Genomic DNA, 56,278 nt, shown 5'->3' with positions numbered 1-56,278 from the left:
CCCGGAGCCTGTGCCCGGGGTCTTGTCGCGGGTAGCCGCCATGACGACAGGGCGGTTTGCCGCGCCCGGTCGCCTGGTAGCGGCCGCCGAAGAGCCCGCCCCCATTCCCTGCGCTCTTGCGACGGGGACAGTGTCGTCCCGGGCGGGTCATGGCAGCGGCGGAGCCTGGATTGGCGACCGCTTTCAACACGGAGAACGCGAAGGATCACCAAGCGCCACGAAGGGTGTGAACGAGTCAGCCAGCGATGCAACGCAGATCGTCCACCAGGTTCAAGACATAAACCGCTTCAAGCAGTCCCGCCGACGCTGCGCTGCGCTTTGATCGCCACCCCAGCGATGCTGTTCCTCCAATCCCGGGAAGCCAGCAAGGTCCGGTCTCCGTGGCACTTCGTGGTTCTCCGCTTTCTACCATGAAAATACGCTTCGGGACGCTTGTTCGCGAGGGTCATGGCCTGGCTTGTCCGGGCCACCTATTCAAGCACTTATGCCGCGACGGCTGGCGCGGAGGGCCTTCTGCCACATCCAGCGCCGTCGGCATTTCCGGCGCGCTGTACCAGGTTACAGCAGACCGCAGGTCGGTTGGGACGCACAGGTGGCCTGTCCTCATCGTCATGGCCCGGCTTGTCCGGGCCACCTATTCCAGCACGTCTGCCGCGACAGGTGGCCCGGACGAGTCGGGCCATGACGATGCGGGTGCGCCGTCGCCCTGTCCCAACCGACCTGCGGTCTGCTGTAGCGCCCGTGCGGCTTGTCCCGACCATGACGAGCGGGAGACGGCCTTGCCCCGCCGGACACCTTGTCCTGATCGTCACGGGCCTTCGCCCGGTATGACGAAACGGCAACAACCGCCGCTCCTTTAACCCCAGTGGGTATCCGTCCCCTCCATGCCTGTTCTCGCCCTTGATTCAGCCGTTTCCCGCTGTTCGGCGACCGTCGTTGCCGACGGCCAGGTCGTTGCCGGCCGGCAGCAGGACCTCGACCGCGGCCATGCCACGGTGCTGGCGGCGATGACGCAGGCCTGCCTGCGCGACGCCGGCATCACCGCGGCCGGGCTGGACCTGGTCGGGGTGACCGTCGGGCCCGGCAGCTTCACCGGCATCCGCGGCGGCATCGCCCTGGCGCAAGGCATCGGCCTCGCCGCCGGCTGCCCGGTGATCGGCGTGACGGTCAGGGAGGCATTGGCCGATTCGCTGCCCATCATCAGCGGCCGGACCCTGTGGTGCGCGATTCCCAGCCGGCGCGGCCGGGTCTTCCTGGATACCGGGGACGCGATCCTGTCGCTTGCGGTCACCGGCCTGCCGGACCCGCCCGGGCCGATTGCCGTCGCCGGCCCGGCGGCGGCCGAGGTCGCCGCGCGCCTCGCCGCCCGTGGCGCCGACGTGATGCTGACCGATGCGGCCCTGCCCACCGGCCGGCACGTCGCTTCCGTGGCCGAGCGCCGGTTCCGCGGCGCATTGCCGCCCCTGGCAGCGGAACCGCTGTATGTCGACGCGCCCGAAGCCAGGCTGCCGGGCGAGCGCCCACCCGCCACCAGATTGTAACGCCACGGTGACAGACGAAACCAAATTGTATCGCGCGACGCCGGCCCACGCCGAAATCATGGCGGCGATCCATGCGGCGGCCTTTCCGGCGCATGACGCCTGGAGCCAGGCTGTCTTCGGGCAGCAACTGGAACTGCCGGGCGTGTTTGGCCTTCTGCATGCCTCGGGCGGCCTGATTCTTGTACGTGTTGCCGCCGACGAAGGCGAAATTCTCACCCTCGGGGTGACTCCCGAGGCACGGCGCGGCGGCGTTGCCACGGCGTTACTGCGGAAATCGGCAATGATTGCCGCCGGCATGGGCGCCACGGCGGTTTTTCTTGAGGTATCGGTCGCCAATAGTGTCGCCCTGGCGCTCTATACCCGGATCGGCTTTGCCACGGTCGGACGCCGCCGGGATTATTATTCCGACCGTTCCGATGCGCTGGTGTTGCGGTTGGACACCGGAGAGCCAGGCTGAGGCTGCCGGCAGCCGCCCTACTTGCCGCGGCGTATCAGCAGCGTGCAGAGGCCGGCCGGATCGGTTTCCTGTGAAAGCACCTCGTGCCCCTGCTCGGCGGCGGTGCGCGGCACGTTGCGCATTGGTTCCTCGCCCTTCAGCCTGACCAGCAGGATCTCGCCCGGCGCCATCCGGTCCAGCGCCAGGCGCGTTCTGACAAAAGTCATAGGGCAGACGTCGCCGGTGATGTCGATCTCGCGGGTTACATCTTGCATAGGCGTCACGATTCCATTTTATTCTATTTGTCCAGTCGCTGTTGCGAAACGGCAGACCGGCTACTTATATGCATCCAGCATAGCGGCTAGAAAGGTTACACGATGGCTGAAGAGCCAAACGACTCCAATTTGCTCGGGCTGACCGCCCGCATCGTCGCGGCGCACGTGGCCAACAACCCGGTCGAGTACCGCGCCCTGCCGGTTCTGATCCGCGATATTTATACGACATTGTCCCATATCGGCGAATCGCCGGCGGAACCGGCCGAGAAGCCGCAGCCGGCCGTGCCGATCCGCAAGTCGGTATTTCCCGATTATATTATCTGCCTGGAAGACGGACAGAAGCTGAAGATGCTGAAGCGCCACCTGGCGTCGGCCTACGGCATGACGCCTGACCAGTACCGGCAGAAGTGGGGCCTCGACGCCAACTACCCGATGGTAGCCCCCAGCTACGCCGAGAAGCGCTCCTCCCTCGCCAAGGAAATCGGCCTTGGCACGCGCAGGTCGGAGGACTGATCCCCGTCCGGCTGACCGCTGGCCTCGCCTGCCCGCGACCCCGGTCCGGGCAGCGGCCAATGGCAGCAACCAATGGCACCGCTCCCGGGGCAGCCGCGGTCCGTGAACTATTTGTGTCACAAGGCGAAACCTGGCTGTTTCGCCTTGGACATGGCAGTATCCCGCGAACGCCGGGCTTCCCTGCCCCTACCCGGACATTGTATGCGAACGCCTCGGGCGCCGTCGGCGACGGCGGTGCGGGTGGGCAAGGAGCCGTATGGAATCGCGCATCGAGCGCCTGTGCGTCGAACGGGGCCTGAAGATGACCGGCCAGCGCCGGGTTGTCGCACGTGTCCTGTCCGAGGCCGAGGACCATCCCGATGTCGAGGAACTCTATCGCCGCGCCTCGGCGCTCGACCAGCACATCTCGATCGCCACGGTCTACCGCACCGTGCGGCTGTTCGAGGAGCACGGCATCCTGGAGCGCCGGGATTTCGGCGGCGGCCGCGCCCGCTATGAGCCGACGGAACCCGGGCCGCACTACCACCTGATCGACATCGCCACCGGCAAGGTCATCGAATTCCAGGACCCGGCGCATGAGCAGCTGATGCACGCCGTCGCCGCGCGCCTCGGGTTCGACCTTGTTTCCCTCCGGCTTGAACTGTTTGGCCGGCGTCGCGACGGATCCGCGCCGCCGCCGGATCGCGACCCGCCGCCCGAGCCGCTCTCCGATTCGCCCGAAGCTGGCCGCGACCTGCGGCTGCGCGATCCGACCAAAGGAGCCAGCCGATGATATCGCATGACGGGTGTGACCTTCTGGCCGAGGCGGCAAGGCCGTTCCCGGAGCTGAGAAGCGGAAATCTGGGCGTGCGCCTGGCGGCCGACGCCGCCGAGATCGAGGCCATCCAGGCGTTGCGCTACCGCGTCTTCTACCAGGAGATGGGCGCCCACGCGGACGAAACGACCATCGCCACAGAGCGTGACTGTGATATTTACGACACGGTGGCGGACCATTTGCTGGTGATCGACCACACGCTCGGCGAGGGACCGGACGGTGTCGTCGGCACCTACCGGCTGATCCAGCGGGATGGCGCGCGGCAGATCGGGCGGTTCTACTCGGCGGGCGAGTACGACATCTCGGTGATCGAAGCCACTCCCGGGCGCATCCTGGAACTGGGCCGGTCCTGCGTGGATCTCGACTACCGCAGCCGCGCGGTGATGCAGTTGCTGTGGCGCGGGATCGCCGCCTATGTCTTCCAGCATGGCATCGACCTGATGTTCGGCTGCGCCAGCCTGCCCGGCACCGACCCGGATGCGCTGGCGATGGAGCTGACCTACCTGCACTGCAACCACCTCGCGCCGCCGGCGATCCGGCCGCGGGCGTTGCCGCACCGCTATGTCGAGATGCGCCGGCTGGCGCAGGATGACATCGATTCGCGCGCCGCGCTGAACAAGCTGCCGCCCCTGATCAAGGGCTATCTGCGGCTGGGCGGCTTCATCGGCGACGGCGCGGTGATCGACTCCGATTTCAACACCACCGACGTCGCGGTGGTGGTGCAGACCGACCTGGTGACCGACAAATACTACAAGCACTACGAACGCGAAGCCCGCTGATCCACGCGGTCATGCCGGGTTCCCTGACTGACCGGCTGGCCAGCCTGCGCGGCTGGCGAGCCGATGGGGCCGCTTGCCTGGCCGGCGCGCTGTCGGCCCTGGCGCTGCCGCCGATCCATGTGGTGCCGGTGCTGCTGGCCACGGTGCCGACGCTGCTGTGCCTGATCCGCGGCGCCCGCGGTCCGCTGGTGGCGGCGCGGCGCGGCTGGTGGTTCGGCTTCGGCCTGTATCTCATTGGCCTGTACTGGATCACCGAGGCGATCCTGTTCGAGGCCGCGCGCTTTTGGTGGCTGGTGCCGATCGCGGTGCCCGGCCTTGCCGCCGTCCTGGCGGCGTTCATCGTCGTCCCCGCGGCGCTGGCCCGCTATGCCCGGCCCGGCTGGCCCGCCGCCGTGGTGCTGGCCGGCGGCTGGGTGCTGGCCGACCTCGCCCGGCAGTTCGTCGCGACCGGCTTCCCCTGGAATCCGCTGGGCAGTGTCTGGGAACTGCCCGGCTATCCCGGTGACGTCATGATCCAGGCCGCCTCGCTGGTGGGTGTGCACGGGCTGACCCTGGCGACCATCCTGCTGGCCGCGGCGCCGCTGTACGGCTGGATCGGCCGGGCTGGCGCGCTGCTGGCGCTGCTGCTGTGGTGTGGCTTCGGAGTCGCGCGGCTGCAACAGCCTCTGCCCAAAGCGCCGGACCTGACGGTGATGCTGATCCAGGGCGACGTCCCGCAGGGGCAGAAGTGGGACAGCGCCCTGATGGTGTCGATCTTCCGCCGCTACCTCGACCTGACGCACCAGGCGGTGGCGCGGGCGGACGGCCATCCCGTCGTGGTCGTCTGGCCGGAGACCGCCAGCCCGGCGCAGCTGCAGACCGACGACCGGGCGCGGCAACTGATTTCCGAGGCCGCCGACGGCGCGCCGGTGCTGGCCGGCTCGGTCCGCTTCGACCAGGACGACCGCCCGCGCAACAGCCTGTTCGCCATCGGCGCCGGCGGTGTGATCGAGGGCATCTACGACAAGTGGCACCTGGTGCCGTTCGGCGAATACCAGCCGGACTGGCTGCCGATCGGCATTCAGGTGGTGCCCGGGGGCGGATTCGCGCGCGGGCCCGGGCCACGGACGTTGCACATTCCGGGGTTGCCGCCGGTGGGGGTGCTGATCTGCTACGAGGCGATCTTCCCCAGCCAGGTGATCGACCCGGCCGATCGGCCGGACTGGATGGTCAACGTGACGAATGACGCGTGGTTCGGCAATTCCACCGGTCCGCGGCAGCACCTGGCGGCGGCGCGGCTGCGTGCGGTCGAGGAAGGATTGCCGTTGCTAAGGGCGGCCAACACCGGCATATCCGCGGCATTCGACTCCAGAGGCCATGAACTGGCGCGGCTGGGGATGCAGCAGATGGGAATACTCCCGGTGCGCCTGCCGGGGGCACTGCCGCCGCCGCTTTATGCCAGGGCCGGTTTGTGGTTGCCGTTTGGAGCCGGTATACTGGCTGTGATTGCCGGCTTTCTGGCAGGCAAAACCCGGCGGCACATCAAATCCGGAAGCATTCGCAGGAAATGAGACGTAGCCAGCCTCATCACGTCGAATTTTCTGCGACTTGACAATTTTGGGTTGCAAGGATAGAGAGTTATCCATAGTTTCGTCGCCGGTTCTTCATGCAAAGGGTGTATGGCGAACCTGGCGTTTCAACGGTATGACTGTGACACTGTCTGTTTAGAAAGAGGACGAATAGCATGGCAGGGGCCGAACAGGTCATGGGCAATGACAGGGAAGGTCGCCCAAGCCCCATCGACGTGCATGTCGGATCGCGTATTCGTCTGCGCCGTACTTTGTTGGGTATGTCCCAGGAGCGACTGGGCGAGTCTCTCGGCCTGACCTTCCAGCAGGTCCAGAAATATGAGCGTGGGGTGAATCGCGTCGGCGCTTCCCGCCTGTTCGACCTGTCGCGCGTGCTGGATGTGCCGATCAGCTTTTTCTTCGATGACATGCCGGACAGTCTGGCGGCCAATTTCGGCGGCCTGCCCAGCCGCCGATCGGCTGGCGGGGCGGATCAGTCCGATTCATTCGCCGACGACACGCTGAGCCGGCGGGAGACGCTGGAGCTGGTGCGGGCCTATTACCGCATCACCGACCCGTCGGTCCGCAAGCGCGTGTTCGATCTCATCAAGTCGATGGGCCCGGCCGATCCCTGAGACGCTGAACCCTGAGACAAGGCAGACAACGCCGTGCCGGACTATCAGGCACGGCGAACAAATATGCCGGTCACAAGCCCCGCAGTTGCGGATTGTCGAAAACGGGATGCCGGATATCATGCACGGCGCGTTGCAAGGCCTTGCACAGCGACGCCTTTTCCGGCTCGTGCAGGAATCCGCCGATTTCGCGGCCTTGTCCGTGCGTGGTCAGAACGACGCGTGAGGCGCCCCGGTTCTCCTCCAGATTGATCTGCAGCCACGCGGTCGGCAGCGAGAAGCCTGTCTGGCGCCCGGCCGGGTCGGTCCGGGTGACGGTGATCTGCCGCGGGTCGAGCAGGATCAGTTCGCTTGCTCTGGTTTGACGCAGATTGATCGCCAGCAGAACGCCGAGCAGCGGAAGCTCCAGCAGACTGAACAGCATCACCGGCCAAGCCCCCAGAAGCAGGAACCGCATTCCGACCCCCAGGCTGAGAACGACGATCGCCACGGCCATCCAGATGACACCACGGCGAGTCGTGCTGCGATAGGGAACAATCAGCGCCTCGAACACCGGCGAGGTGGAGAAAGGTGCATGGGACGATATCTGGCGAGACGGCATGATGTCACCCTATCACACCGGCCTGAGGCAGCCAGAGCCCCGCGGGTTGCGCCAATCGCCTGGTTCTGAGGCCGGTTGGCGGCGTCAAGGCCGTGGCCCGCCTGTTCCCGGCATGCACTGGAAACATCATCCTGAAGCAGGCCCGCTGTGAGCATACCGGCTTCAGCTGATGCTCCACGCCCCGTCACGCCGGCCTGGGGCCGCTCGGTGGTCTCCGGCCGGCCGTGGCTCTAGGGGACCATGCCCTTGTCGCCGACGCCAAACCCACCGGCGGCATTGGCCAGACGCTGCAGGTCGGTGCGGGATACCACCAGGTTGGCATGGGTGCCGCAGGCACTGGTCAGCTTCGATGTCTCGGCGCCGGCCCAGTGGATGCGGTATTGCAGCACCGGCTCGGTCTGCCGGGCTTCGACCACCAGGCTGCCGCCGTCGGTCGCCATGATATTCGGGTCAAGCGTGCAGTCGCCCACCGGCGCGCCCGCCGGCGACACCACCGTCGCCCGGATGCTCGTCTGCCACAGGTCGGTGTCCTGCGAGCCGGGCTTGAACACCACCATGTCACCGATTTTCGGGCGGAACTCGTCGAGTTGCAGCACCAGGAACGTGCTCAGGCAGCCAGTCACCATGATGGCCATCGCGGCCAGAACCGGCATCCATGCCGCGAAGGAAGTCCCTTGGGAGGACGGGTGGCGGCCCGGTTCGTGCTGATCCGTTTGTCTCATCGCTCTGCGCCTTCAGTCGCGGCGCAGGTTCTGCGCCACGGCACAGCATATTGTGCAGCGCAACATCAAAGCAAGAAAAGAGTTAGCCATTTGTACCGATCCTGTGGAAACCGTGCCATGCATACACAGGCACGAGATTTCATATTCGCGACAACCACAGGCTGTGTGGCCTCCGTCATGGTTTCATTGCAAGAAAGGCCAGCCATTGGGATGCATTTTCTGCTGCCCGGAGGCGGCCCCACCCGGCAGTCGCATTCAGGGCCGGCCACGGCAATGCGCCGGTTCACAGCCGAAAGCGACGGAGACGGATGCCAGCCGCTGTCATGCACCCCAACGTCGGCCACCCATCACGGGACGAGGGCCGGCCGCCAGATTCTGCGCTGCAGGCTCGCCTTGTGCTGGCAAGGCATGGGCCGGGCCACGGTCGAAGGGTCGCGGACAGCGCCTCGGCCGCTTCGCTGGCTACCCGGCGCGCTCGACGGCCACGGTGATCCGCCGCGCCTGCTCCGGCCCGCGTCCCGCCGGCATGATATCGACGACGACCCGGCTGCCGGGTGGGCGCGATCCGATATAGGCCGCGAAGACGGCCAGGCTCGGGAAGACCTGGCCGTCGACGGCGACGATCTGGTCGCCGACCTTGAAGCCGGCCCGGGCGCCGGGCGAGTTGCGCCGTATGTGGGTCACCTGGATGATGTCGAAGGTCAGGCCGCTGTCAACGATCCGCTCCTGCCGCCGGACGTTCAGGCCGATAGTGCCCCGGCGAGACGGCAGCGCCGCCGCCTCCCGCGGGGACAGCAGCCGGTAGCCCATCGCATTGTCGGCAAAAGCGGCATGCGGCGCCGCCGGCGCCGTCAGCAGCACGGCGAAACCCAGCGCCATCAGCCTGTGCCTGGTCATCGTATCGTCTTTCCGTTGCGCATGGTGGCCATCACGCCTGCTCGGCACCGTCGTTGAGACACCGTCCGCCGCGGCGCCGTGCCGCCCACCCTGCGCGGCAAAAGCCAATCGGCTTGCGGCTGACCCGGCAGTCGCATCGTGTTGCCCTTCCCGGTCGTTGCACGTTGTTACCAAGCTCATCCTCTAACCACCGGTTGGCGGCTCCGGTTCCGTTCAACATGGCGGCAGCGCACCGGCAGGCGTGGCACGGACACGGCCTGAGTGGACAAGCTGTCGGCGCCGGCTCCCATGCCCCCGGCGCGAGCGGTGCGGCGCTCTTGCCAGCCGCTTTCCCCACAGGCGCGCGCGTGAACGTCCTATGAAACAGGCGCCGTCACACAGCGGACGCTTGCAGTCTCCTGGCCAGCCGCCTATGTGGGGGCGCCAAGGTAGCGGAAAGGTTCACACCGCCCATGGATCTCGACATTCCCCCCCAGCCCGTCTCGACACCGCCCGCGCCGCGCGTCACACCGGCCCGCGTCGAGGAGGCGCTGGCGTTCGACGACGTGCTGGTCGTCCCCGCCTATTCCCAGGTGCTGCCGTCGCAGACCAGCACCGTGACGCGGGTGACGCGCGCGATCCCGTTGAACATTCCGCTGATCTCCGCCGCCATGGACACCGTCACCGAATCCGAGATGGCCATCGCCATGGCCCAGCTCGGCGGCATGGGCGTGATCCACAAGAACATGACGGCCGAGGAACAGGCCGCGCAGGTCCGCCGGGTCAAGAAGTATGAATCCGGCATGGTCGTGAACCCGCTGACCATCCATCCCGACCAGACCCTGGCCGACGTCAAGACCCTGATGTACAGCCACCGCATCAGCGGCATCCCGGTGGTCGAGCGCGACACCAACCGCCTGGTCGGCATCATCACCAACCGCGACGTCCGCTTCGCCACCGAGCCCAGCCTCAAAGTCTATGAGCTGATGACGCGGGAGAACCTGGTGACGGTAACCGCGACTGTCAGCTACGACGAGGCGCGGCAGTTGCTGCATCGGCACCGCATCGAGAAGCTGATCGTCGTGGACGACGCCTATCGCTGCGTCGGGCTGATCACCGTCAAGGACATGGACAAGGCCGAGTCGCACCCGCTGGCCAACAAGGACGAGCTCGGCCGCCTGCGCGTCGCCGCCGCCACCGGCGTGGGTCCGGATGGCGAGGAACGCGCCCGGGCATTGATTGCCGCCGGGGTGGACGCCGTCGTCGTCGATACCGCACATGGCCATTCCGTCGGCGTGCTGCGCGCGGTGGAGGCGATCAAGAAGGCCTCCAACGCGGTCCAGGTGATCGGTGGCAATGTTGCCACGCCCGAAGGCGCCCTGGCGCTGATCGCCGCCGGCGTGGATGCGGTGAAGATCGGCATTGGCCCGGGCAGCATCTGCACCACCCGCATCGTCGCCGGCGTCGGCGTGCCGCAGTTCACCGCGGTGATGGAAACCGCCGCCGCCTGCAAGGAGCATGGGGTTCCGGCCATCGCCGATGGCGGCATGCGCACCAGCGGCGACGTGGTCAAGGCCATCGCGGCCGGCGCCGACTGCTGTATGATTGGAAGTTTGCTTGCCGGCACCGACGAAGCGCCGGGCGAGGTTTTCCTTTACCAGGGGCGGTCGTACAAGTCCTATCGCGGCATGGGCAGCCTGGGAGCGATGGCGCGCGGCTCGGCGGACCGGTATTTCCAGCAGGACATCAAGGACCAGCTCAAGCTGGTGCCGGAGGGGGTCGAGGGGCGCGTCGGCTACAAGGGTCCGGTCGGCAACGTGGTGCACCAGCTTGTCGGTGGCCTGAAAGCCGGCATGGGCTACACCGGCAGCGCGGACATTGCAGGGTTGCAAACGAACACCCGGTTCCGCCGTGTCACCAGTGCGGGCGTGCGGGAGAGCCACGTGCATGACGTGGCGATCGACCGCGAGGCGCCGAACTACCGGCAGGATTAGGGCGGCGCATACCCTTCCCCCGTGTCATGGCCGTGCTTGTCGCGGCCATCCACGACGCGCGGCCTCGCCAGCGGCAAGTGTGCCAATCACGACCGGCAGGCTGCCAGGGCAGGCTTGATATGGCCCGATGGCCGCTGATGCGCGCCGCAAGCCGATAGTGGAGCCTGTCGACGATCAGTCCGGTGACCTGTTTGCAGCGCGTTGCGCAGCGGGGACATCAACGAGACGTTCCGCGATTTGACGCCTGTGGTCCTGGCCGCCGAAAAAGATGGCAAGAACAGTGACCTGGGCGAGCCGCTCATCGATTTCGAAATAGTAGACAAAGTTTTTGTCCGTCACATGGCGGATGCCTCCCCGTAGCTCGGGATGCACCGTTCCCCGGTGGGGATGGGTGGCTAACGTCTGCAGGTAGTCAAACGCCTCGCGGATGCGCGCGGCGGCCCGCTCCGTCGCGGCGGCGCGTTGGTCTCCGAAGTCCTGATAGGCCTGTACCAAATGCTTCCGGATGATGGAGACGTCGCGAGCGACGGAAGCCGCTCGACAAACGGCATAACGGCGCACGACGCTAGCCTTCGCGGTCCACCGCCGCGAGAAACTCTTCCACAGTCGCTTCCAAGGGCACGATCGATCCGGCTCGTCGCCGATCGATCAGCGTCTGCAAGGCCTGGAGTTCGGCCTCATGTGTCTCATTTTCGCGTCGCAGCACCTCCAATCCGCGTTGTAGAACCGCACTGACGCTCGGATAGCGGCCCCTCTCAACCAAGGCGCGGGCGTAAGCATCCTGCTCGTCAGTCAGCGAAATCGAGGTCTTGACAGTCATTGCCACCTCCCGGCGCGGTTATACTACCAAGTGGTACCATCGGCAATTCCTCATCAAGTCTCGCCTGGGGCTGCGCCGCTGCCGTCCTTCCGCCGTGGCGTGCCCGGATGGTCAGAGACCCGGCGTTCGATCAGCCATGGACGATTTCAGGGCGACCGGCCTTGATGGGCGCAGGGATGTGTCGGTTGGCAAGAGACCACCCGGTGTGCAGCGATTCTGTCCTTCTCGTGCGCCTGCCAATTCCGCCTCGCTGGGGACAAACCTGGTCATGACACGAGGGGCGCGGCCTGCCGTGAAACCCGCCGCAGCGGCCGCATCAGGCACAGCAGCCCGTTCGCCTCGCCGCCTCTGTCGCGCCGCCCGGATCTGTTCCGCTACCAAACCTTACGATTGACGGTTGATCCAGATCAATGTCCAAGCGGCCGCGCCCGTCACCATGGCGGCTGCTCGATCGATCTGGACCGAACCCTTATGCACGACTCTCATCCACTGGCGTCCGCCGCCCTGTCCATGGTGCCCAGCCCGGTGCTGGCGCGCATGGTGGCGCTGCTGACGCGCATCATGCGCCGGCGGCATCCGCACCTCGTCGAGAATTTCGGCCGCCTCGACCATGGCATTATCCACATTGAGCCGACTGACCTGCCGCACCGCTTCGAAATCGAGTACGGCGCCGGACAGATGGACGTCCGCCTCCTGACCGAGGACGACCCGCCGCCCCCGGACGCGCGGATCCGCGGCAGCCTGGCGGCGCTGATCGCCCTGCTGGAAGGCCGCATCGACAGCGACGCCCTGTTCTTCACCCGCGACATCGAGATCACCGGCTCCACCGAGGTCAGCGTCGCCGTGCGCAACACGCTCGACCGCGAGGAAATCGTCATGCGTGACGAGATCGCCGCCCTGTTCGGCCCGTTCGAGCGGCCGGCGCGGCGCATCGGCCGGCGGCTCGACCGCGTCATCGGCCTGGCGCGCACGCAGGTCGCCACGCTGCACGCCAAGCTGCACGAGGCCAACGTGCCGTCGCGCGACCTCGCCGCCGAATGCGATGAACTGCGCGCCGAGGTGAAAGCGCTGAAGACACGCCTCGCCAAAATGGATGTCAGGCAGATGCGGACGGCAGGAAACGCCGCGACAGGAGCCCCATGAGTCTTGAACTGGTTTGCCCCGCCGGCACCCCGGCGGCGTTGCGCGCGGCGATCGATGCCGGTGCCGACACGGTGTACTGCGGCTTCCGCGACTGCACCAATGCCCGCAACTATCCCGGCCTGAATTTCGACGTCCGGGAAATGGCCGAGGGCGTCGAGTACGCCCACCGCCATGGCCGCAAGGTCCTGGCCGCGGTCAACACCTTCCCGCGCGCCGGTGATCCCGCCCCCTGGCACGCCGCGATCGACAATGCCGCTGCCGCCGGCATCGATGCGGTGATCCTGGCCGATCTCGGCGTGCTGGATTATGCCCAGCGCAGGCATCCCGAGCTGCGGCGACACCTGTCGGTGCAGGCCTCGGCGTCGAACGAGCTGTCGATCGCCTTCTACCGCGACCGCTTCGACATCAAGCGCGTGGTGCTGCCGCGCGTGCTGTCGGTCGAGCAGGTCGCCGCCCTGGTCCGGCGCATCGGCATCGAGACCGAGGTGTTCGCGTTCGGCTCCGTCGGCCCGATGTCGGAAGGCCGCTGCTTCCTGTCCTCCTACATCACCGGCCTGTCGCCGACGACGGAAGGCGCCTGCGCGCCGGCCAGCCACGTGTCGTACCGCGACGACGGCGCCTCCACGCTGTCGCGCCTCGGCGACGTAACGCTGAACCGCTTCCGCCAGGGCGAGCCGGCGGCGTATCCGACCCCGTGCAAGGGCCGCTACGTCACGCATGGCCGTGCCACCTACCTGTTCGAGGAGCCAGTGGCGCTGAACGCAATCGACATCCTGGGCGACCTGAAGGCGGCCGGCGTGACCGCGCTGAAGATCGAAGGCCGGCAGCGCAGCCGCGCCTATGTCACCGAGGTCGTCAGCAGCTTCCGCAAGGCGATCGACGCGCTGGAGCGTGGCTCCAACGAGGCGGTGGCCAACAAGCTGGCCTCGGTCGCCGAAGGCCAGCGCGAAACCACAGGCGCCTACAGGAAGGGCTGGCGATGACGTCTCTTTCCCAGGCCAAGCTGACGCTTGGCCCGCTGCTGTTCCACTGGACGCCGGCGAAGCGCCGCGACTTCTATTTCCGCATCGCCGACGAGGCGGCGGTCGATTGCGTCTACCTGGGCGAGGTCGTGTGCTCCAAGCGCGAGTCGTTCTTCGCGCCGCATATGCAGGAAGTCGTCCATCGCCTGGTTGCCGCCGGCAAGCAGGTGGTGCGCTCCACCCTGGCGCTGATGACTCTGGACCGCGAGGTCGACGAGGCCCGCGCGCTGGCCGAAAGCGGCGCGCTGGTCGAGGCGAACGACGTCGCCTGCCTGCAGCAGGTCGCCGGCCGGCCGCACGTCATCGGCCCGTACATCAACGTGTTCAACGAGGGCGCGCAGGACGTGGTGATCCGCGACGGCGCCACCCGCATCGTGCTGCCGGTGGAAGCCAACGCCGACACGGTGCGCGTGCTGGCCGGCCGCTCGACGGTGGAGACCGAACTGATGGTGTTCGGCCGCCAGCCTCTGTCGGTGGCGATGCGCTGCTACCACGCCCGCTCGCACGACCTGACCAAGGACACCTGCCAGTTCGTCTGCGGCCAGGACCCGGACGGCCTGGCGGCGGACACGATCGACGGCGTCGGGGTGCTGACCATCAACGGCACGCAGACCCTGTCGAACGGCTATCTGGTGCTGCTGCAGGAACTGGCGGCGCTGCGCCGGATGGGCGTGACGCATTTCCGCCTGTCGCCGCAGGACGTGGACATGGTGGCCGTGGCCCGGACCTATCGTGCCGTGCTCGACGGCACCGTCAGCCTGCATGAAGCGGCCGAGGAACTGCGCGGGCTGACCGGCGAGGTTCCCTGGCAGAATGGTTTCCTGCACGGGCGCGAAGGCCTCGCCTGGGTGGAGCGCGAATTGACGCCGGCGTAACTTTTTGTTACGATTCCGGTATAGTCTGTCCCGGTACGGTCCCGTACCGTACCGGGAAATGGCGTGACCAGGAAATGGCGTGATCGTTTCATCGAAAGTTGCGAACAGTCAGGCTGGACCAGGCGGTATTCAGCGCTGCGTTTGCATCCGGCCGCTCATGCCAGCCTGCTTGCCGCTGGGCCGCTTTCGTTCCGCACGGCTGCTGGTATCGCATTGATTTCGCGCACGATCGCCCCGCCAGCACCGCGCCCGTACCAATCGGCTCTGCCGGCTACTGGCATCAATCACAAGTGGGTGACGGAAACGCCGTGGCGGACTGGCCTGGTGACGCGCCCGGCATGGGCCTGCGCCGCCATCTTACTGATATCGCAAAAAATTTGCCTTTCAGCGGCACGGATGCATTGGCCGCCAGCAAGCTTTCGTAGGTAATAATTTAATCCGAAGCAAACGGCCTGATGGATACAGTCCTTTGCGACACTGTTGTTTCAAGAGCAACGACCAGTATGGATCAGATACATTCGATCTGCCGGGTCCGGCCTCATGAATCAATCAAAGAAGGTTCGTGAAGACAAAGGGGGCGTGTCCATGGCCAGGCGGATTCGGTTCGTATTGTGGCTGCTGCTGCCGCTTGCCGGCGTGGCGCTGGCGACCAGACCGGCCGAGGCGATTCCAGCCTTTGCCGCGCAGACCGGACAGGCCTGCACCGACTGCCACGTCGGCGGCTTTGGACCGGAGCTCACGCCACTCGGCCGCGCCTTCAAGATCGGCGGCTACACGCAGCGCGGCGGCGAAGGCTGGGCCTCGTACGTGCCGCTGTCGCTCATGATCCAGACCTCGTTCACCAACACGGCCAGCGACCAGAATCCGCCACCGCAACATTATGCGCCGAACAACAACTTCTCGCTCGACCAGATCAGCGGCTTCATCGGCGGCGGCATCGGCGAGCATACCGGCGGGTTGATGCAGTTCACCTGGACCGACGTGGACAACACGGCGCACGTCGATAACATGGATCTGCGGCCCTACACCACCACCTTCAATCTCGGCGGCAAGGAACTGCGCATCGGCACGACGCTGAACAACGCGCCGACGGTGCAGGACCCGTACAACTCGACCTTCGTCTGGGGATTTCCGTTCATCGCCTCGGCCATCGCGCCGACGCCGGTCGGCAATCCGATCCTGGCCGGCGGCTTTACCGGCAATGCCATCGGCTATACCATCTATGCCTGGTGGAATAACGCACTGTACCTGGAAGGCGGTGCCTACAGTACATTCAGCCCCTGGCTTCTCGCACGCTTCGGCAACGATTACGGCATTGGCAGCACCACCAGCCCGGCGCCATATCTGCGCGCGGCGTATGAATGGCAATGGGGCGAGAGCGCCGCGTGGATCGGCACGATCTTCATGCATGCGGATGTCGATCCGCCGACCGGCATCCCGTACCAGACCACGGGCGCCCTGGGCACCGACCACTATACCGATTACGCCTTCGATGCCGGCTACCAGTTGCTGAACCATGGGCCGCACAGCGTCACCGTGCAGGGCATTTTCACCCATGAGAACCAGAACCTGAAAGGCACGGCCGGCCTGACCGGGGTTGCTTCGACGGGGGCCAACCTCAACCAGTTCCGGGCGAACGTGTCCTACTGGTATAAGAACACCTACGGCTTCACAGTCGGCTGGCAGAAGACCTGGGGCCCGGCAAACGCCGCCCTGTACGCAGTCGCGGGGGTGCCCAGTGCCAACGACAAGCCGGACAATAATGCTGTCATTATCGAAGCCGATTGGGTACCGTTCGGTAAGGACAGCTCGTTGTGGGCGCCGTTCATGAACCTCAAGCTTGGCGTCCAGTACACGGCCTATACCCAGTTCAACGGCGGCACGTCGAACTACGACGGCCTCGGGACCAGGGCCAACGACAACAACACCCTGCTGCTGTTCGCCTGGTTGATCTTCTGAGCGGCCGGCAGCACGGCAACTTTGAACCAGGAGAGAAAACGATGCTTTCGAAATCGTCGCGCATGTGGCTGGTGGCGGCAGCCGCCGCCTGGATCGTGCCATCGCAGCCGATCATGGCGCAGCAGCCCGAGCAGCACCTGATCCCGCAATCGCAGATCATCGAGCACAAGGAAACCCTGGAGCAGCTCACCGCGCTGACGCATCACCCGGGCGAGGTCGGGGAAGCCGCCAGCCGGTTGCTGGTCATGATGAAGCGGCACATGGCGCGCGAGGAGGCATTCATCCAGCCGCCGCTGACGTTGCTGCCCGAGGTGGCCGCCGGCAAGGTGACGCCGGACATGGCCTGGGCGCTGCCGATGATCAAGCGCACCCAGGCGGAGCATGAACAGATCTTCATCGAGCACACCGAGATCACCGACGGGCTGAACGAACTCGCCACCGCCGCGGAAAAGGCCGGTGACAAGAATGCCCAGGCGTTCGCCGAATCCGCCGCTGCCGACTCGCTGACCGACTTCGAGATCCTGATCCCCACGTTGACGCTTCTCGGCAACGCGCTGGAAGCCAAGCTGCCGGCCGCCCATTGAGCGCGTGCTGCGAAGGAGAGAGATCATGTCCAGGCGTATTATCCATACCATTGTCCTCGGCGCGGCCTGCGGTTCGCTGGCGGTGCTGCTGCCCGGCCCCGTTGCGCACGCCGCTGACGTCAGTGCCGGCAAGTCGGCGTTCCGGAATGCGTGCGGCATCTGCCACTCGGCCGAGCCGGGGGTGAACAAGATCGGCCCGACCCTGTTCGGCATCATGGGACGCCAGACCGGATCGGTGCCCGGATACAGCTACTCGGCGGCCAATCGCAACGCGCACATCACCTGGACCCCGCAGACGATGGACAAGTACCTGCAGGGGCCGCGCGCGATGATACCCGGGACGAAGATGACCTATATGGGCGTGAGGGATCCGGAAAAGCGCGCCAACATCATCGCCTATCTCGCCACGCTGAAATAGGGCGCGGCCATGGAGATCTCGTATCGCGACCTGATGACGGTTCTCCATGGCATGGGCTTCGGCGCGCTGTTCATGCTGGCGTTCTCCGGCGCGATCGGGGTGATCTACGCTGCCGCGGCCATCGGGCCGCGGCAGCCGCGGCCGCGGTGGGAAACCGCGATGTTCCGCTTCTACCTGGTCAGCATGGCGGCGCTGGCATGGCTGACGACGCTGTCCGGGGCCTGCATCATCTATCCCTGGTACCGCGCCGTGCCGCCGCCGGGCGCGACCAACCTGTCCGGCTATCCGCGCGCCCTGCTGCTTTCCAACCCGCTCACCGCCGGGTGGCATGACCTGGGCATGGAATGGAAGGAGCACATCGCCTGGTTCACGCCCATCGCCATGACGATGGTCGCCTACGTGTTCATCAAGTACGGCCCGCAGCTTGCCCTGCATCGGGGGATGCGGTCGGCGGTGCTGACGTTCACCGCCATTGCCTTCCTCGCCACCGCCGTGGCCGGCGGCTTCGGCGCCATGCTGAACAAGGTTGCGCCGGTGCGTGGCGGCGCGGAGTTCGTCCTGTACCGGGGGCCGTAGCATGTCCGATCCCCCGCCCCTTCCCAACGGTCCGGGCGGCGCCGCCATCCTGGCAGCCGGCATCGGCTCGCTGGCGCTCGGCCTGTTTGCCTTCTCAGGCGATGCGCTGCCGGTTCTGGGCCACACGCTCACCGTCTGGCCACCGACGGGACCGCTCTCCGGTGTGGTACTGGCGACGATCGTGGTGTGGCTTGCGGCCTGGCTGATGCTGGCGCGGCGCTGGTCAGGCCGCGACGTCAACCTCGTGCCGATCAACCTGGCGGCGGTGACGATGCTGATTGCGGGGCTGCTGCTGACCTTTCCGCCGTTCATGGACCTGCTGCAGGGACGCTGATCAACGGGGACTGGGGCGGACGGGCAAGAGATCCGGCCAACCGCGCCGGCCATAGGGGCCGACACAACCGGGCACGCGGCTGGCGCAGTTTCCCGTTGATCAAAGCGTCCGTTACCGGCCGTTCACGGCGCGGTTGCCGGGACGAAGCGCTGCACCCGGTTGCCGCCGTCAACCTCGCCGGTGAAGACGTCGCCGTGGCTGTCGGTCGCCAGGCTGTGCACCCAGTGGAACTCGCCAGGCTTGCGTCCCGCCGCGCCAAAGCCGCCCAGCACCCTGCCGTCGCCGCGGCGAACCACGTGCACCCGCTCATTCCGCCCATCGGCGACGAACAGCAGGGTCTGCCCGGCATCCGGCCATAGCCCGAGGTCCCAGACGCTGCCCAGGCCGGTCGTGTCCGGCGCGATCCGCCACTCGGTGACGAAGGTGCCGTCCTTGCGGAACACCTGGATGCGGTCGTTCTGCCGGTCGCAGACATAGACCAGCCCGTCCTTCGCCAGCCTGACGCAATGCACCGGCCGGCCGAACTGGCGCGGCAGCGGCGCGTGCGGGTCGTAGTGCTGCGTGACGTCGGCCGGCCGCCCGCCATAGGCGCCCCAGAGCCACTTGAAGGCGCCGGTCGTGGCATCGAACACGATGATGCGGCGGTTGGCGTAGCCGTCGGCGACATAGACCTCGTTCGCCGCGTCATCCACCGCCACCTCGGCCGGGCGGCCGAGTCGGGTGACGTCGTTGCTGGCGGCGCCGTGCGCCGGGTGGCCGATCTGCAGCACGAATCGGCCGGTGCGGGTGAATTTCAGCACCTGCCCGTCGTCCGGGCCGTTGCCGCCGATCCAGACAAAGCCCTTCGAGTCGACGGTGATGCCGTGCTCGTTCTGCACCCAGTCATAGCCCTTGCCGGGTCCGCCCCAGCCCTGCACCACGGCGCCCGCCGGATCGAACTCGATCACCGGCGGGGCCGCGACGTGCCGCGAATCGACCTTGGCGGTGCGCGGGCGCTGGATGATCCAGACGTTGTCGGCCGCATCCACCGCCACGCCGGACACCTCGCCCAGCACCCAGTGGTGCGGCAGCGGCTTCGGCCAGGACGGATCGGCCTGCATGCGCGGCGGGTCCGCCGCCAGCGCGGGTCCGGCCATCAGCCAGATCGCGAGAAAGACTGCCAGTCTCATGGATCGCACCTCGGATCATCCCGGAGTCGCCGCGCCGTTCGCGGCACGCCGGAGCCGACGTGATGACGCGGCCTGCGTCCGGGTTCAATTGCGAACGCGAGGGGCAAACCCGGCGGCCGGCGTCAGCGCCGGCAGGGTGGGCTGGCGGCGCGGCCGCTCCCCCGTGTCATGGCGAACAGGCGCGACGGCAGGCCGGTTGGGGCAACGCGACGGCCCCGGAGCCGCGCCGTCATCGGCTCGGGCACCGTGGCCGCCATTGCACGGGTCGCGGCAAACTGCGGTCCGGCCGGCACCGGGCGGCTTGCCTTGATCCAGATCAAAGACGCCCGTGATTGCGGCGACCTAGATGATTCAATAGTAGAATCGATCCACCTGCGGGAAAACCGGGGTTGCCTCGCCGCACCCTTTTAAGGTGTAAAGCGACTATGATACGATTCCTTGATGAGCAGACCGTCCGCAGCTTCTATGGTTCGTCGGGCTGCGCCGAACATTACATTGTCATCGAAGCGCCCGGGGAACTGAGCCTGCAACGGCAGATCGATGCCGTGACCCAGCGCTATGCCGAGGCGCTGCAATCCCTGCGGCTGTCGCCGGATACGGCTATTTTCCGCCGTATCTATCTCAGCGACATCGCCAACCAGGGCGCCCTGCTGCGCCAGAGCAGCCTGTTCCGGGAGCCGCTGGATTCGCCGGTCGCCGTCGCGATGGTGCAGCAGCCACCGCTGCCGGACGGCAAGGTCGCGCTGGTCGCCTATCACCGGGAAAGCCCGGCACCGGTGGTGAAACGGCAGCTTTCGCCCGAGCACCTGCTGGTCGAAACCGGCGGTCTCGGCCATCTGTGGAGCACCCGGTTGTGCGCCACCAACCCCACCCGGCCCGGTTCCACCGCGGACCAGACGCGGGAGGTGTTCAACCGCCTGATCGGCACGCTGGCCGACAACGGGGCGACGCTGGCCGATAACTGCGTGCGCACCTGGATCTACGTCAAGGACGTGGACTTCTTCTATCAGGAACTGGTCGACGCCCGCACCGTCCTGTTCGAGCAGCACGGCCTGACGCGCGACACCCACTACATCGCCAGCACCGGCATCGAGGGCGCCTGTTCCCATCAGTATGATACAGTACTGATGGATGCCTATTCCATCCTCGGCCTGCGCCCCGCCCAGGTATCCTACCTGAACGACTTCGACTACCTGTGCGCCACCAAGGACTATGACGTCACGTTTGAGCGCGGCACGCGGATCGCCTATGCCGACCGGGCGCATCATTTCATCTCGGGGACGGCCAGCATCGACTCGACGGGCAAGGTTGTGCACGTCGGCGACGTGCGGCGGCAGCTTGACCGCGCGCTGGACAACATCGATGCGCTGCTGCGCTCCGGCGGCGCGCGCATCGAGGACATGACGCACTTCCTGGTCTATCTGCGCGACCCGAGCGACCACGGGCTGATAAACGCCTGCCTGGCCGAGCGCTTTCCGGCGATCCCGCGGCTGATGCTGCGCGGCGCCGTCTGCCGCCCGGAATGGCTGATCGAACTCGAAGGCATCGCCATAGCGCCGCACGACGCGCCTGGCCTGCCGCAGTACTGAGCAAACCGACGAACGCATCCATGCGAACACAGGACGCCTGACATGAGCGACAGCAACGCACCGCTGAAGATGATCGACGAGGCCGCCGTCGCGGCCGGCGTACTTCGGCACGATCCCTATGACTACTGCTATATCGACCACGCGCTGCCGGAGCGGCTGAAGGAAGAAGTCCTGGCGGACGCGCCAACCATCCCGGACCGCGGCAGCTACGCCCTGCCCGACCTGGTGCGCGGCCCGAAGTTCGACGCGGTGATCCAGGATCTGCTGAGCGACCGGTTCCGCCACCTGGTCGAGGAAAAATTCGACATCGACCTGAGCAAGCGCCCGCCCTACATCGTCATGATGGGCAACACGACCGGCCACTACAACGAGGGCTACGCCCATCCCGACAGCAAGCACAAGATCATTACGGTGCTTCTTGGTTTCTCCCGCGAGTGGCCGCATGAGCGCGGCAAGCTGCGCATTCTGCGCAGTGAGGACCGCGAGGACTACGCCTTCGAATACCCGCCGGAGTTCGGCAAGATGATGATGTTCCGGGTGTGCGATCACTCCTGGCACGGCTTCCTGCCGCAGAAGGCCCAGCGCATGAGCCTGCAGCTGTGCTACGTCGACTCGGAGTCCTATATCCGCGCCGAGTACGTGCGGCACCGGGTCAGCGCGTACGTCAAGTCCGTGCCGATGCTGCGCCGGATTGTCAATTTGGCACCGAAGCGGTTGCCGGGAGCAAAGTAATGAAGTTCCCCCCCGAGGTTTCGGCTGACGAGATCGAGCGGCACTTCCTGCAGTCGCTGCGCGCGTGCCAACGCTCGGAAGAGCCGTACCGCACCTGGAAGATGAAGGAGGTCCTGCCGCTGAACCTGTGCATCGGCATCCTGACCTTGCCGATATGCCCGGCGTTTCTCGGCAAGACCGATGGCACGCGCGGCACCTACAACGACCAGCGCACGTATCTGAATCCGACGTTGCGCGGCAAGTTCGACTGCTGCGAGGCCATGGCCCAGGCGTTCCAGCGCCCGACGGTGGCGCGGGCCCTGGCCGAAACCTGCGACGTCGAGCCTGAAGGCGGCTACCTGCGGATCGAGTACATCCAGGACATCGACGGCGCCTGGCTGGAGCCGCACCGGGATATCCCGGAGAAGATCTTCTCGCTGGTGATCTACCTGTTTCACGGCCCGGACTCGGTGAACTGGGGCACCGACATCTACGACCACGACGTGAAGTGGATCGGCCGCGCCTCGGGCGAGTTCGATTCCGGCACGATCTTCATCGCCGGCCCGCATTCGTGGCATGGCTTCGAGCCGCGCCCGCTGGTCGGCGTCCGCCGGCTGATGGAAATCAACTACGTCCGTCCCAACTGGATCCGCCGCGAGCAGCTTTCCTTCCCGGATCGCCCGATCACCCTGGCCTGACCAGGGCCGGTTCCGCCGGCCGGGCCATTCGTTCCGTTGACAGAAGCGGCGCCGATGCATCGGCGCCGCTTCTGCGTCTCAAGTTTCGTAAGCAACGTCACCAACCCGCGATCGTTGCACGACCGCATCGGGCCGATCGTGCGCTAATGGGTGCGCCGCCAGTCGAGGAACTGCTGAAACAGCCGCTCCTTCTGCGCCGGTGTCGGTGGGGTGACGGGCGGAGCCTGGTCCGGAACCGGTGCCGGCGCCGGGCGGGTGGTGTTCGCCGCCGCCCGGCTCGTGTCGATCGCCTGCGCCGACGGGGATCGGCGTTCCGCCAGGGCAGCGTCCCAGACTGTTCCGCCGCGCGCCAGCCAGGCCGCCACCGGCGGGAAACGCTGCCATCCGGGAACGTCCGCACTCATGTCGAAGCCGGGCAGGCCGCTGCCGTGCTGGATCAGCAGATCGGACAGCCGCGCCAGCCCGAGGAACATCGGCGTTGTCGCCAGCCAGTTGTAGCAGGCAAGCACGAGCGGCACGCCAAGCGTCGGGACCGAGCGGCCCCGTCCCGCCTCGCCCCCGCTCAGCAGCGGGTAGTCCTGCGGCTGGATCTGCGCCTGGAACAGGCCCGCCGCCCCCCCGCCCGCCATGCCGATCGGCAGGAAGTGGACGCCGTCGGACAGGTTCACGTCGAAGAACAGCCGTGCCGGCTTGCGGGCGAGCAGCATCATCGCTGGAATCTGCCCCTGCAGCACCGCGGCCAGCGCCTGCTGATCCTCGAGGTACACCGGCTCAATCCGCAGCGGGCCGTGATTGAGCCATACCGCGGCGGTCGCCTGGGTCGCACCGTCCTTCGGGCCCACCGCGACCTTCTGCCCCGCCAGGTCGCGCAGGTCGCTGACCTGGCGGGAGGCCAGGATATGCAGGTCACTGACGCCCATCCGGCCAATGAAGCGGTTGGCATAGACGACGTGCTCGGGCAGCCCGGACTGCCGCATATACACCAGGCTGACGGACGGCAATATCGCCGCCACGGCCGCCGGCCGATCGGCCAGGTGCGTGGCGCTGTCGATGATGCCACGGCTGGGTGCGGCACGCAGGCGCGCATCCGGGCCGGCGAGCCGCGCCACGATGTCGTTGACTGTCTGCATGGCGTCGGCCTGGTCGTCGGCCGGCAGCAGGACCATGTCGGTCTGTGTATCCTCCTGCGCGGCAACTTTGCCGGACAAGGCCGCCAGAGCGGATCCGGCGAGCGTCAGGCGACGTGACAGCATCCTTATTGCACCTTGGCAGCCTCTTCTGGCGACACGTGCCAGAGGATGATGTGGTAATGCGGTTCGGGGACGCCGGGGTGACCGTCGGTGTAGTGGACGTCGACATGATCAACCTTTTTCCGGGTCACCTGGAGGGCGTCGATCACGGTGTGCGCATTGAGCAGGCGCAGCGGCAGCATATAGATCGTGTCGACCAGCCGTCCCTGGCGGTCGTAGCCGTAGAAAGGGCCTTCCGGCAGGGTGTTGGGCTGGACGTAGAGCGTTCCCAGACCGGGATAGAAGTCGGGAAAATGCACCAGCTGGCTTACCTTCTTGAAATTTCCGCCGGGTGGTTCGTAGACGTTCGCGCATCCGGCAATGATCATCAGAAACAGCAGTCCGAACGTCCTGAGTATCATCCTGGTCTCCGCCCTCCCTGCGACCCTTAGACCGATCCGCGCCCTGCCGCCTACCGGCCCGGTGATCAAGGCCGCTTGAAGTCGCGATGCGGGACGACGTGCCTCGCCGTCCGAACGGCGCTGGAGAGTGTTGTTGCTTATCCGTTATGCTGGGCGCAGGGATCGATTGCGTTCGGTCGGATCATCCTGCCGCAGCAGCCATCAAGGCCGGAATGGCCGTGCGGACGCCGGGATTCCCGCAGGCCTGATGGCATATGCAACGAACCAGGCGCCGGCACGGTGCGTGCCATCTGCCGGGACTGGCCGCACGTGCGATGGACCGGGGAGATCCGCAGCATCAGCTGGATGCCACATCGTTCTGTTTGGCGTTGACCGATGCGAGTCCACCGCGGCCGCAGGCCGCCGGAATCCCTTCTCTGCGCCCTCTGCGCTCCGCTCTGCGAACTCTGCGTTGAAAAAATGCGGTGCCGCAACAAAGAGCGGCGCTGCCGGTGAGTCACCCAACCCCAGACGCCGGTGGCGCCGCAACCACCGCGATTCAACGCAGAGATCGCAGAGCGGGGCGCAGAGGTCGCAGAGAAGATTTGTTGCGACCTGCGGTCGCGCAGGCTGGGATCAATCGCCACACCACGCCGCGGTTGCCATGAAATCAAGCCAACGCCGCAATGGAACAGATATTGTTTTGTATCAGGAACATCAGCCTTCCCGCCCATGCATGCCGCAACGACGATGCTGCCGAACCGGCGCTGCACGGTCCCGGGCCTGGCCCGAACACCAGGCCACCCTACACCCGGACGCTCCGCCCGATCCTGATCCGGAACGCTTTCGCAGCGTCCATGGCCGAAGCCCGCACCTGCCCCGGCTCGGATGATCCGCTCGCCTCAGCCTGCCGGAGCCATGCCGAAGCGCCTGAACCAGGCCAGCATGCGCGCCCAGGCGTCCGCGGCATCGGCCTGCCGGTAGCTCGGCCGGTAGTCGGCGTGGAAACCGTGCGGAGCGTCGGGATAGATGACGATCTCCACCGTCCTGTGCGCGGCCTTTGCCCTGGCCTCCGCCTCGCGTGTCATGGCCACCGGAGTGCCCGGGTCCTGCCCGCCGTACAGCCCCAGCAGCGGGCACCGGATCCTGTCCGCCACATCCAGAGCTGTCTGCGGCTGGATGGAGGACGGCGTGCCGCCAAGCGGACCATAGAAGGCAACCGCCGCCTTCAAATGCGGGCTGTGCGCGGCGTACAGCCAGGTCTGCCGCCCGCCACGGCAGAAGCCGATCACGCCGACACGCCCGGCATCGCCGCCATGCTGCAGCGCCCACGCCGCGGTCGCGTCCATATCGGCCATGTACTGATTATCCGGCGCCTTCGCAATCACGTCGCGGATGATCTGCCGAACGTCCGTCATCTTCGACAGGTCACCGACGCGCGCATAATACTCTGTCGCGACAGCGAAATAACCGGCCTTCGCCAGGCGCCGGCAGACGTCCCTGATGTACTCGTGGACGCCGAAGATCTCCTCGTTCACCAGCACCACCGGGAACGGCCCCTTGCCCGCCGGCCGGGCAAAATACGCCGGCAGAGCGCCGTCCGGCACCGGAATCCGCGCCTCGCCGGCATCGAGGCCCTGCGTATCGGTATGGATCGCCCGCGCCTCGACCCGTTGCGTCGCCAGGGTGAAGCCACTGACCAGCCCGGTCATCATCATCCCGCGCCGCGCCAGCGGATAGGCCCGCAGCCCGCCGAGACCCGTCGAATCCGGCATATCGCTTCCTCCCCGAAGTCAGCGCCCCGTCCGCCCCGCCGGAACGGACTCCACCGGAACGGAGGGGGCCGCGATCATTTCATCGCTTTTTGCAGGTTCTCGTCCAACTTGCCGAGGAAAGCCTGCGTGTTCAGCCAGGGCTGGCCGGGGCCGATCAGCATCGCGAGGTCGCGGGTCATGGAACCGGATTCGACCGTCTCGATGCAGACCTTCTCCAACAGCTCGCCGAACGCGGTGACGTCCGGCGTGTTGTCGAACCGGCCGCGATAGATCAGCCCGCGGGTCCAGGCGAAGATCGACGCGATCGGGTTGGTCGAGGTCTCCTTGCCCTGCTGGTGCTGGCGGTAATGCCGGGTGACGGTGCCATGCGCCGCCTCGGCCTCCACCTTCGTGCCGTCCGGGCTGAGCAGCACCGACGTCATCAGCCCCAGCGAGCCGAAGCCCTGCGCCACCGTATCGGACTGCACGTCGCCATCGTAGTTCTTGCATGCCCAGACATAGGCGCCTTCCCATTTCAGCGCGCAGGCGACCATGTCGTCGATCAGCCGGTGTTCATAAGTCAGGCCGCGCTTCTCGAATTCCGCCTTGAACTCGGCCTCGTAGATGCGCGCGAAGGTCTGCATGAAGAATCCATCATAGGTCTTGAGGATGGTATTCTTGGTGGAGAAATATAACGGCCAGTTGCGCATCAGGGCATAATTGAAGCTTGCACGAGCAAAACCCTCGATCGACCGGCGGGTGTTGTGCATCGATAGCGCGACGCCGCCGCCTTCCCCGAACTCATGCACCTCCAGCGTCCGCGTCGGGCCGCCGTCGGCGGGCTGGAACGACATGGTGACCTTGCCGACGCCCGGAACCCGCATCTCCACCGCCCGGTACACGTCGCCATAGGCGTGGCGACCGATGACGATGGGCTTGGTCCAGTGCGGCACCAGCCGCGGCACGTTGCGGCAGATGATCGGCTCGCGGAAGATCGTGCCGTCGAGGATATTGCGCAGCGTCCCGTTCGGGCTGCGGTACATGCGCTTCAGGCCGAATTCCTTCACCCGCGCCTCATCCGGGGTGATTGTCGCGCACTTCACGCCGACGCCGTACCGGGCGATGGCGTGCGCGGCGTCCACCGTCACCTGGTCGTCGGTCTGGTCGCGGTGCTCGATGCCGAGGTCGTAATACTGAAGGTCGATGTCCAGGTAAGGAAGAATGAGTTTCTGCTTGATAAAGCCCCAGATAATGCGGGTCATCTCGTCCCCGTCCAGCTCGACGACCGGGGTCCTGACCTTGATTTTCGCCATCATATCCTCATGCACGAGCGCAACCGCGACCGCATAACGGGTCGTCCCAACGCGGCCGGACAATTGCACCGCGGGCATGCCAGGGCAAGCGCGTCCCCTTGCGTCCGCGTATGCCGCTCAGCGGTATCCTCACAAGTGGAACAGTTGCGTGACCGTGTCTTTCAGGCATAGGATGGCTACCGATCGCGCCGTCGGGGTCTCGTCATGAGCGGAACAATGAAGCCGGACAAACATCTCGTTGGCGCCCTCGGGATTATCCTGACGACAATGGCCCTGATCGCCCTGACCTGGATCGGCACGCTCAGGTCGATCCAGGCGCAGCGGATGGAGACCGCTGCCCGGGTCAACGCGACCCTGTCGAACCAGACGCTGACCCTGAGCCAGCAGATCAACCGCCAGCTTCTGGCGCTGGACCAGACCCCGGGCATGTTCGCCGCAGCCTGGCAGGCGGATCCCGCCGGATACGGCATGGCGGCCCTGGAGACCCGGCTTCGCATGATCCTGGCTGCCGTCCATGCAGGCGACATGATGGCGCTGACAGCGGCGTCCGTGGCCGCGGTCGAAGCGGACCTCACCGAGGCGACGCGACTGCTGCGGGATGCCGTCTCGATGGAAGCTGTCTGATTAATCATTCGTTTACTTTCATCACTTATCATCGGCGCCATGCTGTCGCCTGCCACCCTTGCCGGGATTGCCAAAGCCGTCTCGTCCGCCGGCCAGACCGCTGCGGCACCGGCGTCCCGGGGCCGGACGGCGGGCGTGCAGGCCAGCCCTGGGCAGGCTACCCCAGGGCAAACGGCGCACGTGCAGCCGGCGCGGATTCTGACCACGCCGCCACCCGCTCCGGTCCCCTCGCCTGTGACCAAGACACCACAGGCCGCCGCGTCGACGCCTACGACGACGCCGGCGCCGACCCGGCCGATGCCGCGCGGCTCGTTGCTGGACCTCACCGTCTAGTACCGCCCGTCGGAAATTCAGCGCCTGTTCCTCCAGCCCTTGCGGACCATGGCGGGCCGAACGGCAACGGGCGTTTGCGGCCAGCGGTGCGACTGTCCCGGGTGGGTCGAAGGCGGCGGCGGAGCCTGGATCGCCGACCGATTTTCAACACGGAGGAAGACGGAGGATCACCAAGGGCCACGAAGGGGTGTGAACGAGTCAGGCCATGAAGCAGCGTCGCCCCGCCTTCAGGCACGCGGCATGTGGGCATCTGTGCACGCCTGCGCCGGTGCTGCGATGCGCCAGCCTGATCCTGCGCCTGGCCAGGTCCCGATCCGCCAGCAAGGTCCGGTCTTCGTGGCCCTTGGTGGCCCTCCGCTTTCTCCGTGTTGAAAATTACGGAAGGATGAACAGGCACGGACAGTTCCGGATGACTCTGGCACCATCCGCCACGGACCCAGCCCGCGGTCGTTGCGGCCCATGGCCAAGGCAGGCGGCGCAGCACCCTCCGCCACGTCCAACAGGGTCGATTCTTCCGGCGAGCGGTACTAGAGCGCACCGCCGGTAATACCAACCCGCGAAAAGAATCACCCATCGATGTTGGCCTCCAGACCCGGATGAAAGGCGCTTCGCGACCGTGGATGAGTGATTCTTTATGCGGGCTGGTATAAGTCGGGAGGCAGAGGCGGCTTGTCTTCACCGGTCACGGCCTCTTCATGGCAATGGCCCGGACGCGCCCCACAGGCGCTAACTTAGGCGGCCGGACGCGGCGCACCGTCCCGTTGTCATGGCGGCCGCAGGGCCGCCATCCACGCCTTACGGTGCTGTTATCGGCAAAAGGCGTGGATGGTGGGCCTGCGCCCGCCATGACGTTGTAGCAATGGCCGTGCCACCAAGCCACTAAGTTAGCGCCTATGCGGACGCGCCCGGCCATGACGGTGTAGGCTCATTATCGCCCCTTCTCAACCAGCCTGCGGTCTGCTGTGGCTGGCAGATTTGCCACGCTGTGGCGTGATCGAGTCGCAGCCCGGGCCTTTGACTTGATCCCTGCCGCCCGAATCGTCAGTTTACCGGCATGGCCTCTTTCACAAGGCGCATTCCTGAAGGCGATAACCGTGAACGCTCGGTCTGTGCCGAGTGCGGCTATGTCGCTTACGAGAATCCGAAAGTGGTCGTCGGTTCGGTCGTCGCCGCCGATGGGCGCATCCTGATGTGCCGGCGGGCCATCGAGCCGCGCAAGGGCTTCTGGACCTTGCCGGCCGGCTACCTGGAGCTTGGCGAGACCCTCGAAGAAGGCGCGGCGCGCGAGGCCATGGAAGAGGCCGAGGCGGCCATCGCGATCGACGGCATCCTGGGCGTGTTCAGCATTGCCCGGATCGGCCAAGTGCAGGTGATCTTCCGCGCCCGCTTCGCCGCGGCCGGCCCGCCGTCCTTCGCGCCGGGGCCGGAGAGCGAAGATGTCCAACTGTTCGCCTGGGATGAGATTCCCTGGCGTGACATTGCCTTTCCTTCCGTGCGCTGGGCCCTGGACGCCTGGCGCTCGGCCGAAACCGGGGGGCTGGGCCGCCCGGCCGGCAACCCGGCGGATGATCCCCGCGGCGTCCACCGGATGTCGCCGTCAATGGCTGATGGTCCAATGGCTGATGGTAAGGAGGAGACGGCGCTTTGATTCGAGCTTTGCTGGTTTTGATCCTGATGTCCGGTTCGGCCGCCTTCGCCGAGGATCTTCCGGTGCCGCCGCTGCCGCCGGACAATCCGCCGCTGGACCAGAATGCGCCGGTCCCCAACCTCGACGCCCGGGCGCCGTTCGTTGCCAATCAAGAACAAGTGAAGGTTAACGTAAAATTTTATCACGCCGACACGCCCGATTCCAGCCTGGGCTTCGCGCCGGGATCGCGGATCCAGTTGCCCGAGGATCGGAAGCCGATACAGACGCCCGGCTTCATGGTTAGCGTGCCGATGCAGTAACGTCTTCGTGCGGCATCCGGATTCGTCCGGCCGGATTTGCGTCGCTTTGGAACCCAGGCGTTAACCATTCGTTCATCCATGGCGCACTAGAACCGTGTTCGGTGCGTGCGCAGTGCGTACGCCGCAGCGTCATGGAGGCGACCATCCAGACCATCAGGAAATCCTGCGCGACCGCTGGCCGGGAAGCCGGGCGCGGCAGCGTCGACATGCCGGTGCTGGAACCGAGGCCGCTGCGCATCTCCGGCGCGGCGGTCGATGCGGGCGACGGCCCTTGCCAGGATGACGCCGTCCGATCCGCCGACGTGGCAGGCGACAAGGCAGGCGGACGGAGCACCGCCGGCGCTGGCTGCGGGGCCGCACCTGAAACTGCGGCCGCTATGTTGCATAGCGGAAAAGTTGCGCTGTCCGATGGTACCCAAATCGTATTTACAACGACCTGCCCTGCCGCCATTCCAGAGGCGTCATCGTTGGTGCCGGAGGCCGGTCGCGCGCCGATGTCGCCGCAACGTTATCGGGGTCGCTAAATCGTGAACCATCATTTCCGCAGAATGTGCTCGCTTTCAAAGACTTATCCGTGTTCTGTGATAACATGTTCTAGGTAACGTGTCCGTAGCCGCATCAAGCCGGGCACCGTTTGGGGAAGGACGGTCCTATGGTTCAGGAGGTCGCGGTTTCTGCAACATGATCTTGGCGACCATTAATTTTCCGTTACAAGTGTGCTTCCGCGCACGAACCGTGAAGCGGGGCCTGAAGTCATGAAACTCTCCACCAGGTTGGTACTACTGATCCTGGGCTGCCTGCTGCCGATCCTCACGGCGCAGGTTTATTCGCAGGTCAATCTGTATGCCGAACGGCATGGACTGCTCAGCGGCCTCGTCCTACGCCAGGCAGAACTGGCGAATGCCGACATGGCCAGCATCCTTGACGCCACCCGCGAGGTAGGCATCCTGGCCGCGCAGTTCCCCGAAATCCAGGGCGGTACCCCCGGATGCGCCGATCGGCTGACGGCCTTGCGCCGCGGCCTCGCGCCGTATCGCTTTCTCGCCGTCGTGGCCCCGGCGTCGGGGACCGTGGTGTGCGCCTCCGCCGGCGCCCCGCTCGGGCTGACCGAGAGTCATGGTCAATGGCTGGACGACATGCTGGCGGCACACGACCTCGCCATCGGCCCCCTGGTCTCGGAGCCGGACCAGGATGGTGGATTCGTGCCGATCGGCGTGCCTGTCACCGGCAGCGGCCCGAACGCCCGGCCGCTTCTGGTGGTGGCTGCCCTCAGCACGGACTGGCTGGCCAGACATCTGGAATCCGGCATGGTGGACCATGCCTCGCCGATGGCCCGGACCGCGTTGACGGTCACGGACCGCAAGGGCGCCGTCATCGCCCAGGTGCCGGACCCTGACCCGGCCGCCGCCAAAGTGTTGCCGGACTGGCTGAAGCCGCTGGTCGGGCGCGCCAGGCAAGGTGTCGAGACCCTGACCGATCCGGACGGGCACACGCTGGTGGCCGCCTTCGTGCCCGCCGCCGCAGCGCCAGCCGGCGTGGCCGTCATCGACTCGCTGCCGTTGCCGGCGATGACCACCGATATCGACCAGGCCGCCTTCCAGGACCTGCTGGTCATCGGCGGCGCCGCCATCGTGGCGGTGATCCTGGCCTGGGTCGCCGGGCGCCGCTTCATCTACCGGCCGACGCAGGCGCTGCTGCAGGCAGCGCGCAAGTGGCGCGAAGGCGACCTGAGCGCGCGGGCCAGCATCAGCGACGCGGGATCGGAGTTCGTCGCCCTGTCGCAATCCTTCAACGCCATGGCCGCCGGGCTGCAGGCGCGGGAGATGGAGCGGCGGCTGCAATCCAGTTTCCTGGAAGCCCAGGTGGCCGAGCGCACCCGCGAACTGTCGGAAACCAACAACCGGCTGCAGGTCGAGATCGCCGGGCGGGAGAAGACCGAGACCGCGCTGCACCAGGCGCAGAAGCTCCAGGCAGTCGGCCAGCTCGCCGGCGGCATCGCCCACGATTTCAACAACATGCTGGCGACGGTTCTGGGCAACCTCGAACTGATGGAACGCCGCGTGCCGCAGCCGGGCAAGCCGTGGACCGACAGCGACGCGGAGAAGCTGCAGCGCCTGATCGAGCGGGCCACCGGCGCCGTGCAGCGCGGCGGCGCGCTGACCTCCCGGCTGCTCGCCTTTTCGCGCCGTCAGCGCCTCGCCGCGCGGCCCACCGACATCAATGCCTTGCTGCAGGAGCTGATCACATTGGCCTCCAGCACGCTGGGGCGTCGTGTTCAGGTAACCGCCGAACTGCATGAAGCGCTTTGGCCGGCCATGGTCGATCCCAGCCAGGTCGAGGCGGCGATCCTCAACCTGTGCCTCAACGCGCGGGACGCGATGCCCGAGGGCGGGCGCCTGACGATCAACACTGGCAACGTGACGATCGAGCCGTTTGGCACGCAGCCCGGTTCGCACGGCGACCTGACCCCCGGACACTATGTCCAGGTCGCCATTTCCGACACCGGCGTGGGCATGACGCCCGAGGTCAGGGCGCGGGCGTTCGATCCGTTCTTCACCACCAAGGGCCCGGGTGCGGGGTCCGGCCTGGGGCTGAGCCAGGTCTATGGCATGGCGCGCCAGTCGGGCGGCGGCGTGATGATCGACAGCGAGTCCGGCAAGGGCACCTGCGTCACCCTGTACCTGCCGCGCGCGCACGCCACGGAAGCTGCCGTGACCGAGGCGCCGCCGGACTTGGCGTTGCCGACACCCGGCTCGCCGCGCGAGCTTGTGCTGGTGGTGGATGACGACAGTGCGGTCCGGCAGGTCACGGTGGAGATGGCGCGGGACCTCGGCTGCGACGTGGCGCAGGCGTCGGGTGGCGAACAGGCGATGGCGATGGTTGACCAGCTGCCCGCGCCGCCGAAGCTGATCCTGCTGGACTATGCCATGCCCGGGATGAACGGCCTGCAACTGGCGCGTGAGCTGCGGGAGCGTGGCATCACGGCCCCGATAGCGCTGGTGACCGGATACGCCGAATTGCTGGATGCCGACATCGCGGCCGGGCAACTGGCCGGGCTGTTGCGCAAGCCGTTCACCATCCGGGAACTGCACGCGCTGTTGGCCCAGCTTCGCGCAGCGGCGAACGGCACGGGCGCGTCATGCCTGGAGCCGGGCCTGATCGAGGGGTAGCCGAGGACGCGTCCATTGCCTCCCCGTCATGGCCGGGCGTGTCCCTACGCAATGCACACATCCTGGAAACGAGTCGGAAATGACCGTCAAATCAAGTGCTTGCCTGGGCGCCAAGAGCGTTCCCCCATCGTCATGGCCCGGCTTGTCCGGGCCACCTGTCGCGGCACACGTGCTGGAATAGGTGGCCCGGACAAGCCGGGCCATGACGAAAGGGAAACGCAGCGGCGGACCGTTTCCGAGATGTGTGCATCCCGTAGGGACACGCCCGGCCATGACGGTGAGAGAAAGGCCGCGGCCCTGTCGCTCCATGTCGGCGCCGATGCGGCTTGTCCGCGCCATGACGCACCCACCAATCCCGACAAGGAAGCGACACCCTACGCCTTAACCGCCGCCTGCTCGCGATTTCGTGAATTTCAGTTGAATACCGCAACCACCCTTCGTACACGCCGTCGTGAGGAGAACTCCGATGGCAGGGTTGGACTGGTGGCGGGGCGCGGTGATCTATCAGGTCTATCCGCGCAGCCTTCTCGACAGCAACGGTGACGGGATTGGCGACTTGGCGGGTATCACGGCCCGGCTCGACCACATCGCCAGGCTAGGCGTGGATGCCATCTGGCTGTGCCCGTTCTTCGTCTCGCCGCAGCGCGATTTCGGCTACGACGTGGCGGACCACCGCGCCGTGGATCCGATTTTCGGGACGATGGCGGATTTCGACGCTCTGCTGGACCGGGCGCATGCGTTGGGCCTGAAGGTGCTGGTCGACCAGGTCTGGAGCCACACCTCCGACCGTCATCCCTGGTTCCTCGCCAGCCGCGCCAGCCGCAGCGGCCCGCAGGCCGACTGGTATGTCTGGGCCGATCCCAGCCCAGACGGAACGCCGCCCAACAACTGGCTGTCGGTGTTCGGTGGCGCCGCCTGGACCTGGGAGCCGCGACGGCGACAGTACTACCTGCACCATTTCCTCGGCCAGCAGCCGGCGCTGAACCTGCACAACCCGGCCTTGATGGAGGAACTGCTGGCCATCGGCCGCTTCTGGCTGGACCGCGGCATCGACGGGTTCCGCCTGGATGCGATCGATTTCCTGCTGCACGATGCCGAGCTGCGCAGCAATCCCGCCGCGCCGCTCTTCGGCCCGATCCCGGTCAAGCCGTTCGGCATGCAGCGCCATGTCCACGACATGCTGCAGCCCGAGGCGCTGGCGCTGATGGCGCGCATCCGCACGCTGATGGACCAGTATCCGGGCACCGTGACCCTGGGCGAGATCTCCAGCCAGCCCGGCGCGTTCAGCCGCGTCGTCGCCTGCACCGACGGTGTCCGGCAACTGCACATGGCCTATACGCTGCAGCCTCTGCGCGGCGGCTTCGACTGGCCGACCGTGACGCGGCTGCTGCAGGAGATCGCCGCCAACGGCACCGGCGGCTGGATCTGCTGGTCGTTCAGCAACCACGACGTCGAGCGTGCCGTCAGCCGCTGGAACCCGAAACGTGGCGAGGCACCACCCGACCCGGCCTTCGCGCGCCTGCTGATGGCCCTGTTGCTGTCACTGCGCGGCAGCGTCTGCCTGTACCAGGGCGAGGAACTCGGGCTGACCGAAGCCGACCTACGGGAGAGCGACCTACGCGACCCGTTCGGCATCGCCTACTGGCCGGAATTCCGCGGCCGCGACGGCAGCCGCACGCCGATACCCTGGTGCGCCGACGCCCCGCATGCCGGCTTCACCACCGGCAGCATCCCCTGGCTGCCGGTTCCGCCCGCGCACCGGGCCCTGGCGGTCGATGTGCAGGAGGCGGACCCGGCCTCGCTGCTGCACGCATTCCGCCGCTTCCTGCGCTGGCGGCGCGGTCTGCCGGTGCTGCGCCTCGGCAAGCTCTCCACCGTCGCCCTGCCCGAGCCGCTGGTCGGCTTTATACGAACGTATGAAGGGGAGAGCCTGCTGGTGGTGTTCAACCTCTCGGATCAGCCCACCCCGCTCGACCTGGCGGCGTTCGGACGGCTGACGGTGCTGGAGGAAGGCGGATTCGCCGATCCCGGACGCTGCCTGGGGCCGTTCGGCGTGCTGTTCGCCCGGCTCGGGGCCTGATCCAGCCGCTATCCCAGCCTCGCCCGAATTTCCACCAGCGCCTCCAGCACCTCATTCAGCAGGGCCCGGAGGCGCTCGTTCTCCATCTCCAGCTTCGAGCGCTGGGTGGTGCGGACGAGTTGGACCATGGATGGCGGCAGCGGCACCAGCTCCAGTCCAGGAATCGGCATCGGCATCGGCTCTTGCACGCTCAGGCTCGCCTTCTCCTGCTCGGCCGCCGCCCGTTCCTCGGCATTGGGCGGCGGGATATCGTCCGACAACTGGCCGCCGCCTTCGCGCAGCAGCCGCTGGACGCCCTTGATGGTGTAGCCCTGAGTATACAGAAGATCGGCGATTCGCCGCAGCAGAACGATGTCATCCGGCCGGTAGTACCGGCGCCCGCCGCCGCGTTTGAGCGGATGGACCTGCGGAAACTTCGTCTCCCAGAAGCGCAGGACATGCTGCGGGATGTGAAGTTCGTCCGCGACTTCGCTAATTGTGCGGAAAGCATTGGGCGATTTCTTGGGACGTAAGCGTGTCCCCGCGTCGAGGCTATGGGCTTGCGACTCGGCGCTCACGTGACCGTCCGGAGGTCACGATCCGATCCGTCATCCAGGTCGGACGGATCATTCATCATCGTCCTGGCCGGGCACCTGTCCATTGACCTGAGCCTTCAGCACGTGGCTCGGCCGGAACACCAGCACGCGGCGCGGCAGGATCGGCACTTCCTCCCCGGTCTTGGGGTTGCGGCCGATGCGGCGCCCCTTCTGGCGGACAGAAAACGTGCCGAACCCGCTGATCTTAACCGATTCGCCGTTTTCCAGCCGGCTGGCGATCCGGTCCAGAACCGATTCCAGCAAATCCGCGGACTCGTTCCGGGACAGACCGACCTGCGTGTAGATCATCTCAGCAATGTGGGCGCGCGTGATGGTCAGCATGCAGTAACGGTAGGCGTAACACGCCGACACGTCAAGGTTGCAATGAAAAAAATCGGTGAGGATCAGCTATTTGCGGCCGATCCTGCGCCTGGCGTCACAGCCGGACGAGCGCCGAGCCCCAGGTCAGCCCGCCGCCGAGCGCTTCCAGCACCACCAGGTCGCCGTTGCGGATGCGACCATCCGCGCGTGCCTCCGCCAGCGCCAGGGGCACCGAGGCCGCGGATGTGTTGGCATGGCGATCGACGGTTACCACCACACGCTCGGGCGGCAGGTGCAGTTTGCGCCCCATCGCGGTGATAATGCGGCTGTTTGCCTGGTGCGGCACCAGCCAGTCCACGTCCTGGTGGGTCATGCCGTTGGCGGCCAGCGCTTCGTCCACCGCCTCGGCGAGGCGGGTGACGGCGTGGCGGAACACCTCGCGGCCGTTCATCACCAGATGGCCGGGCTTGTCGGGCTGGCCGACGGCGCCATCGACATACAGGATGTCGCCCAGCGTGCCCTGGGCGTGGATGTGGGTGGACAGCACGCCGCGGGTTTCCGCGTCGGCGTCGGTGCTGCCGCGCAGGAACACCGCGCCGGCGCCGTCGCCGAACAGCACGCAGGTGCCGCGGTCCTGCCAGTTCAGGATGCGGGAGTAGACCTCGCTGCCGATGACCAGGGCGCCTTTGCACTGGCCGGTGCGGATCATGCCGTCGGCCACTGACAGGCCATAGATGAAGCCGGCGCAGGCGGCCGCCAGGTCGAAGCCGAAGCCGCGCGTCACCCCCAACGCCGCCTGCACGCGCAGGGCGGTGGCGGGAAATGCCTGGTCCGGCGTGGTGGTCGCCAGGATGATGCAATCGACATCGTCCGGCGTGGCGCCGGCGTCGGCCAGGGCCGCCCGGGCCGCGGCGGTCCCCATGAACGCCGCCGTCTCGTGCGGCGCGGCGAAATGCCGCTCGCGGATGCCGGTCCGTTCCCGGATCCATTCGTCAGAGGTGTCAACGGTGCGGGCCAGTTCGTCGTTGGTGACAATCCTGGCAGGGAGATAACCTCCGCAGCCGGCAAGAATGGAACGAATCGGCATAATAGGTCCTGGTCAGGCGGTCGCGAGATGGGTTCCGTCGCTGGATCCCCGCCGTGCCGCGCCGCCGGAAACGGCGGCCTCGCCCGGCTCACCCGCCAAAACGGCTGTTGAGCTAATGACTTTGCGGTCCTGCCCGTTCATCTGGGCGGGACTGCGCTTATCCAGTCCAAGACGCACCAGATCCTCACGGATCCGGTCGTTGAAGCGGTGCACCACCATGTCCATGGCGACGTCCACCGCGTGCGCGAAGCCCAGCGCGTCGGTGCCGCCGTGCGACTTCACCACCACGCCGTTCAGGCCGACCATGACCGCGCCGTTGTAGCGCCGCGGGTCGAGCCACTCGCGCAGCCGGTCCAGTCCCGGACGGACCAGAAGGTAGGCGATCTTGGCGATAATGCCGCTGGTGAAGACCTGCTTGAGGAACTCCCCGATCAGTTTCAGCGCGCCCTCGCCCGTCTTCAGCGCGACGTTGCCGCTGAAGCCGTCGGTCACCACCACGTCGGTGGTGCCGGCGGCGATGTCGTGGCCCTCGACGAAGCCGTGGAACTGCGGGCCGATGTGGCTCGCACGCAGGATCTCGGCGGCGTCGCGCACCGTGTCGTCGCCCTTCAGCTCCTCGGACCCGACGTTCAGCAGGCCGATGGTCGGCGCCGTCAGGCCCAGCACGGTGCGGGCGAACACGTCGCCCATGATGGCGAATTCCACAAGATTGCGGACATCGCAGTGCACGTTCGCACCGAGGTCGAGCATCACCACGTCGCCGCGCGCCGAGGGCGCGATGGCGGCCATGGCCGGACGGTCGATCCCCGGCAGGGTCTTGATGACAATCTTCGACAGCGCCAGCAGCGCGCCGGTATTGCCGGCCGAGACCAGCCCCGCGGCCTCGCCGGTCGCCACCGCGTCGATCGCCATCCGCATGGACGACTTCCGGCTCCGCAGCGCGGCGGTCGGCTTCATCTCCGAGGTGATGTACTCCGAAGTATGCCGGACGGTGCAGGCGGCACGGGCACGCTTGTGACGCGCCAGCAGCGGGTTCAGCGCCGCCTCATCGCCAATGAGCAGGAACCGTGCGGCGGGATGACGCTCCGCCGCGTGTTCCAGGCCTTGAATGACCATGTCGGGCGCCTTGTCGCCACCCATGGCATCCACGGCGAGTGTGAAGGGGCCGGTCATCGGCTGGTCTGACGCTTGCCGGAGCCCGACCTCAGACCCGGACCGTGCTCTTCAGGCCGTTGCCAGCCGCGACGACCTCGCGCCCGTCGTAGTGGCCGCAATGGCTGCACACGTGATGCGGCCGCTTCAGCTCGCCGCAGTTCGGGCACTCGGCATGCGCCTGGGTCGGCAGCGCATGGTGGCTGCGGCGCATGCCCCGGCGGGACGGGGAGGTTTTTCTCTTCGGAACGGCCATGGGCCTGTGCCCCTTCTCTAACAGCATGAACCCCGCGCGGCAGGCGGGGCATGTCGTGTATCCACGATTGGATCGAAACGCGAGCGGCGCCGTCTAGCAGAGCAACCGCCCTCCCGCAATGGCTGATGCGCTTAAGTTCGTTCATCGTCAATGCAGTTTGGCCAGGACATGAGCGTTCGCCCGGATCACCAGCAGCCGGCGGATCTTCTGCGACGGCGTCAGCAGGCCGTTTTCAATGGTGAACGGAGACACCACCGCGTGCTTGCGGACCCGCTCGGTCGCCGACAGCCGCTTGTTGGCACGATCGACGGCGAGCGCGACCGCGGCGTCGTCGAAGCCGTCGGCGGGCACCACCAGGGCACTCAGGCCGCTGCGCCCGTCGCCGGAGATCACCGCCTGGCCGATCTCGGTTTCCGCCATCAGCAGGCTCTCGATCTTGGCCGGCGAGACATTCTCACCTCCCGACAGGACGATGATGTCCTTCTTGCGATCGGTAATACGCAGGTAGCCGCGGTCGAGTTCGCCGATGTCGCCGGTATGCAGCCAGCCGTCCTTGATGGCCTGGGCGGTCTCCTCCGGCCGGTTCCAGTAGCCGTCCATGACCAGGCCGCCGCGTACCAGGATTTCCCCGTCCTCGGCCAGGCGCAGATCCACGCCGGCCAGCACCTCGCCGACGGTGTCGATTCGGATGGCATCGAGCTTGTTGACGCTGATCACCGGGCCCGCCTCGGTCTGCCCATACCCCTGCATGATCGGCAGGCCGAGCGCCAGGAAGAAGCGGCCGACCTCCGGGTCCAGCCGGGCGCCGCCGGACAGGGCGATCTTGAGCCGGCCGCCGAACCGGGCGCGCACCTTGGCGCGCACCGTGCGCTCCAGCAGCGGTTCGAGCAGGTGCTCGCGCAGGGTCAGGCGCTTGCCGTCGATCCGCTTCAGGCCGATGGCCAGCGCGTCCTGGAACAGCCGCCGGCGCCAGGGCTTCTCGCGCCCCACCTGGGCGAGGACGCGGGCGCGGATCACTTCCAGCACGCGCGGTACCGCGGTCAGCAGCGTTGGCCGGGCAGCCAGCAAATCGGCCGCCAGGTTCTCGACGCCGCGGGAATAGACCACCTCGGTGCCGAGGCTGGGCAGGAAGTACTGGCCGACCGTGTGCTCGAAGGCGTGCGCCATCGGCAGGTAGGACAGGTAGACCTCGTTCCTGGGATTGAGCGGCCGGATCACCTCGAAAGCGCCGGCGCAGTTGGCCAGCATGCAGCGGTGCGGCAGCATCGCGCCGCGCGGGGTGCCGCCGGTGCCGGAGGTGTAGATCAGGCAGGCCAGCGCGGTGGGGGGAATCTGGTCCGCCTCCTGCGCGATATCGTCCGGCGACTGCTGGTCCTGCATCAGGTCCGCCCATGCCATCACCCGGGCGACGCCGGCGGATGCGGCCGGCTCGCCGTCGGCGACCACGAGCAGGTCCAGCCCGCCGGCCTTTTCCGCCGCCTGCACCAGCCGGTTGGCCAGCGGAATCGAGGAGACGATGGCGGCGCGGGCGCCGGAATCGCGCAGCAGATAGACCTGGTCGTCCACCGTGTTGGTGGTGTAGGCCGGCACGGGGATGGCACGGATCGCCATCAGCGCGGTCTCGGCGATGGTGAACTCCGGCCGGTTCTCCATGCAGATCAGCACCCGGTCGCCGGCCGAGACGCCGGCAGCGCGCAGGTGCCGCGCGCAGGAGGCCGCCATGCGGCCGAACTCGCCCCAGGTAATGGAATGCCACGCCCCTGAACGCCAGTAGCGCAGGAACGGCTTCGATGACCGTGCCCTGGCCATCGAGAACATCATGGCCGCCAGATTCGGCCAGTTCGGGTAGGTACGCACGCTGCCTCCAGGGTGTGCGGGGCGGCCCCGGCAGGCACGCCCTTTGACGACAGTGTTTCCTAGCCTACATGACGGTTTGATGCATCAGGCCAAGGACACGATTTTTGCGATGAATGATATGACCGCAGCACCTGCCACCCCCTTGGCCAGCCCCCTGCCGGCCTGGGACCTGTCCGATCTCTACCCGTCCCCGGACTCGCCGCTGGTCACCGAGGACCTGGCGCGGGCCGAACGGATGGCGAAATCCTTCGCACAGGCGCATGCCGGCACGCTGGCCAGCCTGTCGGGCGCCGCGCTGGCGGCGGTGATCGCCGAGTATGAGCGGATCCAGGAAATCCTGGGGCGCGTCGGGTCTTATGCGCAGCTTCTGTTCGCCGAGGATTCCACCAATCCGGAACACGGCAGGTTCTACCAGACCGTCAGCGAGCGGATCACCGCCATCGCCAGCGACCTGATCTTCTTCTCGCTGGAGCTGAACCGCCTGGACGATGCGGTGCTGGAGGCGAAGCTGGAAGATGCGGCGCTGGCGCGCTACCGGCCTTGGCTGCGCGACCTGCGGGTGTTCCGGCCGCACCAGCTGGACGACCAGCTGGAAAAGTTGAACCACGAGCGCGACCTGACCGCGAGCCAGGCCTGGATCCGGCTGTTTGACGAGACCGTCGCGGCCATGCGGATCGAGCTGGCCGGCGAGACGCTGACGGTCAGCGACACACTGAACAAGCTGTCCGACCAGGACCGCGGCGTGCGCGAGGCCGCCGGCAAGGCCATCGGCAAGGCGTTCGGCGACAACATCCGGCTGTTCTCGCTGATCACCAACACCCTGGCGAAGGACAAGGAGATCGAGGACACCTGGCGCAAGTACGAACGGCCGACGAGCTACCGCAACCGCTCCAACATGGTGGAGGACGAGGTTGTCGATGCGCTGGTGACGGCAGTGCGGGGTTCGTATCCGCGGCTGTCGCATCGCTATTATCAAATGAAGGCGAAATGGCTGGGCCTGCCGAAGCTGCAGCACTGGGACCGCAACGCCCCCCTTCCCAACGACGCCGATCGGCTGATCGAGTGGCCGGAGGCGGAGAAACAGGTGCTGGACGCCTACGCCGCGTTCAGCCCGGAACTGGCCGCTGTCGGCCGGCGGTTCTTCGAGCGGCCGTGGATCGATGCGAAGCTGCGGCCGGGCAAGTCCGGCGGTGCGTTCGCACATGCGACGGTGCCCAGCGTGCACCCGTACCTGCTGCTGAACTACCACGGCAAGACCCGCGACGTGATGACTCTGGCGCATGAGCTGGGACACGGCGTGCACCAGGTGCTGGCAGGACCGCAAGGCACGCTGATGTCGCACACGCCGCTGACGCTGGCGGAAACCGCGAGCGTATTCGGCGAGATGCTGACCTTCCAGGCGCTGCTGAATACGGCCTCGCCGGCGCAGCGGCGCATCATGCTGGCGGCGAAGGTCGAGGACATGCTGAACACGGTGGTGCGCCAGATCGCGTTCTACCAGTTCGAGACCCTGCTGCATGACGAACGCCGCGGCGGCGAATTGCTGCCGGAGCGGATTGGCGCGCTGTGGCTGAAGGTGCAGACCGAGAGCCTGGGGCCGGCATTCGAATTCACGCCGGAGTATTCGGTGTTCTGGTCGTACGTGCCGCATTTCATCCACTCGCCGTTCTACGTGTATGCGTATGCATTCGGGGATTGCCTGGTGAACGCGCTGTACTCGGTGTTCCAGTCGGGGCATCCGGGCTTCCAGGCGAAATACCTGGAGATGCTGCGCGCCGGCGGGACCAAGCGGCACAAGGACCTGCTGGCGCCGTTCGGGCTGGATGCCTCCGACCCGGCGTTCTGGAACCGGGGACTGGATGTGATTTCCGGGTTCATCGATGAGCTGGAGGCGGGCGGCTGAGAATTTCGCGCCGGGTCCGGGCCGCGGTGCGTTAGAGTGCCGCGGGCGGGCGATGAAGGGAGGAAAGCGCGGCGGCGCCGTTTCCTCTGCCCGAAGCGTTCATTCCTCCCCCGCGCCTCAGCCCGGCGCAGGGGGCGGCGCGGCCACTGCCATCCAGCGGTCCCCGACCTGCAGCCTGACGCGATACTCGGTCCAGCGTTGCGTATAATCCGCCGGCGCCGGGATCGAGACGGACGCGACATACTGATCGCTCTGATCGCTGACACAAGTCGGCGTGCCGCCCGGCGGGAGCGCGGCCTGCACGCCAGTGGAGCCAAACGTGCAGGCAGAGTTATCGTAATAGCTGTGCGGCTCGCTGACCAAGGTCACGCTGCCGGCCTGAACCGGCGCGCCATTCGCACCGACCAGTTCGGCCTGCGTTGTCGGGTCCTGCTCGCTGACCATGAGCTGCACCGTGCGGCCGCTCGGGTCGAACCGGGCCTGCACGGAGTTGGCGGATGGCAGTGGATTGTTGGCGCAACCGCCGAGGGCCACTGCGCTCAGTGCAGGCACCGTCCAGAGAATGGCTTTTTTCATCGGAACATATCCCCTTGCCAGGAGCTCCCGTGATCGTCGGGGCCTTTGCCGGCAGCCTTATTGTGGCGTGATAAACGCCGTTCGGCCATTGCCTCGATCTCGGCCGCCTTCGTCTGGCCGTCGACTTCGCCGCGATCAGCAGCGCGAATCGTGGATGGCCGGGCCAGGCTATGACGGAGGGGCAACGGACCGGCCCGCCCTCCCGCCTGGCCCGCCGCCACGCATCCAGTCTGCGCTACCGGGAGGCCGCCCGGGTGCTGTATAGCCACCATCCAGGCAGCAAACGGACAACGAGGATGACCAGCGGTCGAACCCATGCCGATCGGCTTGGCAATCACAAGCTCCATCCGGAGACATTGATGCTGGGCTACGGCTATGATCCGCAACTGTCGGAAGGCGCGGTCAAGCCCCCGGTTTTCCTGACCTCCACCTTCGTGTTCCGCACCGCCGAGGATGGGCGCGACTTCTTCGATTACATGGCGGGGCGCAGGACGGCGCCGGCCGACGGGTCCGCCGGACTGATCTACTCCCGCTTCAACCATCCCAACAGCGAGATCGTCGAGGATCGCCTCGCCGTCTATGAAGGCGGTGAAACCGCACTCGTCTTCGCCTCCGGCATGGCGGCGATCACGACGACTCTTCTCGCCTATGCCAGGCCGGGCGACTGCATTCTGCACAGCCAGCCGCTTTACGGCGGCACGGAAACCTTGCTCGGCAAGACATTGACTCCATTCGGTATTGCGTCCGAGGGGTTCGTCAACGGTCTCGACGAAGCCGACATGGCGGCCGCGGCAGCACGGGCGAGCGCGCGCGGACGGATTTCGGTCATCATGATCGAAACGCCGTCCAATCCCCTGAACACGCTCGTTGATTTCCAGCTGATCGGCGCAGTCGCGGACCGTCTTGCCAGGTCCCAGGGCCTCCGGCCGCTGATCGTCTGCGACAACACCTTCCTCGGCCCGGTGTTCCAGAAGCCGCTGGCACAGGGCATCGACATAGCGGTGTATTCGCTGACCAAGTACGTCGGCGGCCACAGCGACCTGATCGCCGGCGCCGCCATCGGGTCGCGGCGGGCGCTGCAGCCGGTCCGCGCCCTGCGCGGCGCCATCGGCAGCCAGCTTGATCCGCATTCCTGCTGGATGCTGGGCCGCTCGCTCGAAACCCTGTCTCTCCGCATGGCCCGCGCGACGCAGAGCGCGACCATCGTCGCCGAGTTCCTGCGCGAGCACCCGCTGGTGGAGCGGGTCCATACCCTGTTCTGGCTGCCGGACGGCTCGCCGCAGAAGACGGTGTTCGACCGGCAGTGCAGCGGCGGCGGGTCGACCTTCAGCATCGAGATCCGGGGTGGCCAGGACGCGGCGTTCCGCCTGCTCAATGCGCTGCGGATCTTCAAGCTGGCGGTCAGCCTCGGCGGCACCGAATCGCTGGCGAGCCACCCGGCCTCGACGACCCACTCCGGCATTCCGCCGGAGACACGGGCGCATATCGGCGTAACGGACGGCCTGATCCGGTTCAGCATCGGCATGGAACACCCGGACGACCTGATCGCGGACCTGCGTCAGGCGCTTTCGACGCTGTAGCCTCAGCCACGCAAGTCCGTGCCACGCGGTGCTTTCCGCCGCGGGTGGGGCGAGGCTGGTGCGCATCAGGACGGGACGGCCCCGGAGACGAACCTGGCGAGCCGGTGTTCCACTGTCTCTATTTCGCGGGGCGCTCAGCCAGGCTGTCGGCGGTGCGTAACGTCTACGGGCGGTGCGGCTTCACCGACTTATTTTCAACACGGAGAAAGCGCGGAGGACCATGAAGGGCCACGGAGAAAAGCAGATATGGCGCTTCGCGCGAAGCGCCTGATTATCCTGCCGCTGGCCAATCGTACTCCACAGCCGCCGCGCCGCGAAAGCCCTCCGTGGCGCTCCGTGGTTCTCCGCGCTTTTTCCGTGTTGAAACATGCGAGGGCAAATCCGCCCCGGCCCTGTCCCCATCGGCACCGCCGCCTGCCCTCTGCGCTGCCGCGTCCGGTGACACGCTTCGGACCTAATGCCGCCGCTGCACCTCCAGGAACCGCCGGGCCAGGGCACCGTAGAGCGGCCGCCGGCATATCAGCCGCGACATCGCGAACGACAGGAACGCCGTCGCCATCAGCGGGATCGTCAGGCTCTGGTTCGCCGTCATCTCCATGACGATGACCGTGGCGGTGATCGGCGCCTGCACCACGCCGGAGAAGTAGGCGGTCATGCCCAGCAGTATCATCGCGCCCACCGGAGCGTTCGGCACCAGCGGCGCCAGCACCGATCCCATCGCTGCCCCGATCGACAGCGACGGCGCGAAAATCCCACCCGGGATGCCGCTGACATAGGACACCACCGTCGCCGCCAGCTTCAGCGCCGCATAGACCGGCGGCAGGACCGAGTGCTCCTCCACCATCGCCCGCGCCTGGTCATAGCCGGTGCCGTAGGTCTGGCCGCCGGACAGCCAGCCGATGACCGCCAGCGATAGACCACACAAAGCCGCGAAAACAACGGGATAGCGCATGATCAGCCGACCGGCCACGCCAGGCAGGCCCTTCGCCGCGATCAGCAGCGACTGGCTGAAGATCCCGCCCGCCAGCCCGCCGACGACGCTGCACAGGATCACCGCGAGCGTGGCGGGCCCGTTGCTGATTTCTGCCGAGGTCTGGCCGAAATAGGTATAGTTCCCGACCAGCCCCAGTGTCGTCGCGCCGGCGATGATCACGGCGGTGAAGACCGTACCTGACGTCCTGGCTTCAAAGGAGTGGCTAAGCTCCTCGATCGCAAACACAATCCCCGCCAGCGGCGTGTTGAAGGCACCGGCGATGCCGGCGGCGCCGCCGGCCAGCACCAGCGCCCGCTGCAACTCCGGCCGCGGCAGCCGCAGCAGGTTGCCCAGCGCGTGCATGATCGAGGCGCCAACCTGCACCGTCGGCCCCTCGCGCCCGATCGACGCGCCGGACGCCAGCCCGAGCAGCGTCAGCAGGATCTTGCCCACGGCGATGCGCAGCGACAGGACGCGGCCGACCATGGCCTGGTCGTGCATGTGCAGCGCGGCGATGGTCTGCGGGATGCCGCTGCCCTGGGCGCCGGGGAAGACGTATTGGGTCAGCAGGAAGGAGATCGCCAGCCCGGCGGGCGCGATGATGAACGCCAGCCAGGCACGGCCGGCAATGGCATGCAGGAATACCTCCGTCGCCCAGTTCGCCGCCTGTGCGAACGTCACCGCGATACAGGAGACAAGGATGGCGCCAACCCAGAACACCAGGCGGCGCCACCACAGCCTCGGCGAAACCAGCGGCATCCGGCCCATGCGCCGCAGACGCATCGGGCGCACGCGTTGACCAACGTCCATCGGATTCCTTATGCTCAATCAGCCACGGCCCGCATCCTAGGGCCAAATACGCTGGCCCCCGGTCCGCGGGACGGTCTCTCCGGGAAAAGTGTTGAGGCCTGTTCCGGGCGCGTGCCGGAATGGCTGGTTTCCCATGATCCTATATCGCGCGTATGTCAAACCGACCGGACCGGCGACCAGAGCTCGGCCAACGCACCCGCCGGCCCCTGCACCGGGTCCGCCGCCGGAGCGGGCACCGCGGTGATGGCCCGGACCGCCGCGTCATGCTCGGCCGGATCGCCGCGCCGCAGGTCCGGCCCCGGGCCGTTGGCGGGATAGGCGCCGACGATCAGCAGGTCGTCCGTCTGCCCTTGCCGGCAATGCGCGACGCCGGCCGGCACGACGATGACGTCGCCGGCCTGTGCCCGCAGCACCTCGCCGCCCGGGCCGCCGAACAGTACCGCCACCTCGCCGCGCGCCACGCCCAGGACCTCGTGTGCCGTGCTGTGGAAGTGGTGGAACGGATACACCCCGTCGCGCCAGGCCGGCGGCCAGTGGTTGGCGGCGAACAGCCGCTCGATCGCCGCCGCGTCGGCCGGCACGGCGTTGCGGTACACCAGCAGCGGCAGGCGGGAGTTCGGGATCGCCCCGTCATCCCGGAAGGTGAAGGCCAGCGGCTTCGTCATGTCGTTCTCCCTGAGTGGTGTCCCCCTGAGTGGTGTCCCCCTGAGTGGTGTCCCCATGGGCCGGTTCCCCGTCGTCCTCGTCGCCGTAGCCCAGCAGGCGCAGCGCCCGGCCGCGGATGCCGCGCTGCGCGGCGGCGTGGATCAGCGCTTCCTCGCGGCCATGCGTCACCCAGACCTCGGGCGCGGCGACGTCGTCGAGGGTCGCGTTCAGCTCATTCCAGTCGGCGTGGTCGGAGATCACCAGCGGTAGTTCCACGCCGCGGGACTTCGCCCGCTGCCGCACCCGCATCCAGCCGGAGGCCAGCGCCACCACCGGATCCTCCAGCCGCCGCGCCCAGCGATCGGCGATCGCGCCCGGAGGCGCGAGCACGATGGCGCCGATCAGGGAGGCTTTCGCCGCGACGGTGGCGGGGCGCAGGTCGCCCAGGTCGATGCCGCGCTGCTGGTAGAGCGCGCACATCGCGGACAGGGCGCCGTGCAGCCATATCGGTCTGTCCCATCCCGCCTGGCGCAGCAGCGCGATCAGGCGTTGGCACTTTCCCAGCGCATAGCAGCCGACGACATGCGTCCGGTTGGGGAACAGGGCGACGCTGTCCAGCAGCCGGCGGATTTCTTGCGCGGGCGGCGGGTGCACGAACACCGGCAGGGCGAAGGTCGCCTCGGTGACGAAAACGTCGCAGGGCACCGGCTCGAAGCCGGCGCAGGTGGGGTCAGCCGTGCGCTTGTAGTCGCCGCTGACCACGACGCGCGATCCGCGGTATTCCATCGCGACCTGGGCGCTGCCCAGCACATGGCCGGCCGGGCTGAGCCAGGCCTTGACGTCGCCCAGACCGATCGGCTCGTGCCAGCCCAGCGCCTGCTGGGTGTGGCCGGCGTTCCCCTCGCCCAGCCGTGCCCGCATCACCGCCAGCGTATCGGCGGTCGCCAGCACGGCACGATGGCCGGGCCGGGCATGATCGGCATGTCCATGCGTGATGACGGCACGGTCCACCGGCCGCAGCGGGTCGACGTAGAACCCGCCGGGCTCGCAGTACAGGCCGTTGGGCAGCACCTTCAGCCAGGTTTCGGGGTGAGGCATGAACGGTATCTTGGCGCACCCACAGGGTTTGGCCAGAGCAACGGAGGGTTGTTCCGCCGACGGGCCGGCGTGCCTCGGCCGGCGGCGAGCGACCGCTGGCCTGGCGGCACGCCGCAACGGGCAACCCGGCTTGCGCCGGCACCCTAAGACGTCGTGACGCCTTGCATCGGCGGGGCGGCTTCACTATCCGCCGTCTATGTCCGAACCCGATGCCTCGGCCGAAGCCGAAATCCGCCGCCTGCTCGACATCATGGCCGCGCTGCGCGACCCGGCCACGGGTTGTCCATGGGACAAGGAGCAGAGCTTCGACACCATCGCGCCCTACACGATCGAGGAAGCCTACGAGGTCGCCGACGCCATCGCGCAGCGGGATTTCACGTCCCTGCCGGATGAGCTGGGCGACCTGCTGTTCCAGGTGGTCTATCACGCCCGCATGGCAGAGGAGGAAGGGCTGTTCGGCTTCGCCGACGTGGCGAAATGCATCAGCGACAAGATGATACGCCGCCATCCTCACGTCTTCAGTGAAGCCGCCGCGCGCGGCGCCGCCGAGCAGACCGCCGCCTGGGAGGTGCAGAAATCCGCCGAACGCGCCGCTCGCCGCCAGAGCGGGACCCTGGCCGGGGTGTCGGTCGCCCTGCCCGCCCTGACCCGCGCCGAGAAACTGACCAGGCGCGCCGCGCGGGTCGGCTTCGACTGGCCGGATGCGGAGCAGGTGCTGGCGAAGCTGGACGAGGAGATCCAGGAACTGCGCGCCGAATTGCCCGGTGCCGAACCGGAGCGGCTGAAGGACGAGGTCGGTGACCTGCTGTTCGTGCTGGCGAACCTGGCACGCAAGCTGGACCTGCACCCGGAGGAATGCCTGCGGCATGCGAACGAGAAGTTTGTGCGCCGCTTCAACGCGATGGAGCGGGATTTTGCCGCAGAGGCGAAGAGTCTGTCGGAACTGGCGCTGGATCAGATGGAGGAAGGCTGGCAGCGCGTGAAGGCTGCCGAAAAAGGGCGTGCCAGCGGAACCCGCTAGCGGCGTTTCCCGACATGGCCCTGGGAAATGACCCGGCGCATCGGGGCGGCATCTGTGGACCTTTGCTATAAAACCAAAGGGTTGAATGACTTCATTTACCCTATGTGTCGAACAGGCCGCCGTTTCGCCCGCCCGTATCCATCAGCCGGTCAGCGTGTTCAGGCACCGAGATACGCCCCATAGGCGCTAACTTACAGCAAGCCGCAGCTAGGTTGGGGTACCGTTTTGGAGTGGCGCAGCCTGCCCCGATCGTCATGCCGGGCGGAGGCCCGGCATCCATGCCTTTGGCTGATCGGCACCGCCAGGCGTGGATGGCGGCTCTGCGGCCGCCATGACGTTGAGCCGCCGATGCGCGCCGCCGGAAATGGATCGTTTATTTTGGCTCGAACCATTACCCGAACCGCGGCGTCCGCGGGAACCCGTTCGGCGGCATCCGCCCGGCCGTGCCGCGTTCCGCCAGCCAGGGACGCAGGTCGGTCTCCGTCCGCACCCGGTCGCCCAGCCGCCAGCTCAGCCCGTCAGCCAGCTTGAACACCTTCGCATCCGCCAGCCCACCATCCTTGTACCGCTGCAGGATCACCCCCGAGCCGCGCGCCATCTCGGGTACCTGGTCCAGCGGGAACACCAGCAGCTTGCGGTTCTCGCCGATGACCGCGACATGGTCGCCCTCGCACGGCACGCACAGCACGGTTTCCTCGCCCGGCTTCAGGTTCAGGATCTGCTTCCCGGTGCGCCGCTCCGCGCCCAGCTCGCCCCCCGGCACGATGAAGCCGCGGCCGGTGTTGGAGGCGATCAGGTAGCGGCCGCCCTCCGCCGCCAGGAACAGGGCGGTGACGTCGTCCTCGTTCGACAGTTCCGCCAGAAGCCGCACCGGCTGGCCGTCGCCGCGGCCGCGCGGCAGTTCACCGGCCTTCAGGGTGAACGCCTTGCCGTTGGTCGCCAGCAGGGTCAGGCGGTCGGTGGTCTGGCAGGGCAGCAGCAGCTTCAGCTTGTCGCCTTCCTTGAACTTCAGTTCGCCCGGGTCCGCGACGCTGCCTTTCACGGCGCGGATCCAGCCTTTCTCCGACAGGATGACGGTGATCGCCTCGCGCTCCACCAGCGCCTCGAAGTTCACCTCCACCGCCGTCGGCGCAGCGCCAAGCTCGGTGCGGCGCGTGCCCAGCGGGCCGGCGCCGAACTTCTTGCCGATGCCTTCGATCTCCTCGGAGATCCGGGTCCAGCGCAGCGACTCGTCCTTCAGCAGGGCCTGCAGGTCCTTGCGTTCCTTGGTCAGAGACTTGTGCTCCTTGCGGATTTCCATCTCCTCCAGCTTGCGCAGGCTGCGCAGGCGCATGTTGAGGATCGCCTCGGCCTGCACGTCGGTCAGGCTGAACCGTTCCATCAGCCGCGGCTTGGGCTGCTCCTCCTCGCGGATGATGCGGATCACCTCGTCCAGGTTCAGGTAGACCAGCAGGTAGCCGTCCAGAATCTCGATCCGCCGATCGATCGCGGCGAGCCGGTGGTTGGAGCGGCGGACCAGCACCTCGTGCCGGTGGTCCAGCCAGTGGCGCAGCACCTCCGGCAGGCCCATCACCCGCGGCGTGCGGGTCTTGTCCAGCACGTTCATGTTCAGCGGGAAGCGGGTTTCCAGCGCGGTGGCGCGGAACACCGTCTCCATCAGCACGTCCGGCTCGACGCCGCGGGTCTTCGGCTCCAGCACTAACCGGATGGTGTCGCTGCTTTCGTCGCGGATGTCGCCCAGCAGCGGCAGCTTCTTCTCCTCCATCAGCTGGGCGACCTGCTCGATCAGCTTGGACTTCTGCACCTGGTAGGGGATTTCCGTGACAATCACCTGCCAGGTGCCGTGCTTGCCCTTCTCCACCTCCCACCTGGCGCGGATGCGGAAGCCGCCGCGGCCGGTCTCGTAGGCCGCCTGGATTGCCGCCGCGTCCTCGACCAGCACGCCGCCGGTGGGGAAGTCCGGGCCGGGCATGTGCTTCAGCAGGTCGGCCGTGGTCGCCTGCGGGTTGCGGATCAGGTGGATTGCCGCGGCGCAGACCTCGCCGGCGTTGTGCGGCGGGATCGAGGTCGCCATGCCGACCGCGATGCCCGCCGCGCCGTTGGCCAGCAGGTTCGGGAAGGCGCCGGGCAGGACGACGGGTTCCTGCTCCTCGCCATCGTAGGTGGGGCGGAAATCGACGGCGTCCTCGTCGATGCCGACCAGCATGGCCTGGGCGACCTCGGTCAGGCGCGCCTCGGTGTAGCGCATGGCGGCGGGGTTATCGCCGTCCACGTTGCCGAAGTTGCCCTGCCCTTCCACCTGCGGGTAGCGCGCGGCGAATTCCTGCGCCATGCGCACCATGGCGTCGTAGATCGAGGCGTCGCCATGCGGGTGGTACTTACCCATCACGTCGCCGACGACGCGGGCGCATTTCTTGAACCCGGCGGTCGGGTCCAGCTTCAGCTGGTGCATGGCGTAGATCAGCCGCCGGTGCACCGGCTTCAGCCCGTCGCGCACATCCGGCAGCGAGCGCGACATGATGGTGGACAGCGCGTAGGCCAGGTACCGCTCGGACAGCGCGTCCTTCAGGTGGGTTTCCTGGATGGCGCCGATCAGGTCATCCGGCATGGGTTGGTGCGATTCCCTTCTCAAACTGTTCGGCCAGCGCCGAGACTCGGTCGTATAGCATCTGGCGCGCCTGCGGCAGAGGCCGATGCTGGTGGCCGAACGCATCGCGTGCCAGGAAATGCCCGGTCAGGCGCAGCCCGTCCCGCCAGGCGACCGGATCCCCCGTACGGGATGCCGGGTCAGAACATACCAGGAACTCAGGCAAAGGCAACAGCTTTGGCGCCCAGTCCCTGGCGCCTTCCCGCGTCACCGCCCGGCCGGTGCGCGGCGAGACCAGTTCCAGACCGTCGCGCCGCCCGGTCACCGCGCACACCGACAGGTCCAGCCCGTAGCCAAGTTCGGCCAGCAGGACCAGCTCCCACCGGATCAGGTCCTCCAGCACGCTCTCGCCCAGCGGCAGGCGCGGGATGAGGCCCAGCAGCCCGTGGAAGATCCGCGGCTGCGGCACCCGCTCGGGCAGCGCGCCCTCGGCGACGGCGCAGGCCGAGGTCAGCATCGACAGCGGCAGCGCCTCCTGCATCGCCTGCGCCGCGCCCGGGTGGATCAGTTCGCCGCTGAAGCTGCCAAGCTGATCGGCGAGCCGCGCGGTCCAGCGCACATGCACCAGATTGCCCGCCTGCCAGGTCGCCGCCTTCCCGCGTGAGGCGCCGCCGCGGGCGAGTCCCCGGTGCAGGCCATGCGCCTCGGTCATTACAGTCGCGACAGCATCGCCCTCGCCGTATAACCGGGCATCAAGCACAATCGCGGGAGAGTCCCATTCCATCACGCTGTTTCCAACAACCCGGGGCGGCAGCCGCCATTCGTGCTTGTGAACGATGCGCCGGCGTGCGGTAATCGACGGACATCAAGCCATGCGCCAGAACCCACAGCCTAGCATGTTCGAGCCGCTTCGCATTGGCATGGCGTCCGATACCCTGTTCGGGTCGCCGGTGCGCAACCTGACGTTCGGTGTGCTGTACATGATCGTCGTCATGACGCTGGGCGTCGTCAGCTACATGCTGGACGGCTGGTCGTTCGGCGACGCCCTGTACATGGTCATCATAACCGTCTACACTGTCGGCTACGGCGAGACCATGCCGATCGACACGGCGGTGCTGCGCGGGATTACCATCGCGGTCATCGTGCTGGGCTGCACCGGCATGATTTTCCTGACCGGCGCGCTGGTGCAGTTTATCACGCTCAACCAGATCAACCAGATACTTGGGCTCAAACGCATGACCACCCAGATCGACCGGTTGCGGGATCATGTCATCATCTGTGGGTTCGGACGCATCGGGGCCATGCTGGCGCGGGAACTGCGCATCGCCCGCACGCGGTTCGTGATCGTCGAGCAGGGCGAGGCCGAGGTGGCCCGGGCGCGCGACCAGGGCTACCTGTGCCTGCATGCCGACGCCACCAACGAGGCGACGCTGGAGGCGGCCGGCATCCGCCACGCGCGGACGCTGGCGACGGTGCTGTCGAGCGACGCGGCAAACGTGTTCATCACGCTCAGCGCCCGCAGCCTGAACCCGAAGCTCGACATCATCGCCCGTGGTGAGTTGCCCAGCACCGAGAGCAAGCTGATCCAGGCCGGCGCCAACCGGGTGGTGCTGCCCGCGCATATCGGCGCCGAGCGCATCGCCGAGATGATCCTGTATCCCGAGGCCGCGCGGTTCATCCGCGAAACCGACTGCATGAAGGACTTCGAGAAGGTGCTGGTCGCCCTCGGGCTCGACCTTGACGTCGTGGTCGTCGAACCGAACAGCCCGGTCGCCGGCAAGACGATCGAGATGGTGGAGCAGGCGGCGAACGGCGCGTTTTTCATCGTGCAGCTCAACCGCCACGACGGCGATTCCATCCTCGGCCCTGAACCGTCCACGGTCATCGAGGACGGTGATGGCCTCGTCCTGGTCGGACGGGGTCCGCAGGAGCGGGCCTTGAGCGGGCTGTTCGAGACCCCTGGGCTGGCGACGCCGGCGACGTAGAGGAGGAATCGGGCTGTCCCCGTTCCGGCACGGCCGCGCTCCCGATGGTGCGTCCCCGGCGGGGACAGCGTGGTTGATGGCGCACATCTGTTCGCACAGAGAAGAAGCTGAGGACTGTGGAGGGCCACAGGGCATCAGGGGGACATTGCCCGGTCTGTGCGGGTGTTGCCGTTGCGCATGGCCGGTCCCCATGTGTATCAGGAAAAGCGGATTGGCGGAGGAAGGGCTTCTCCCTCACCGGCATGGCCGGGACACGCCCGGCCATGACGGAGGGGCAACGGACCCCTCGCCCATTTTCCGCCATCGCGGTGCCGGCGCCATCGACTGGCCAACTCTGTGGTTACACGTCCGCACGCCGGCCGCCGGCGACCCTCAATCAGCCAAACCGCAGGCATGGCCTGTCCATGCCGTGGGCGCGCAAATCATCGGCCGCCTGTGACAGCGGAACCCAGTCATACAGGCTCTGAATCGCCTGAAAAGTCGATTGATTTCGGGCTCTCAGGCGATATTCTGGTCGCGTATCCAGCCGACCAGCCCCGCGCCGAACATGGCCTCGAACCTCGGCTGCGCCGGCTGCAGGGCGGCGATGAACCGCGCGCGGTCGATCGTGCGAACCACCTCCATGCCGGCCTGGCTCAGCAGCTCGATGCCCTCGGTCTGGCTGCCGGCGGCATGGCGGCGCGAGGCCAGGGCCGCGAGCGTCGCAACCTCGGCGAACGCCGCCTGATCCTCCGGCGACAGCGCATCGAAGACCTTCGGCGACATCAGGATGACCGCCGGATCATAGATGTGGCCGCTGAGCGTCAGGTATTTCTGCACCCGCCAGATTTTCGTCGCCTGGATGGTGGCGATCGGGCTCTCCTGCCCATCGAGGCGGCCCGATTCCAGGGCGCCGTAAAGCTCCGGCAGGGCAACGGGGCTGACATTCGCCCCGAGTGTCTCGAAGCCGATGACGGCTGACACCGACTGCGGCACCCCGAACTTCACGCCCTTGAGGTCGTCCGGCGTCCGGATCGGACGCGTCGCGCTCGTCATATGCCGCAACCCGTTCTCGCCCCAGGCCAGGGCGACGAGATTGCTGTCGCGGAACCGCGCCAGGCACCCCTGGCCGATCGGCCCGTCGAGCATGTCGCGCGCGTGAGCGACGCCATCGAAGATGAACGGGAGGCTGAAGGCGCCGGTTTCCACCACCACCTCGGGCAACACCGCGCCGGTGATGAAGGCCATGTCGAGCCTGCCCTGCTGGAGGTCCTTCAGCATCGCGCTTTCGCTGCCGAGCATGCCGTCGGGGAAATACTCGGTTCTGAACCGGCCGCCGGTGCGGCGCCGGATCTCGGATTCAAACACCCTGGCGCCGGCGCCCGGGGGCGAGTCCGCTGGCAGCGCAGTGCCGAACCGGAGCGTGCGCACGTCCTGCGCCGCGGCAGGGACCGCGGCGTTGGCAAGACCCAGCGCCGCCGCGCCGGCCGACATGAGCAGAGTTCTACGACGCATGATTGCCTCCGACACACTGAAGGGAGCAGACAATACTGATGAACCGAACCCCATTCATGCGCTGCAAATGGTTTAGATTCGGTTCTGTAGTTTCCAGGGAACGGCCTTCGCTTTTCGTATCGATACGCTGACGCGGCTCACCCGAATGTCTGGCGCAATTCCAGAAAGTATGGGTTGTCGCTGAGGCACTGGAGCGCTTCGTCGAGCGGCATAACGTCGGCGCCGAAGTCGCCGAGCGCGCCCCAGCCGCCGCGGTGCGAGGGGTAGAGCAGCACGACCTCGTCGCCATTGCCGGTCAGCCGCAGCCGCGCCAGCGGTTCGCCGGAGCGGCGGGCGAACAGGCTGTAGCCGTTGGCGCGGAAGCGCACCAGCACGCGCCCGCCGCGGGCGAACGGGCAGCCGCGGATGCGTTTGAGAATCGCGGGATCGGCGGCCATGACGAACCTTCCCCCGGTGTCGCGTTGAGGCTCAACGAGCGTCATCGCGAAAGGTTCAGCCGATGTCCCATCCCCCCATCCCTCCCGTCCTGGCCAGCATCATTGCGCGCATCACCGCCGCCGTGCCGGCGCGGGCGCGCGTCACCTTCCTCGACCTGCTGCTGGGCGCGGCCGTCACCAAGGGGGGCCACGTCACCGACGCCATCCTGGCAGGCGGCCTCTCGCGCGGCTGGAGCACATACTACTGGTTCCTCGAGCAGGGGCGCTGGTCGTGGCTGCGGCTCTGGGCTGCTCTGCTGGAGGTGCTGACGATGCTGTTCCAGCCGCCGGTCTGGTACGCGGTGATCGATGATAGCGTGGTCGAGCGCGTGTCGAGCGAGGCGCCGGGCTCGTTGACGCATCACAACCACACCGCCAAGCCGAACCGGCCGAAATTCCTGCG

53 protein-coding genes and 1 pseudogene are annotated in these 56,278 nt (G+C 67.0%); 29 read left to right on the top strand and 25 right to left on the bottom strand.

What is annotated here, in order from left to right; genetic code table 11:
• The first annotated feature begins 884 nt into the window (after positions 1–884).
• Positions 885–1,541: a tRNA (adenosine(37)-N6)-threonylcarbamoyltransferase complex dimerization subunit type 1 TsaB gene (gene tsaB / locus CCS01_RS22835; RefSeq protein WP_104521067.1), complete on the top strand. Its 657-nt coding sequence runs from the start codon at positions 885–887 to the stop codon at positions 1,539–1,541.
• Positions 1,542–1,599: 58 nt separating this feature from the next.
• Entirely contained in the window at positions 1,600–1,998 is a 399-nt protein-coding gene (locus CCS01_RS22830; RefSeq protein ID WP_104521082.1) for a GNAT family N-acetyltransferase, read from the top strand.
• A gap of 17 nt (positions 1,999–2,015) precedes the next feature.
• Here CCS01_RS22830 and CCS01_RS22825 read toward each other — a convergent pair whose 3' ends face one another.
• Positions 2,016–2,252: a sulfurtransferase TusA family protein gene (locus tag CCS01_RS22825; RefSeq protein ID WP_104521066.1), complete on the bottom strand. Its 237-nt coding sequence runs from the start codon at positions 2,250–2,252 to the stop codon at positions 2,016–2,018.
• Positions 2,253–2,354: 102 nt separating this feature from the next.
• On the opposite strand from CCS01_RS22825, the gene CCS01_RS22820 reads away from it, so the two are divergent.
• The 5 genes from CCS01_RS22820 (at position 2,355) to CCS01_RS22800 (ending at position 6,540) form a co-directional block, all read left to right on the top strand.
• Complete coding sequence (locus CCS01_RS22820) at positions 2,355–2,765, top strand: MucR family transcriptional regulator (protein WP_104521065.1); 411 nt, start codon at positions 2,355–2,357, stop codon at positions 2,763–2,765.
• A 256-nt stretch (positions 2,766–3,021) separates the two neighbouring features.
• The gene (locus tag CCS01_RS22815; protein ID WP_104521064.1) at positions 3,022–3,537 is read left to right on the top strand and encodes a Fur family transcriptional regulator; all 516 of its coding nucleotides are present in this window, start codon (positions 3,022–3,024) and stop codon (positions 3,535–3,537) included.
• Entirely contained in the window at positions 3,534–4,358 is an 825-nt protein-coding gene (locus tag CCS01_RS22810; protein ID WP_104521063.1) for a GNAT family N-acetyltransferase, read from the top strand. The genes CCS01_RS22815 and CCS01_RS22810 overlap by 4 nt, the downstream gene beginning before the upstream one ends.
• Positions 4,359–4,369: 11 nt before the next feature.
• Positions 4,370–5,908 carry an apolipoprotein N-acyltransferase gene (gene lnt, locus CCS01_RS22805; protein ID WP_104521062.1) on the top strand — a complete coding sequence of 513 codons (1,539 nt, stop codon included), beginning with the start codon at positions 4,370–4,372 and terminating at the stop codon, positions 5,906–5,908.
• 173 nt (positions 5,909–6,081) lie between these two features.
• Positions 6,082–6,540, top strand: a complete 459-nt coding sequence (locus CCS01_RS22800) for a helix-turn-helix domain-containing protein (RefSeq protein ID WP_104521061.1) — start codon at positions 6,082–6,084, stop codon at positions 6,538–6,540.
• 70 nt (positions 6,541–6,610) lie between these two features.
• Here the strand turns inward: CCS01_RS22800 and CCS01_RS22795 are convergent, their stop codons facing one another.
• The 3 genes from CCS01_RS22795 to CCS01_RS22785 form a co-directional block, all read right to left on the bottom strand.
• The gene (locus tag CCS01_RS22795) at positions 6,611–7,090 is read right to left on the bottom strand and encodes a DUF2244 domain-containing protein (RefSeq protein WP_158258552.1); all 480 of its coding nucleotides are present in this window, start codon (positions 7,088–7,090) and stop codon (positions 6,611–6,613) included.
• 278 nt (positions 7,091–7,368) lie between these two features.
• Complete coding sequence (locus CCS01_RS22790) at positions 7,369–7,764, bottom strand: hypothetical protein (protein ID WP_158258551.1); 396 nt, start codon at positions 7,762–7,764, stop codon at positions 7,369–7,371.
• 558 nt (positions 7,765–8,322) lie between these two features.
• On the bottom strand, positions 8,323–8,757 hold the full coding sequence (locus tag CCS01_RS22785) for a PDZ domain-containing protein (RefSeq protein WP_158258550.1): 435 nt from the start codon (positions 8,755–8,757) through the stop codon (positions 8,323–8,325).
• Between the two features lie 452 nt (positions 8,758–9,209).
• Here CCS01_RS22785 and guaB point away from each other — a divergent pair, with 452 nt between their 5' ends.
• Complete coding sequence (guaB, locus tag CCS01_RS22780) at positions 9,210–10,730, top strand: IMP dehydrogenase (RefSeq protein ID WP_104521057.1); 1,521 nt, start codon at positions 9,210–9,212, stop codon at positions 10,728–10,730.
• 174 nt (positions 10,731–10,904) lie between these two features.
• Here the strand turns inward: guaB and CCS01_RS22775 are convergent, their stop codons facing one another.
• Positions 10,905–11,291 carry a type II toxin-antitoxin system RelE/ParE family toxin gene (locus tag CCS01_RS22775; RefSeq protein ID WP_146101907.1) on the bottom strand — a complete coding sequence of 129 codons (387 nt, stop codon included), beginning with the start codon at positions 11,289–11,291 and terminating at the stop codon, positions 10,905–10,907.
• A gap of 4 nt (positions 11,292–11,295) precedes the next feature.
• A complete protein-coding gene (locus tag CCS01_RS22770; protein WP_104521055.1) occupies positions 11,296–11,550 on the bottom strand; it encodes a ribbon-helix-helix domain-containing protein in 255 nt (84 codons plus the stop codon).
• Between the two features lie 471 nt (positions 11,551–12,021).
• Here CCS01_RS22770 and ubiT point away from each other — a divergent pair, with 471 nt between their 5' ends.
• The 8 genes from ubiT (at position 12,022) to CCS01_RS22730 (ending at position 18,461) form a co-directional block, all read left to right on the top strand.
• Positions 12,022–12,693: a ubiquinone anaerobic biosynthesis accessory factor UbiT gene (ubiT, locus tag CCS01_RS22765; protein ID WP_104521054.1), complete on the top strand. Its 672-nt coding sequence runs from the start codon at positions 12,022–12,024 to the stop codon at positions 12,691–12,693.
• Entirely contained in the window at positions 12,690–13,676 is a 987-nt protein-coding gene (gene ubiU, locus CCS01_RS22760; RefSeq protein WP_104521053.1) for a ubiquinone anaerobic biosynthesis protein UbiU, read from the top strand. The genes ubiT and ubiU overlap by 4 nt, the downstream gene beginning before the upstream one ends.
• A complete protein-coding gene (ubiV, locus tag CCS01_RS22755) occupies positions 13,673–14,590 on the top strand; it encodes a ubiquinone anaerobic biosynthesis protein UbiV (RefSeq protein ID WP_104521052.1) in 918 nt (305 codons plus the stop codon). The genes ubiU and ubiV overlap by 4 nt, the downstream gene beginning before the upstream one ends.
• 585 nt (positions 14,591–15,175) lie before the next feature.
• Positions 15,176–16,549: a cytochrome C gene (locus tag CCS01_RS22750; RefSeq protein ID WP_104521051.1), complete on the top strand. Its 1,374-nt coding sequence runs from the start codon at positions 15,176–15,178 to the stop codon at positions 16,547–16,549.
• 41 nt (positions 16,550–16,590) lie between these two features.
• Entirely contained in the window at positions 16,591–17,133 is a 543-nt protein-coding gene (locus CCS01_RS22745; protein WP_104521050.1) for a hypothetical protein, read from the top strand.
• Positions 17,134–17,158: 25 nt separating this feature from the next.
• A complete protein-coding gene (locus CCS01_RS22740; RefSeq protein WP_104521049.1) occupies positions 17,159–17,551 on the top strand; it encodes a c-type cytochrome in 393 nt (130 codons plus the stop codon).
• Between the two features lie 9 nt (positions 17,552–17,560).
• Positions 17,561–18,127, top strand: coding sequence for a hypothetical protein (locus CCS01_RS22735; RefSeq protein WP_104521048.1), 567 nt, complete (start codon positions 17,561–17,563; stop codon positions 18,125–18,127).
• 1 nt (position 18,128) lies between these two features.
• Positions 18,129–18,461 (top strand): hypothetical protein, encoded by a 333-nt coding sequence (locus CCS01_RS22730; RefSeq protein ID WP_104521047.1) that lies wholly within the window; start codon positions 18,129–18,131, stop codon positions 18,459–18,461.
• Positions 18,462–18,583: 122 nt separating this feature from the next.
• Here the strand turns inward: CCS01_RS22730 and CCS01_RS22725 are convergent, their stop codons facing one another.
• Entirely contained in the window at positions 18,584–19,630 is a 1,047-nt protein-coding gene (locus CCS01_RS22725; protein ID WP_104521046.1) for an NHL repeat-containing protein, read from the bottom strand.
• A gap of 425 nt (positions 19,631–20,055) precedes the next feature.
• Between CCS01_RS22725 and CCS01_RS22720 the strand changes: the two genes are divergently transcribed.
• Genes CCS01_RS22720 through CCS01_RS22710 form a run of 3 tightly spaced genes read left to right on the top strand, consistent with a single transcriptional unit; the run spans position 20,056 to position 22,628 of the window.
• Complete coding sequence (locus tag CCS01_RS22720; RefSeq protein ID WP_104521045.1) at positions 20,056–21,219, top strand: Rid family hydrolase; 1,164 nt, start codon at positions 20,056–20,058, stop codon at positions 21,217–21,219.
• Positions 21,220–21,261: 42 nt separating this feature from the next.
• A complete protein-coding gene (locus CCS01_RS22715; protein ID WP_104521044.1) occupies positions 21,262–21,951 on the top strand; it encodes a 2OG-Fe(II) oxygenase in 690 nt (229 codons plus the stop codon).
• Complete coding sequence (locus CCS01_RS22710; RefSeq protein ID WP_104521043.1) at positions 21,951–22,628, top strand: hypothetical protein; 678 nt, start codon at positions 21,951–21,953, stop codon at positions 22,626–22,628. Before CCS01_RS22715 ends, CCS01_RS22710 begins: the two co-directional genes overlap by 1 nt.
• Before the next feature lie 143 nt (positions 22,629–22,771).
• On the opposite strand, the gene CCS01_RS22705 is transcribed toward CCS01_RS22710, so the two are convergent.
• The 4 genes from CCS01_RS22705 to CCS01_RS22690 form a co-directional block, all read right to left on the bottom strand.
• Entirely contained in the window at positions 22,772–23,881 is a 1,110-nt protein-coding gene (locus CCS01_RS22705) for a type 2 periplasmic-binding domain-containing protein (protein ID WP_104521042.1), read from the bottom strand.
• Positions 23,882–23,883: 2 nt separating this feature from the next.
• Positions 23,884–24,279: a hypothetical protein gene (locus CCS01_RS22700; protein WP_204848404.1), complete on the bottom strand. Its 396-nt coding sequence runs from the start codon at positions 24,277–24,279 to the stop codon at positions 23,884–23,886.
• A gap of 881 nt (positions 24,280–25,160) precedes the next feature.
• Complete coding sequence (locus tag CCS01_RS22695; RefSeq protein WP_104521041.1) at positions 25,161–26,033, bottom strand: dienelactone hydrolase family protein; 873 nt, start codon at positions 26,031–26,033, stop codon at positions 25,161–25,163.
• Positions 26,034–26,107: 74 nt separating this feature from the next.
• A complete protein-coding gene (locus tag CCS01_RS22690; RefSeq protein ID WP_104521080.1) occupies positions 26,108–27,325 on the bottom strand; it encodes an NADP-dependent isocitrate dehydrogenase in 1,218 nt (405 codons plus the stop codon).
• Positions 27,326–27,541: 216 nt separating this feature from the next.
• Between CCS01_RS22690 and CCS01_RS22685 the strand changes: the two genes are divergently transcribed.
• From CCS01_RS22685 to CCS01_RS22665, 5 genes are all read left to right on the top strand, one after another.
• Positions 27,542–27,949 carry a hypothetical protein gene (locus CCS01_RS22685; protein WP_104521040.1) on the top strand — a complete coding sequence of 136 codons (408 nt, stop codon included), beginning with the start codon at positions 27,542–27,544 and terminating at the stop codon, positions 27,947–27,949.
• A gap of 1,387 nt (positions 27,950–29,336) precedes the next feature.
• Positions 29,337–29,930 (top strand): NUDIX hydrolase, encoded by a 594-nt coding sequence (locus CCS01_RS22680; RefSeq protein WP_104521039.1) that lies wholly within the window; start codon positions 29,337–29,339, stop codon positions 29,928–29,930.
• A gap of 62 nt (positions 29,931–29,992) precedes the next feature.
• Positions 29,993–30,229, top strand: coding sequence for a hypothetical protein (locus CCS01_RS22675; protein WP_158258549.1), 237 nt, complete (start codon positions 29,993–29,995; stop codon positions 30,227–30,229).
• Between the two features lie 755 nt (positions 30,230–30,984).
• Positions 30,985–33,399: a response regulator gene (locus CCS01_RS22670; RefSeq protein WP_146101905.1), complete on the top strand. Its 2,415-nt coding sequence runs from the start codon at positions 30,985–30,987 to the stop codon at positions 33,397–33,399.
• A gap of 466 nt (positions 33,400–33,865) precedes the next feature.
• Positions 33,866–35,479, top strand: a complete 1,614-nt coding sequence (locus CCS01_RS22665) for an alpha-glucosidase family protein (protein ID WP_104521036.1) — start codon at positions 33,866–33,868, stop codon at positions 35,477–35,479.
• A gap of 265 nt (positions 35,480–35,744) precedes the next feature.
• Here the strand turns inward: CCS01_RS22665 and CCS01_RS36335 are convergent.
• From CCS01_RS36335 to CCS01_RS22635, 6 genes and pseudogenes are all read right to left on the bottom strand, one after another.
• Positions 35,745–35,982, bottom strand: a pseudogene (locus CCS01_RS36335) (MerR family transcriptional regulator); the annotation flags it as partial.
• A 102-nt stretch (positions 35,983–36,084) separates the two neighbouring features.
• Positions 36,085–36,396: an integration host factor subunit alpha gene (locus CCS01_RS22655; protein WP_104521034.1), complete on the bottom strand. Its 312-nt coding sequence runs from the start codon at positions 36,394–36,396 to the stop codon at positions 36,085–36,087.
• A gap of 94 nt (positions 36,397–36,490) precedes the next feature.
• Positions 36,491–37,462, bottom strand: coding sequence for a beta-ketoacyl-ACP synthase III (locus CCS01_RS22650; protein ID WP_104521033.1), 972 nt, complete (start codon positions 37,460–37,462; stop codon positions 36,491–36,493).
• A gap of 12 nt (positions 37,463–37,474) precedes the next feature.
• Positions 37,475–38,635, bottom strand: coding sequence for a phosphate acyltransferase PlsX (gene plsX / locus CCS01_RS22645; RefSeq protein WP_104521032.1), 1,161 nt, complete (start codon positions 38,633–38,635; stop codon positions 37,475–37,477).
• Positions 38,636–38,666: 31 nt separating this feature from the next.
• Entirely contained in the window at positions 38,667–38,870 is a 204-nt protein-coding gene (rpmF, locus tag CCS01_RS22640) for a 50S ribosomal protein L32 (protein WP_104521031.1), read from the bottom strand.
• Between the two features lie 147 nt (positions 38,871–39,017).
• On the bottom strand, positions 39,018–40,727 hold the full coding sequence (locus tag CCS01_RS22635) for an AMP-dependent synthetase/ligase (protein ID WP_239992356.1): 1,710 nt from the start codon (positions 40,725–40,727) through the stop codon (positions 39,018–39,020).
• Positions 40,728–40,836: 109 nt separating this feature from the next.
• Between CCS01_RS22635 and CCS01_RS22630 the strand changes: the two genes are divergently transcribed.
• The gene (locus tag CCS01_RS22630; RefSeq protein WP_408887503.1) at positions 40,837–42,630 is read left to right on the top strand and encodes a M3 family oligoendopeptidase; all 1,794 of its coding nucleotides are present in this window, start codon (positions 40,837–40,839) and stop codon (positions 42,628–42,630) included.
• Positions 42,631–42,747: 117 nt separating this feature from the next.
• Here the strand turns inward: CCS01_RS22630 and CCS01_RS22625 are convergent, their stop codons facing one another.
• Positions 42,748–43,206 carry a hypothetical protein gene (locus CCS01_RS22625; protein ID WP_104521030.1) on the bottom strand — a complete coding sequence of 153 codons (459 nt, stop codon included), beginning with the start codon at positions 43,204–43,206 and terminating at the stop codon, positions 42,748–42,750.
• 296 nt (positions 43,207–43,502) lie between these two features.
• Between CCS01_RS22625 and CCS01_RS22620 the strand changes: the two genes are divergently transcribed.
• Complete coding sequence (locus tag CCS01_RS22620; protein WP_104521029.1) at positions 43,503–44,786, top strand: cystathionine gamma-synthase family protein; 1,284 nt, start codon at positions 43,503–43,505, stop codon at positions 44,784–44,786.
• A gap of 454 nt (positions 44,787–45,240) precedes the next feature.
• Here the strand turns inward: CCS01_RS22620 and CCS01_RS22615 are convergent, their stop codons facing one another.
• The 3 genes from CCS01_RS22615 to CCS01_RS22605 all read right to left on the bottom strand — a co-directional run bounded on the left by CCS01_RS22615 (position 45,241) and on the right by CCS01_RS22605 (position 48,312).
• Entirely contained in the window at positions 45,241–46,569 is a 1,329-nt protein-coding gene (locus CCS01_RS22615; RefSeq protein WP_104521028.1) for a chloride channel protein, read from the bottom strand.
• 155 nt (positions 46,570–46,724) lie between these two features.
• Positions 46,725–47,234, bottom strand: a complete 510-nt coding sequence (locus CCS01_RS22610) for a cupin domain-containing protein (protein WP_204848403.1) — start codon at positions 47,232–47,234, stop codon at positions 46,725–46,727.
• Positions 47,200–48,312: a ligase-associated DNA damage response exonuclease gene (locus tag CCS01_RS22605; RefSeq protein WP_104521026.1), complete on the bottom strand. Its 1,113-nt coding sequence runs from the start codon at positions 48,310–48,312 to the stop codon at positions 47,200–47,202. The genes CCS01_RS22610 and CCS01_RS22605 overlap by 35 nt, the downstream gene beginning before the upstream one ends.
• A 196-nt stretch (positions 48,313–48,508) precedes the next feature.
• Between CCS01_RS22605 and mazG the strand changes: the two genes are divergently transcribed.
• Positions 48,509–49,333 (top strand): nucleoside triphosphate pyrophosphohydrolase, encoded by an 825-nt coding sequence (gene mazG / locus CCS01_RS22600; RefSeq protein ID WP_104521025.1) that lies wholly within the window; start codon positions 48,509–48,511, stop codon positions 49,331–49,333.
• A 391-nt stretch (positions 49,334–49,724) separates the two neighbouring features.
• Here the strand turns inward: mazG and parC are convergent, their stop codons facing one another.
• Together parC and recO are read right to left on the bottom strand one after the other, a co-directional pair.
• Positions 49,725–51,941: a DNA topoisomerase IV subunit A gene (gene parC, locus CCS01_RS22595; RefSeq protein WP_104521024.1), complete on the bottom strand. Its 2,217-nt coding sequence runs from the start codon at positions 51,939–51,941 to the stop codon at positions 49,725–49,727.
• Entirely contained in the window at positions 51,931–52,704 is a 774-nt protein-coding gene (gene recO / locus CCS01_RS22590) for a DNA repair protein RecO (RefSeq protein WP_104521023.1), read from the bottom strand. Before recO ends, parC begins: the two co-directional genes overlap by 11 nt.
• Before the next feature lie 112 nt (positions 52,705–52,816).
• Here recO and CCS01_RS22585 point away from each other — a divergent pair, with 112 nt between their 5' ends.
• Positions 52,817–53,905, top strand: coding sequence for a potassium channel family protein (locus CCS01_RS22585; protein ID WP_239992355.1), 1,089 nt, complete (start codon positions 52,817–52,819; stop codon positions 53,903–53,905).
• A gap of 498 nt (positions 53,906–54,403) precedes the next feature.
• Here the strand turns inward: CCS01_RS22585 and dctP are convergent, their stop codons facing one another.
• Both dctP and CCS01_RS22575 read right to left on the bottom strand, forming a co-directional pair.
• Entirely contained in the window at positions 54,404–55,399 is a 996-nt protein-coding gene (gene dctP / locus CCS01_RS22580; protein WP_158258548.1) for a TRAP transporter substrate-binding protein DctP, read from the bottom strand.
• A 137-nt stretch (positions 55,400–55,536) separates the two neighbouring features.
• The gene (locus CCS01_RS22575) at positions 55,537–55,836 is read right to left on the bottom strand and encodes a hypothetical protein (protein WP_104521021.1); all 300 of its coding nucleotides are present in this window, start codon (positions 55,834–55,836) and stop codon (positions 55,537–55,539) included.
• 62 nt (positions 55,837–55,898) lie between these two features.
• On the opposite strand from CCS01_RS22575, the gene CCS01_RS22570 reads away from it, so the two are divergent.
• On the top strand, positions 55,899–56,278 hold a 380-nt coding region (locus tag CCS01_RS22570), incomplete at its 3' end, for a transposase (protein ID WP_146101904.1).

The organism is Rhodopila globiformis, from assembly GCF_002937115.1.
Lineage (GTDB): Bacteria > Pseudomonadota > Alphaproteobacteria > Acetobacterales > Acetobacteraceae > Rhodopila > Rhodopila globiformis.
Note: the sequence above shows the minus strand (reverse complement) of the source record. Positions and strands in the feature narration are given on the sequence as shown.

Bases quoted from the DNA above. Each gene is read 5' to 3' on its own strand.
- ubiU (WP_104521053.1), top strand. From the start codon at position 12,690: ATGAGTCTTGAACTGGTTTGCCCCGCCGGCACCCCGGCGGCGTTGCGC.
- ubiV (WP_104521052.1), top strand. From the start codon at position 13,673: ATGACGTCTCTTTCCCAGGCCAAGCTGACGCTTGGCCCGCTGCTGTTC.
- CCS01_RS22655 (WP_104521034.1), bottom strand. From the start codon at position 36,396: ATGCTGACCATCACGCGCGCCCACATTGCTGAGATGATCTACACGCAG.
- CCS01_RS22730 (WP_104521047.1), top strand. From the start codon at position 18,129: ATGTCCGATCCCCCGCCCCTTCCCAACGGTCCGGGCGGCGCCGCCATC.
- CCS01_RS22585 (WP_239992355.1), top strand. From the start codon at position 52,817: ATGTTCGAGCCGCTTCGCATTGGCATGGCGTCCGATACCCTGTTCGGG.
- CCS01_RS22735 (WP_104521048.1), top strand. From the start codon at position 17,561: ATGGAGATCTCGTATCGCGACCTGATGACGGTTCTCCATGGCATGGGC.
- ubiT (WP_104521054.1), top strand. From the start codon at position 12,022: ATGCACGACTCTCATCCACTGGCGTCCGCCGCCCTGTCCATGGTGCCC.
- CCS01_RS22625 (WP_104521030.1), bottom strand. From the start codon at position 43,206: ATGAAAAAAGCCATTCTCTGGACGGTGCCTGCACTGAGCGCAGTGGCC.
- CCS01_RS22575 (WP_104521021.1), bottom strand. From the start codon at position 55,836: ATGGCCGCCGATCCCGCGATTCTCAAACGCATCCGCGGCTGCCCGTTC.
- guaB (WP_104521057.1), top strand. From the start codon at position 9,210: ATGGATCTCGACATTCCCCCCCAGCCCGTCTCGACACCGCCCGCGCCG.
- tsaB (WP_104521067.1), top strand. From the start codon at position 885: ATGCCTGTTCTCGCCCTTGATTCAGCCGTTTCCCGCTGTTCGGCGACC.
- CCS01_RS22830 (WP_104521082.1), top strand. From the start codon at position 1,600: ATGGCGGCGATCCATGCGGCGGCCTTTCCGGCGCATGACGCCTGGAGC.
- CCS01_RS22750 (WP_104521051.1), top strand. From the start codon at position 15,176: ATGGCCAGGCGGATTCGGTTCGTATTGTGGCTGCTGCTGCCGCTTGCC.
- rpmF (WP_104521031.1), bottom strand. From the start codon at position 38,870: ATGGCCGTTCCGAAGAGAAAAACCTCCCCGTCCCGCCGGGGCATGCGC.
- CCS01_RS22800 (WP_104521061.1), top strand. From the start codon at position 6,082: ATGGCAGGGGCCGAACAGGTCATGGGCAATGACAGGGAAGGTCGCCCA.
- CCS01_RS22620 (WP_104521029.1), top strand. From the start codon at position 43,503: ATGACCAGCGGTCGAACCCATGCCGATCGGCTTGGCAATCACAAGCTC.
- CCS01_RS22720 (WP_104521045.1), top strand. From the start codon at position 20,056: ATGATACGATTCCTTGATGAGCAGACCGTCCGCAGCTTCTATGGTTCG.
- recO (WP_104521023.1), bottom strand. From the start codon at position 52,704: ATGGAATGGGACTCTCCCGCGATTGTGCTTGATGCCCGGTTATACGGC.
- CCS01_RS22820 (WP_104521065.1), top strand. From the start codon at position 2,355: ATGGCTGAAGAGCCAAACGACTCCAATTTGCTCGGGCTGACCGCCCGC.
- CCS01_RS22725 (WP_104521046.1), bottom strand. From the start codon at position 19,630: ATGAGACTGGCAGTCTTTCTCGCGATCTGGCTGATGGCCGGACCCGCG.
- CCS01_RS22810 (WP_104521063.1), top strand. From the start codon at position 3,534: ATGATATCGCATGACGGGTGTGACCTTCTGGCCGAGGCGGCAAGGCCG.
- CCS01_RS22825 (WP_104521066.1), bottom strand. From the start codon at position 2,252: ATGCAAGATGTAACCCGCGAGATCGACATCACCGGCGACGTCTGCCCT.
- lnt (WP_104521062.1), top strand. From the start codon at position 4,370: ATGCCGGGTTCCCTGACTGACCGGCTGGCCAGCCTGCGCGGCTGGCGA.
- CCS01_RS22815 (WP_104521064.1), top strand. From the start codon at position 3,022: ATGGAATCGCGCATCGAGCGCCTGTGCGTCGAACGGGGCCTGAAGATG.
- CCS01_RS22615 (WP_104521028.1), bottom strand. From the start codon at position 46,569: ATGGACGTTGGTCAACGCGTGCGCCCGATGCGTCTGCGGCGCATGGGC.
- mazG (WP_104521025.1), top strand. From the start codon at position 48,509: ATGTCCGAACCCGATGCCTCGGCCGAAGCCGAAATCCGCCGCCTGCTC.
- CCS01_RS22685 (WP_104521040.1), top strand. From the start codon at position 27,542: ATGAAGCCGGACAAACATCTCGTTGGCGCCCTCGGGATTATCCTGACG.
- CCS01_RS22630 (WP_408887503.1), top strand. From the start codon at position 40,837: ATGAATGATATGACCGCAGCACCTGCCACCCCCTTGGCCAGCCCCCTG.
- CCS01_RS22605 (WP_104521026.1), bottom strand. From the start codon at position 48,312: ATGCCTCACCCCGAAACCTGGCTGAAGGTGCTGCCCAACGGCCTGTAC.
- CCS01_RS22785 (WP_158258550.1), bottom strand. From the start codon at position 8,757: ATGACCAGGCACAGGCTGATGGCGCTGGGTTTCGCCGTGCTGCTGACG.
- CCS01_RS22670 (WP_146101905.1), top strand. From the start codon at position 30,985: ATGAAACTCTCCACCAGGTTGGTACTACTGATCCTGGGCTGCCTGCTG.
- CCS01_RS22700 (WP_204848404.1), bottom strand. From the start codon at position 24,279: ATGATACTCAGGACGTTCGGACTGCTGTTTCTGATGATCATTGCCGGA.
- CCS01_RS22690 (WP_104521080.1), bottom strand. From the start codon at position 27,325: ATGGCGAAAATCAAGGTCAGGACCCCGGTCGTCGAGCTGGACGGGGAC.
- CCS01_RS22650 (WP_104521033.1), bottom strand. From the start codon at position 37,462: ATGCCGATTCGTTCCATTCTTGCCGGCTGCGGAGGTTATCTCCCTGCC.
- CCS01_RS22705 (WP_104521042.1), bottom strand. From the start codon at position 23,881: ATGCTGTCACGTCGCCTGACGCTCGCCGGATCCGCTCTGGCGGCCTTG.
- CCS01_RS22695 (WP_104521041.1), bottom strand. From the start codon at position 26,033: ATGCCGGATTCGACGGGTCTCGGCGGGCTGCGGGCCTATCCGCTGGCG.
- parC (WP_104521024.1), bottom strand. From the start codon at position 51,941: ATGCCGGATGACCTGATCGGCGCCATCCAGGAAACCCACCTGAAGGAC.
- CCS01_RS22710 (WP_104521043.1), top strand. From the start codon at position 21,951: ATGAAGTTCCCCCCCGAGGTTTCGGCTGACGAGATCGAGCGGCACTTC.
- plsX (WP_104521032.1), bottom strand. From the start codon at position 38,635: ATGACCGGCCCCTTCACACTCGCCGTGGATGCCATGGGTGGCGACAAG.
- CCS01_RS22745 (WP_104521050.1), top strand. From the start codon at position 16,591: ATGCTTTCGAAATCGTCGCGCATGTGGCTGGTGGCGGCAGCCGCCGCC.
- CCS01_RS22715 (WP_104521044.1), top strand. From the start codon at position 21,262: ATGAGCGACAGCAACGCACCGCTGAAGATGATCGACGAGGCCGCCGTC.
- CCS01_RS22610 (WP_204848403.1), bottom strand. From the start codon at position 47,234: ATGACGAAGCCGCTGGCCTTCACCTTCCGGGATGACGGGGCGATCCCG.
- CCS01_RS22790 (WP_158258551.1), bottom strand. From the start codon at position 7,764: ATGGTGACTGGCTGCCTGAGCACGTTCCTGGTGCTGCAACTCGACGAG.
- dctP (WP_158258548.1), bottom strand. From the start codon at position 55,399: ATGCGTCGTAGAACTCTGCTCATGTCGGCCGGCGCGGCGGCGCTGGGT.
- CCS01_RS22680 (WP_104521039.1), top strand. From the start codon at position 29,337: ATGGCCTCTTTCACAAGGCGCATTCCTGAAGGCGATAACCGTGAACGC.
- CCS01_RS22740 (WP_104521049.1), top strand. From the start codon at position 17,159: ATGTCCAGGCGTATTATCCATACCATTGTCCTCGGCGCGGCCTGCGGT.
- CCS01_RS22665 (WP_104521036.1), top strand. From the start codon at position 33,866: ATGGCAGGGTTGGACTGGTGGCGGGGCGCGGTGATCTATCAGGTCTAT.
- CCS01_RS22770 (WP_104521055.1), bottom strand. From the start codon at position 11,550: ATGACTGTCAAGACCTCGATTTCGCTGACTGACGAGCAGGATGCTTAC.